Annotated in this window: 42 protein-coding genes, 1 tRNA gene and 2 pseudogenes (1 of these 45 only partly in view); 22 read left to right on the top strand and 23 right to left on the bottom strand. The window is 72.0% G+C overall.

What is annotated here, in order from left to right; genetic code table 11:
* Positions 1 to 391, top strand: the 3' portion of a protein-coding gene (locus tag BKD26_RS27805) for a TetR/AcrR family transcriptional regulator (protein ID WP_084903598.1). It extends 221 nt beyond the left edge of the window; only the last 391 of its 612 coding nucleotides appear in the window; its start codon lies off the left edge, out of view; its stop codon occupies positions 389 to 391.
* 94 nt (positions 392 to 485) lie between these two features.
* Positions 486 to 1,738 (top strand): annotated as a pseudogene (locus BKD26_RS27810) (cytochrome P450).
* Here the strand turns inward: BKD26_RS27810 and BKD26_RS27815 are convergent.
* Positions 1,716 to 2,219: a DUF309 domain-containing protein gene (locus BKD26_RS27815; RefSeq protein WP_084903601.1), complete on the bottom strand. Its 504-nt coding sequence runs from the start codon at positions 2,217 to 2,219 to the stop codon at positions 1,716 to 1,718. The pseudogene BKD26_RS27810 and the gene BKD26_RS27815 overlap by 23 nt on opposite strands.
* A 124-nt stretch (positions 2,220 to 2,343) precedes the next feature.
* On the opposite strand from BKD26_RS27815, the gene BKD26_RS27820 reads away from it, so the two are divergent.
* The 3 genes from BKD26_RS27820 (at position 2,344) to BKD26_RS27835 (ending at position 7,010) form a co-directional block, all read left to right on the top strand.
* Complete coding sequence (locus BKD26_RS27820; protein ID WP_084903603.1) at positions 2,344 to 5,013, top strand: tetratricopeptide repeat protein; 2,670 nt, start codon at positions 2,344 to 2,346, stop codon at positions 5,011 to 5,013.
* A 52-nt stretch (positions 5,014 to 5,065) separates the two neighbouring features.
* Positions 5,066 to 5,139, top strand: a tRNA-Pro gene (locus BKD26_RS27825).
* A 362-nt stretch (positions 5,140 to 5,501) separates the two neighbouring features.
* Entirely contained in the window at positions 5,502 to 7,010 is a 1,509-nt protein-coding gene (locus tag BKD26_RS27835) for a DUF4246 domain-containing protein (RefSeq protein ID WP_084903608.1), read from the top strand.
* A 242-nt stretch (positions 7,011 to 7,252) separates the two neighbouring features.
* Here the strand turns inward: BKD26_RS27835 and BKD26_RS27840 are convergent, their stop codons facing one another.
* The 8 genes from BKD26_RS27840 to BKD26_RS27875 form a co-directional block, all read right to left on the bottom strand.
* Positions 7,253 to 7,891 carry a pyridoxamine 5'-phosphate oxidase family protein gene (locus tag BKD26_RS27840; protein ID WP_084903611.1) on the bottom strand — a complete coding sequence of 213 codons (639 nt, stop codon included), beginning with the start codon at positions 7,889 to 7,891 and terminating at the stop codon, positions 7,253 to 7,255.
* Between the two features lie 35 nt (positions 7,892 to 7,926).
* Complete coding sequence (locus tag BKD26_RS27845; RefSeq protein WP_084903613.1) at positions 7,927 to 9,168, bottom strand: globin domain-containing protein; 1,242 nt, start codon at positions 9,166 to 9,168, stop codon at positions 7,927 to 7,929.
* A 231-nt stretch (positions 9,169 to 9,399) separates the two neighbouring features.
* On the bottom strand, positions 9,400 to 10,476 hold the full coding sequence (locus BKD26_RS27850) for a DUF6114 domain-containing protein (RefSeq protein WP_241518879.1): 1,077 nt from the start codon (positions 10,474 to 10,476) through the stop codon (positions 9,400 to 9,402).
* Positions 10,467 to 11,075 carry a DUF6230 family protein gene (locus tag BKD26_RS27855; protein ID WP_084903616.1) on the bottom strand — a complete coding sequence of 203 codons (609 nt, stop codon included), beginning with the start codon at positions 11,073 to 11,075 and terminating at the stop codon, positions 10,467 to 10,469. The genes BKD26_RS27850 and BKD26_RS27855 overlap by 10 nt, the downstream gene beginning before the upstream one ends.
* A 229-nt stretch (positions 11,076 to 11,304) precedes the next feature.
* Complete coding sequence (locus tag BKD26_RS27860) at positions 11,305 to 13,524, bottom strand: NADP-dependent isocitrate dehydrogenase (protein ID WP_084903618.1); 2,220 nt, start codon at positions 13,522 to 13,524, stop codon at positions 11,305 to 11,307.
* A gap of 37 nt (positions 13,525 to 13,561) precedes the next feature.
* Entirely contained in the window at positions 13,562 to 17,983 is a 4,422-nt protein-coding gene (locus BKD26_RS27865) for a non-ribosomal peptide synthetase (protein WP_084903621.1), read from the bottom strand.
* Complete coding sequence (locus tag BKD26_RS27870) at positions 17,980 to 19,623, bottom strand: amino acid adenylation domain-containing protein (protein ID WP_084903624.1); 1,644 nt, start codon at positions 19,621 to 19,623, stop codon at positions 17,980 to 17,982. The genes BKD26_RS27865 and BKD26_RS27870 overlap by 4 nt, the downstream gene beginning before the upstream one ends.
* Positions 19,620 to 19,877: an acyl carrier protein gene (locus BKD26_RS27875; protein ID WP_179166728.1), complete on the bottom strand. Its 258-nt coding sequence runs from the start codon at positions 19,875 to 19,877 to the stop codon at positions 19,620 to 19,622. Before BKD26_RS27875 ends, BKD26_RS27870 begins: the two co-directional genes overlap by 4 nt.
* A gap of 215 nt (positions 19,878 to 20,092) precedes the next feature.
* Here BKD26_RS27875 and BKD26_RS27880 point away from each other — a divergent pair, with 215 nt between their 5' ends.
* On the top strand, positions 20,093 to 20,746 hold the full coding sequence (locus BKD26_RS27880) for a CAP domain-containing protein (RefSeq protein WP_241518880.1): 654 nt from the start codon (positions 20,093 to 20,095) through the stop codon (positions 20,744 to 20,746).
* Positions 20,747 to 20,806: 60 nt separating this feature from the next.
* On the opposite strand, the gene BKD26_RS27885 is transcribed toward BKD26_RS27880, so the two are convergent.
* Both BKD26_RS27885 and BKD26_RS27890 read right to left on the bottom strand, forming a co-directional pair.
* On the bottom strand, positions 20,807 to 21,571 hold the full coding sequence (locus tag BKD26_RS27885; RefSeq protein ID WP_084903629.1) for a peptidoglycan recognition protein: 765 nt from the start codon (positions 21,569 to 21,571) through the stop codon (positions 20,807 to 20,809).
* Between the two features lie 127 nt (positions 21,572 to 21,698).
* Positions 21,699 to 22,358 carry a class I SAM-dependent methyltransferase gene (locus tag BKD26_RS27890; protein WP_084903632.1) on the bottom strand — a complete coding sequence of 220 codons (660 nt, stop codon included), beginning with the start codon at positions 22,356 to 22,358 and terminating at the stop codon, positions 21,699 to 21,701.
* Between the two features lie 127 nt (positions 22,359 to 22,485).
* Between BKD26_RS27890 and BKD26_RS27895 the strand changes: the two genes are divergently transcribed.
* Positions 22,486 to 22,983, top strand: a complete 498-nt coding sequence (locus tag BKD26_RS27895) for a hypothetical protein (RefSeq protein WP_084903635.1) — start codon at positions 22,486 to 22,488, stop codon at positions 22,981 to 22,983.
* A 119-nt stretch (positions 22,984 to 23,102) separates the two neighbouring features.
* Positions 23,103 to 23,657 carry a DoxX family membrane protein gene (locus tag BKD26_RS27900; protein WP_084903637.1) on the top strand — a complete coding sequence of 185 codons (555 nt, stop codon included), beginning with the start codon at positions 23,103 to 23,105 and terminating at the stop codon, positions 23,655 to 23,657.
* Between the two features lie 84 nt (positions 23,658 to 23,741).
* On the opposite strand, the gene BKD26_RS40555 is transcribed toward BKD26_RS27900, so the two are convergent.
* Positions 23,742 to 23,897, bottom strand: a complete 156-nt coding sequence (locus BKD26_RS40555) for a DUF6131 family protein (RefSeq protein WP_179166729.1) — start codon at positions 23,895 to 23,897, stop codon at positions 23,742 to 23,744.
* A gap of 144 nt (positions 23,898 to 24,041) precedes the next feature.
* On the opposite strand from BKD26_RS40555, the gene BKD26_RS27910 reads away from it, so the two are divergent.
* Both BKD26_RS27910 and BKD26_RS27915 read left to right on the top strand, forming a co-directional pair.
* A complete protein-coding gene (locus tag BKD26_RS27910; RefSeq protein WP_179166730.1) occupies positions 24,042 to 25,310 on the top strand; it encodes an FAD-dependent monooxygenase in 1,269 nt (422 codons plus the stop codon).
* A gap of 213 nt (positions 25,311 to 25,523) precedes the next feature.
* Positions 25,524 to 25,766, top strand: a complete 243-nt coding sequence (locus tag BKD26_RS27915; protein WP_143662719.1) for a hypothetical protein — start codon at positions 25,524 to 25,526, stop codon at positions 25,764 to 25,766.
* A gap of 122 nt (positions 25,767 to 25,888) precedes the next feature.
* Here the strand turns inward: BKD26_RS27915 and BKD26_RS27920 are convergent, their stop codons facing one another.
* Both BKD26_RS27920 and BKD26_RS27925 read right to left on the bottom strand, forming a co-directional pair.
* The gene (locus BKD26_RS27920; protein WP_084903644.1) at positions 25,889 to 27,301 is read right to left on the bottom strand and encodes a carbohydrate-binding protein; all 1,413 of its coding nucleotides are present in this window, start codon (positions 27,299 to 27,301) and stop codon (positions 25,889 to 25,891) included.
* Between the two features lie 84 nt (positions 27,302 to 27,385).
* Entirely contained in the window at positions 27,386 to 28,372 is a 987-nt protein-coding gene (locus BKD26_RS27925; RefSeq protein ID WP_084903647.1) for a LysR family transcriptional regulator, read from the bottom strand.
* A gap of 159 nt (positions 28,373 to 28,531) precedes the next feature.
* Here BKD26_RS27925 and BKD26_RS27930 point away from each other — a divergent pair, with 159 nt between their 5' ends.
* From BKD26_RS27930 to BKD26_RS27940, 3 genes are all read left to right on the top strand, one after another.
* Entirely contained in the window at positions 28,532 to 28,744 is a 213-nt protein-coding gene (locus tag BKD26_RS27930; RefSeq protein WP_084903650.1) for a hypothetical protein, read from the top strand.
* 63 nt (positions 28,745 to 28,807) lie between these two features.
* Positions 28,808 to 29,689 (top strand): MEDS domain-containing protein, encoded by an 882-nt coding sequence (locus BKD26_RS27935; protein ID WP_143662720.1) that lies wholly within the window; start codon positions 28,808 to 28,810, stop codon positions 29,687 to 29,689.
* A 3-nt stretch (positions 29,690 to 29,692) separates the two neighbouring features.
* Positions 29,693 to 30,118, top strand: coding sequence for an ATP-binding protein (locus BKD26_RS27940; protein ID WP_084903656.1), 426 nt, complete (start codon positions 29,693 to 29,695; stop codon positions 30,116 to 30,118).
* A gap of 24 nt (positions 30,119 to 30,142) precedes the next feature.
* Here the strand turns inward: BKD26_RS27940 and BKD26_RS27945 are convergent, their stop codons facing one another.
* The 3 genes from BKD26_RS27945 to BKD26_RS27955 all read right to left on the bottom strand — a co-directional run bounded on the left by BKD26_RS27945 (position 30,143) and on the right by BKD26_RS27955 (position 31,478).
* Positions 30,143 to 30,547: a hypothetical protein gene (locus BKD26_RS27945; protein WP_084903659.1), complete on the bottom strand. Its 405-nt coding sequence runs from the start codon at positions 30,545 to 30,547 to the stop codon at positions 30,143 to 30,145.
* A gap of 212 nt (positions 30,548 to 30,759) precedes the next feature.
* The gene (locus tag BKD26_RS27950; RefSeq protein ID WP_084903661.1) at positions 30,760 to 30,981 is read right to left on the bottom strand and encodes a helix-turn-helix transcriptional regulator; all 222 of its coding nucleotides are present in this window, start codon (positions 30,979 to 30,981) and stop codon (positions 30,760 to 30,762) included.
* Positions 30,981 to 31,478, bottom strand: coding sequence for a DUF2975 domain-containing protein (locus tag BKD26_RS27955; protein WP_084903665.1), 498 nt, complete (start codon positions 31,476 to 31,478; stop codon positions 30,981 to 30,983). Before BKD26_RS27955 ends, BKD26_RS27950 begins: the two co-directional genes overlap by 1 nt.
* Positions 31,479 to 31,614: 136 nt before the next feature.
* Here BKD26_RS27955 and BKD26_RS27960 point away from each other — a divergent pair, with 136 nt between their 5' ends.
* Entirely contained in the window at positions 31,615 to 32,622 is a 1,008-nt protein-coding gene (locus tag BKD26_RS27960; RefSeq protein ID WP_084903667.1) for a 2-oxoglutarate and iron-dependent oxygenase domain-containing protein, read from the top strand.
* Positions 32,623 to 32,650: 28 nt separating this feature from the next.
* On the opposite strand, the pseudogene BKD26_RS27965 reads toward BKD26_RS27960, so the two are convergent.
* The 4 genes and pseudogenes from BKD26_RS27965 to BKD26_RS27980 all read right to left on the bottom strand — a co-directional run.
* Positions 32,651 to 33,081, bottom strand: a pseudogene (locus BKD26_RS27965) (endo alpha-1,4 polygalactosaminidase); the annotation flags it as partial.
* Positions 33,072 to 35,462 (bottom strand): excinuclease ABC subunit UvrA, encoded by a 2,391-nt coding sequence (locus tag BKD26_RS27970; RefSeq protein ID WP_084903670.1) that lies wholly within the window; start codon positions 35,460 to 35,462, stop codon positions 33,072 to 33,074. The pseudogene BKD26_RS27965 and the gene BKD26_RS27970, both read right to left, overlap by 10 nt.
* 14 nt (positions 35,463 to 35,476) lie before the next feature.
* On the bottom strand, positions 35,477 to 35,893 hold the full coding sequence (locus BKD26_RS27975; protein WP_179166731.1) for a VOC family protein: 417 nt from the start codon (positions 35,891 to 35,893) through the stop codon (positions 35,477 to 35,479).
* A 10-nt stretch (positions 35,894 to 35,903) separates the two neighbouring features.
* Positions 35,904 to 36,323 (bottom strand): helix-turn-helix transcriptional regulator, encoded by a 420-nt coding sequence (locus BKD26_RS27980; protein ID WP_084903674.1) that lies wholly within the window; start codon positions 36,321 to 36,323, stop codon positions 35,904 to 35,906.
* Between the two features lie 81 nt (positions 36,324 to 36,404).
* Between BKD26_RS27980 and BKD26_RS27985 the strand changes: the two genes are divergently transcribed.
* The 3 genes from BKD26_RS27985 (at position 36,405) to BKD26_RS27995 (ending at position 39,007) form a co-directional block, all read left to right on the top strand.
* Entirely contained in the window at positions 36,405 to 36,992 is a 588-nt protein-coding gene (locus tag BKD26_RS27985) for a TetR/AcrR family transcriptional regulator (protein WP_084903676.1), read from the top strand.
* Positions 36,989 to 37,372, top strand: coding sequence for a hypothetical protein (locus BKD26_RS27990; RefSeq protein ID WP_084903679.1), 384 nt, complete (start codon positions 36,989 to 36,991; stop codon positions 37,370 to 37,372). Before BKD26_RS27985 ends, BKD26_RS27990 begins: the two co-directional genes overlap by 4 nt.
* 105 nt (positions 37,373 to 37,477) lie before the next feature.
* Positions 37,478 to 39,007, top strand: coding sequence for an APC family permease (locus BKD26_RS27995; protein ID WP_084903683.1), 1,530 nt, complete (start codon positions 37,478 to 37,480; stop codon positions 39,005 to 39,007).
* Positions 39,008 to 39,060: 53 nt separating this feature from the next.
* On the opposite strand, the gene BKD26_RS28000 is transcribed toward BKD26_RS27995, so the two are convergent.
* The gene (locus BKD26_RS28000) at positions 39,061 to 39,702 is read right to left on the bottom strand and encodes a histidine phosphatase family protein (RefSeq protein ID WP_084903686.1); all 642 of its coding nucleotides are present in this window, start codon (positions 39,700 to 39,702) and stop codon (positions 39,061 to 39,063) included.
* Between the two features lie 1,758 nt (positions 39,703 to 41,460).
* Here BKD26_RS28000 and BKD26_RS28015 point away from each other — a divergent pair.
* Positions 41,461 to 42,408 (top strand): protease inhibitor I42 family protein, encoded by a 948-nt coding sequence (locus tag BKD26_RS28015; protein ID WP_241518881.1) that lies wholly within the window; start codon positions 41,461 to 41,463, stop codon positions 42,406 to 42,408.
* On the opposite strand, the gene BKD26_RS40560 is transcribed toward BKD26_RS28015, so the two are convergent.
* On the bottom strand, positions 42,387 to 42,842 hold the full coding sequence (locus BKD26_RS40560; protein WP_179166732.1) for a hypothetical protein: 456 nt from the start codon (positions 42,840 to 42,842) through the stop codon (positions 42,387 to 42,389). The two genes, BKD26_RS28015 and BKD26_RS40560, sit on opposite strands and share 22 nt — an antisense overlap.
* 762 nt (positions 42,843 to 43,604) lie before the next feature.
* Here BKD26_RS40560 and BKD26_RS28025 point away from each other — a divergent pair.
* The 4 genes from BKD26_RS28025 (at position 43,605) to BKD26_RS28040 (ending at position 47,866) form a co-directional block, all read left to right on the top strand.
* Entirely contained in the window at positions 43,605 to 45,020 is a 1,416-nt protein-coding gene (locus BKD26_RS28025) for a DEAD/DEAH box helicase (protein WP_084903692.1), read from the top strand.
* Between the two features lie 201 nt (positions 45,021 to 45,221).
* A complete protein-coding gene (locus BKD26_RS28030; protein ID WP_084903694.1) occupies positions 45,222 to 45,464 on the top strand; it encodes a DUF5302 domain-containing protein in 243 nt (80 codons plus the stop codon).
* A gap of 711 nt (positions 45,465 to 46,175) precedes the next feature.
* Entirely contained in the window at positions 46,176 to 46,382 is a 207-nt protein-coding gene (locus BKD26_RS41640; RefSeq protein ID WP_241518882.1) for a hypothetical protein, read from the top strand.
* A 590-nt stretch (positions 46,383 to 46,972) separates the two neighbouring features.
* Positions 46,973 to 47,866, top strand: coding sequence for a class I SAM-dependent methyltransferase (locus tag BKD26_RS28040; protein WP_179166733.1), 894 nt, complete (start codon positions 46,973 to 46,975; stop codon positions 47,864 to 47,866).
* Positions 47,867 to 47,938 lie beyond the last annotated feature (72 nt).

A 47,938-nucleotide genomic window follows, 5' to 3' on the forward strand; every position in this document is an offset into this window, starting at 1 on the left:
GTGCAGCCTGTTCACCGGCATCGACACCGGCTCCCTCGCGGGCGACCTCCGCGCGGCCGCGGTCGCCGCCGCCGATCGCCGGGGCCGCGACACCGAACTGATGGAAGCCGTCGGCCAGGCCTACCTCCAGCACCCCGACCTGCGCCGGGCGCTGCGCGAAACGGTCATCAACCCCGAGGTCGCCGCGCTCGACGCGATGCTGCGGCGCGGCGTCGAACGGGGCGAGATCGCCGCCGACAACCCGGCCATCGCGTTCGTCGCGCCCGGCTTCCTCGGCGTCCTGCGCATCGAGCGCCTCTTCGAGGACCGGTTCGGCGGGGACGACGCCCTCCCGGCGTACGTGGAAGCGGTGATCCTCCCGGCCCTCGGAATCGCCCCCTCCGGCGCCTGACGGCCGCCCGGCCGTCTTCCCGGCGCCCCGCCCCTCGAGCACCATGACCGGACCCGCCCCACCGTGCCCGCACCCTTCCGCCAGGAGGCGCCGCATGGACCACCCCACCCCCACCGCCCCACCCGCCGGGCTCGACGCCCTCCAGCGCGACCCGTACCCGCTCTACTCACATGCCCGGCGCGCCGAAGGCCTCAGCTACGTACCCGAACTGGACGCCTGGCTCGTGGCCCGTGACGCGGACGTCCGGGAGGTGCTGCTGCGCCCCGAGGACTTCTCCTCCGCCCAGTCGCTGCGCCCCGACGTCACGCCCGCGGGCCCGCCGCGCTCGCCGTCCTCGCCCAAGGCCTCGGCAACCGTCCCACCGTCGTCGCCACCGACGGCGCCGCCCACCGGCGCCACCGCGCCCCCCTCAACAGCGGCCTGTCCACCGCCCGCGTCGCCGCGCTCCTCCCGTACGCGGCCGAGGCCGCCGACGAGCTGGTCGACGGCTTCGCCGCCGACGGCGGGACCGAACTGATGACGGCGTACGCGCGAAAGCTCCCCGGCGCGGTCGTCGGCCACCTCCTCGGACTCGACCCCGCCGACGTCCCGGCCGCCGTGCACGGCGGCCACCGCGCCGAACAACTACTGTTCCGGCCGCTGACCGAGAGCGAGCAGGTCGCCGCCGCCGAGGACGTCGTCGCCCTCCAGCACCTCCTCGACACCTACCTACGCGACCGGCGCACCCGCCCCCGCGACGACCTGTGCTCCGCACTCGTCGCCGCGCTCGCCCCCGGCACCGGCGAGCTCACCCTCGACCAGCGCCACGAACTGGTCTCCACCCTCCAGAACTTCCTCATAGCCGACCTCACCACCACCGCCCTCATCGGCACCGCCCTGCTCCACCTCCTCAGCCGCCCCGACCAGTGGGACCTCCTCCGCACCAAGCCGGAACCGATACCCGCCGCCGTCGAGGAAGCCGCCCGCCACGACACCCCCGTCCAGGGCTTCCGCCGCACCACCACCCGCCCCGTCACCCTCGCCGGCACCCACCTGCCCGCCGGTGCCACGCTCTTGGTCGCGTACGGCTCCGCCAACCGCGACGAGACCCGCTACGAGCGCGCCGACACCTTCGACATCACCCGGTCGCTCACCCGTCCCCACATCCGCCACGTCGCCTTCGGCCACGGCGCGCACGGCTGCCCCGGCTCCCACCTCGCCCGCGCCCAACTGCGGCTCACCATCGAGCTGTTCGCCCGCCGCCTGCCCGGCCTGCGGCTCGCCGAGGGTCAGGACGTCGTGATGCGGCCCACCCTGATCCACCGTTCACCCGAGGCACTCCACCTCACCTGGGACCGCCGGCCGTGAGCCTCGGCGCCTCCGCCGCCGGATCCACCACCCCGTCCACCACCCCGTCCAGCCGACCCGCCAGCTCCCGCGCCCACGCCACCAGACCGGCCACATCGAGCCCGTACGGACGGTCCGGGTACACCCCGATCCGGTCCGCGCCCCGCAGCAGCAGCCGCGCCCCGCCCGCCGTGTTGCCGCGCGCGGCGTGCGTCAGACCGACCGCGAGCTGCGCCAGCCCCCGCCACAGCTCCCGCTCGCCCGCCCGCTCCTCCGGACACGACTTCCAGGCGTCCTCCAAGACCTCATGGGCGTGGAAGGGCATCCCGGAGTCCAGCAGCCGCTGCGCCTCCCGCACCGTCTCGGCCGGTGGGCGCACCACCCCCTCGGGCTGCCGCTCCACCCCCGCCTCGCCGTACGGCAGGGGGCGCCCCAGCCCGTCCCTGGGGCGTGCGCTGCGCGCCCGCCCCTCCTCGTCCCGGTCCCTCCGCGTCCTGTTCACGCCCCAATTGTCACCCGTCCGGCGGGTACCGTCCCAACCATGTCCGCCACCCGGGGTACGGGGCTACGCTCACCTTGCCACGATGTGTGGGGACTCGTCGGGTACTCGTGGGGGAGGGAAGGCGATGCTGCCGTCCCGGCCGGAACACCGGCTTGCCGTACCGCTGTTGGAGCGCGGGCCCGAGCTCGCCGCCGCGACGCGCGCCGTTGAGGCACTGTGCGGCCCCGCCGCCTCGGGCGGCCTGCTGATCTACCGGGGCGAGGCCGGAACCGGCAAGACGGCCCTGCTCGCCGCCGTCCGCCGGCTCGCGGAGGACCGGTGCGCCGTCCGCGGCGCACGCGGCGGCGAAACCGTCACCTCCGTGCCCTTCCACGTCGTACGGCAGTTACTGCGGCCGGCCCTCGCCGAGCTCGGCGACGACCGGATCAGGCACCTGTTCGGCGACTGGTACGACGTCACCGCGCCCGCCCTCGGCATCGCCGCGCCCAGCGGGCCGCCCGCCGACCCGCAGGGCGTCCGGGACGGCCTGGACTGGGTCCTCGCACGGCTCGCCGAGCGCCACCGCGCCCGGCCCCTGGTCCTGCTCGTCGACGACGCGCACTGGGTGGACACCGAGTCGCTGACCTGGCTCGTCTCCCTGGCCGTGAGCCTGCCGAGCCTGCCCCTGCTCGTCGTCCTCGCCCACCGCCCCGACCCGCCGGACGGGCCCGCCGGCACCCTGCTCGACCGGCTCGGCGACGCCGCCCGGCTGCGCGTCACCCTGTACCCATTCAGCCCCGGCGCGACCGCCGAACTCGCCCGCGCCACCCTCGGGGACCGCGCGGACGACCCCTTCTGCCGCGAGGTGTGGGCGGTGACCGGCGGCAATCCATACGAAACGGTCGAACTGCTCGCCAAGGTCCAGGACCGGATGCTCGACCCCGTCGAGCGGTCGGTGACCCGGCTGCGCGACCTCGGTGCCTCCGCGCGCGGCAGCGGACTCGTCGCCCGGCTGGAACGGCTCGGCACCGGACCCACCCGCCTCGCCTGGGCCGCCGCCGTCCTCGGCACCGACATCTCCCTGAGCCTCGCCGCCTCGCTCGCCGGGATGACCCCCGCCGAGGCCGCCGGCTGCGCCGAACGGCTCCGGGAGGCCCGTATCGTCACCGGCTCCGACCCGCTGGAGTTCGTCCACCCGCTCATCGCCACCGCCATATACCGCTCCATCCCGCCCGCCACCCGCACCGCCATGCACGGCCGGGCGGCCTGGGCCGTCGTCCGCGCGGGCCTCGGCGCCGCGGCCGCCTCCCGCCACCTGCTGGAGATCCACCCGGACGACGACGAGGACGTCGTCGCCCAACTGCGCGAAGCCGCCCGCGAACACCTCGCCGTCGGCGCCCCCGAGGCCGCCCGCCGCTGCCTGGAGCGCGCCCTCCAAGAGCCCCCGCCGCCCCACGCGTACGCCCAGGTCCTCTACGAACTCGGCTGCGCCGCCCTCCTCACCTCACCCCCCGCCACCGTCCGCCACCTCCGCTCCGCCCTCGCCCTGCCCGGCCTCGACGGCGACCTCCGCACCGACGCCACCTGCCGCCTCGCCCAGGCCCTCGCCCACAACAACCAGCTCCGCGAGGCCGCCCACTCCGTCGCCACCGAGGCCGCCCGCACCCCGTCCGGCGCCGCCCGCATGCGTCTCCAGGCGGCCCACTTCATGTACGAGGGGTTCCGGGCCACCGAGGACGACGGCCCCGGCCGCTCCCGCCGCCTCGCCGACCTCGCCGACCACCTCCCGGGCGCCGACAACGCCGAGCGCGCCCTGCTGTCCCTGCGGGCCTTCGACGCCATGCTGCGCGGCGAGGACGCCGAACACGTACTCCACCTGTGCGACCGCGCCCTCGTCGACGGCCGTCCCGCGCGCGGCCTGAGCTGGACCGACACCGACTGGGGCTTCGAGACCCCCGCCGTGGTCGGCGTCACCTACGCCTTCACGGACCGGCCCGACCGCGCCCTGACTCTGTTCGAGGAGGCGGTGCGCGCCTTCGAGATCTCCGGCTGGAGCGGCGCCCACCTCGCCTTCGCGCACACCCTCGTCGGCCTTGCCCACCGCCGCCGCGGCGACCTCGCCCTGGCCGAGAGCTACCTCCGCGAGGGCCTCCGCCTCGCCGACCGCGTCGGCACCGGACTGCCCGTCCAGTGGGACGCCGCCTGCCTGCTCATCGACACCCTGCTCGCCCGCGGCCGGGTCACCGAGGCACGCGGCGTCGCCACCCGCTACCGCTTCGGACCGCCCTGGCCCAGCGCCATGATCATGCCGGACGGCCCCTGCGTCCACGGCCGCCTGCTCCTCGCCGAAGGCCGTAGGAAGGAAGCCGTCACCGAACTGGAAGCCGCCGGCCGCGCCTTCGAGGCCCGCGACCGCCACAACGCCCTGTGGGCGCCCTGGGCCTTCGACCTCGCCCGCGCCCTGGCCACCGAGGACCCCTCCCGCGCCGCCCGGCTCGCCACCCGCGCCCGTGTCCAGGCCGAACGTTTCGGCACCGACACGGCCATCGGCGAAGCCCTCCGCTGCGCCGCCCTGTTCGCCCGCCCCGACGAAGCCGTCCAGCTCCTGGCCCAGGCGGTCCGCCACCTGGAGGCGTCCCCGTCGGCGTACGAACACGCACTGGCCCGCCACGAGTACGCCCTCGCCCTCCGCTCCCCGGCCGAACTCACCCGCGCCGCCACCCTCGCCGCCGCCTCCGGCGCCGACACCCTGGCCGCCCGCGCCCGCACCGACCACGCCCTCCTGACCCGTGACACGAACCCCGCCCCGGAGTGAGGTAATCTTCTCTTGCGCGCCCACCACGGCGAAAACCGCGGGACACGCGCATCGGGACGTGGCGCAGCTTGGTAGCGCACTTGACTGGGGGTCAAGGGGTCGCAGGTTCAAATCCTGTCGTCCCGACTGTGCGGAAACGCATGTCGGAGGTCGTTCTCTCATCCGTGAGAGGGCGGCCTTTCGTGCGTTCGGGGAGCTGGTGATCGCGGTGTGGTCGCAGGCCCGGGCCGGGACCGGTTCGCCGGGGTGCTGGAGATGGGTGGTGCGGGGGTGCGGAGTTCGTGGAGGGCTTCGCGGAGGCGGTGGATGTGGGCGCGCGACCGCGATGTCCTGCTCGTCCGTGTCGTCACCTCCGACAGAATCGAAGGCTGGGCGGAGTGGGCTGCCATGTCCGAGCCCCGCTACTGCGCCGAGCAGACCAGGGCTGCGGTGTCAGTCTGCTGAGCTATCGTTCCCACCACCGACACCGACTGTAGGGACCACGAGAATTGACCGGCCTGTCTGCTTTCCCGCTGCCCTTTCATGCTTCCCGTTCCATATCGTTCGCGACACCCCGAACGCTGCGGGAACTTCAGATGATGCGGTGCAGCGCGCACATCCGGGCGAAGCCGGGGTGGTTCGACAAGATGAACGATGCCGACATCGTCGCCAGGTGGACGCAAGAAGCGGTAGCCCAGGGCCTCACCGAAGCGCAGGTTCGATACGTGCTTGCCGAACTCGTGCATTACGCCGCGCTGCGGGACGGACGAACCGGTATCGAGGTGTCCGCCGTCGACGGGGTGTGGCAGTCGGACACGCTGGTCGACGACAAGCTCCGATCCCGGCTGCGCGAGGCGGTTCAGGCTCTGGAACGGGTCCCCGAAGCAGAACAGGACTGGCATCCCGGATCCGACGGGCAGGTACTGGATCTGGTTCATCCCTCACTGTTCTGCCTGGTGAGAGAGGTGAGCGGCGCGCCCGAGCGGGCTTGGCGGAACCCGACAAACCGCTACTCGAAGTACGAGTTCTCGGAGAAGTTCCAGTGGCTGCCCACGGACGTCGACGTCAGTGACGACGGCGATGTCGCCTTCCGTTCGTACGTCAACAACGTCCACCCCAGGACGCATCACGAACTGGCCTCCGTCCTGCCGGACTTGTTCGCGCGCTTTCGCCCGCTGCTGGAGAACGTGCTCACCGATCTGCGCCATCCGCGGCCCCTGCGGATCGAGGCCGATCCTTTCGGGTGGTACGACTCGGAGCCGGAGTATCCGGACAAATCCTCCCACAGTGATGATGGAGCCTACGCAGAAGCCCTCCGTGCATGGGAAGAGGCCCAGGACGATTGGTGGGAGAACCGCCGCCCGGCCATCCCGGACGCCCCGGACTTCACCCCGCCCGAGTTGCCCGCTGAATCCGCCCGAGTCGACCTGCGCGGCCGCCGTCTCCAGGTCATCGTCAAGCTCGCCACCATTCATCTCACCCCGGACAAGCCCGAATACCCAGGTGGTTCCTGGCATGTCGAGGGGATGTTGAACGAGCGGATCGTCTCGACCGGCATCTACTACTGGGACAGCGAGAACATCACCGAAAGCCGGCTGAGTTTCCGGGCGGCACTCGACGACCCGCACTACGAACAGAACGACGACAACGGTCTGCGCGAGGTCTACGGCCTGGAGGACGAAGACGCACTGAACCAGATGCTGGGATCGGCATCGACCCCAGCGGGCCGCTGCCTGGCGTTCCCGAACATCCTGCAACACCGCGTCGGCTCATTCCGCCTCATGGACCCCACCCGCCCGGGGCACCGCAAAATCCTTGCGTTCTTCCTGGTCGACCCGTCGGAGAAGATCGTCTCGACATCCGATGTCCCACCGCAGCAACCGTGGTCCGACACCTCCACCATGACGCTTGAACAGGCCAAGAACTACCGCGAACAACTCATGCAGGAACGCAAGTTCTTCGTCGACGAACACAACGAGCAGCTCTACGAACGAGAATTCTCCCTCTGTGAGCACTGAACTTCTTCTGTCCTGAATACATTTCCACGTGGAACGCGAGGCGCACGGCCCCTGTCTCCGGGGCCGCGGCGATTGGTCTCGAAGATGTCTCCGTTCCTCTTCCACATGTGCCGCCATCTCTCGGTACGCCTCCATGGGCACGTGCGATGTCCGGGACACCGGAGCCACTGCGACCTGCGTGTTCCGCGATGTCCCGGACAGGCCCGCGAGGGCAGTGGCGGCGGCCGGAGCCGGCCGCTACCTCATACCGCTCCCGGGTTCAGCGCGGAGCGGACCGCGGACGATCCCGTACCGCGCCCGGTGAAGTAGTTCGCGTCCTTGGGGCGTGCGGCGTCATGGTCGGCGGGGCGGGGAGCCGGTTCCAGATGGGGTATGTACTTGGAGCAGTGGATGTAGGCCTCTTCGACGCTCAGGTGGACCCACATCTCAGGACCGCGCCCGGGCGCGACGTCGGTGGGCAGAGTGGGGTGGAGGGAGCGCAGGGCGGCGTCGCCGTAGAGCCGGGCCACACCGTTGACGTGGAGGCCCACGTGGTGGTGGGTGAAGTCCACGAACAGCATGCCGAGGTGGGGGTTCTCCGCCATGTTGCCGGCGCTGGCGAGCACACCGTTCCCGCGGAACTCGGGATAGGCGAGCGTGCGGTCGTCCAGCACGTGGACGAATCCGGGCGGCCCGGCGCGGAAGCTGGCGTCGCATTCGCCGTGGGAGTCGGCGGTCGCCAGGAAGACCATGGCCTGGCGGCCGATGAACTCCCGCATCTCGGGTGTGAGGCGGGGGCGCACCTGCTGGTCGTAGAACCGGGCGGCGCGCTCGGTGGTGCCCAGCTGCTGCTGCAGCCGGTGTTCACCTGCTGATCCGAAGGGCGGCGGGTGCAAGGTCACGGGCGTTCTCCTGGCAGGAAGGGCAAGCGCGTGGCTCAGTGAAGGGACAGGACGGGCGTCTCGAACGGGTCGTGATGGATGCGGTCGGGCGAGGTGCCATTGCGGGTGAGCGTCTCACTGGCGGAGACGACCATCGGCGCCGGGCCGCTGAGATAGACGTCGTGCTGGTACCACGGTCCGTACTCGGCCAGGACCTCCGGGAGGGATCCCCGGATTCCGGGGATGTGCTCGTGCGAGACCGCGCCCCTGATGGTCAGCCAGTGGTACCGCTGGGCCATCCGGAGCATGTCGTCGACCCCGTACAGCTCCGCGCCGGTGCGGGCACCGAGGAACAGGTCCACCTGGTGGCGCCCGCCGCGGCGGGCGACCTCCTCGACGAGCGCGCGGATCGGAGCGAGGCCGGTGCCGCCGGCCACGAAGAGCAGGTCCCTGAAGACGGCGGCGTCCAGCACCATGTCCCCCATCGCGGGCCCCAGCCGGACCACGTCGCCCACCGCGGCCCGGTGCACCAGCGCGTTGCTGACCGAGCCGCCGGCCACCGCGCGCACATGGAAGGTGAGGGTGCCGTCCTCACGCGGTGCGTTGGCGGGGGAGTAGGAGCGCCACCGTTTGGGCCACCAGGGGGTCTCGACACTGACGTACTGCCCGGCGGCGTACTCGTAGGGCATGTGGGGACGCACGGTGATCTCGGCGATGCCGTGTGCACGCGGGAGGCGGTGCACCACCGTGGCGGGCCACACGGCGGGCCGTACCGCCTCGTCCTCCTCGGCAGCCTTGATCATGACGTCGGCGACCGCGCCGTACGCCTTCGCCCAGGCGGCAGCGGTGTCCGCGCTCCACACGGGGCCGGCGTAGCGGGCCAGCGAGTCCAGGAGGCACTCGCCCACGGCCGGGAAGTGCGCGGCGAGGGTGCCGAACTTGCGGTGGTCGCGACCGAGATGTCCACAGAAGCGAACCAGGCTCTCGGGGTCGTCGACCAAATCCACGATACGCAGCAGCGCCCGCAGCAGGCGGCCGCGCTGGGCGTCGAGACCCGGCGGGAACATCGGACGGACCTCGGGGTGGCGGGCGAAGAGGATCGCGTAGAAATAGACCGTCATTTCGGTGGCGAGTGGCTCGACCACCAGGACGGAGGCGCGTATGAGGTCCGTCTCGTGGGCCGACAGAGGCGCCTCGACGGTCTCCGGCTCACCGGTGTGTACGGCCGCGGTGGACGCCCGGTCCGCCGGAGAGGGGTACGCGGGTGTGCTCCGTGAGCGGTTGATCCGGAATCTCAACGGACCAGCGCTCCCCCATCCGCTATTCGGGATGGTCTGCCTCCGGAGGGCCGGCGCGTGTGCCCCGGAACGCCGTCGCTCATGAGGCATGGCCCTCCGAGCGCGCTACGGAGGAGAGCGGTGACCGGGGCATCGAAGGGGGCGATCATGAGTCCTCATGGTGGGCTGGAGCGTTGAATCGGAGCAAGCGGTTCCGGACGCTACATGACCATGCAGGTGACTCAGAAGTAACTAAGGGGTACGCAGGGACAGTCGCCGCGCCGTGATCACGTCCGAGGTGACCAGTACCTGTTCCGCCGTCACGTCCGTGAGGAACACGAAAGGCGGCACCAACGGCGGCACGGGCAGCCGGTCCGGAGTGAAGGTCAGGCACACCAGCCCCTCCACACAGCCGCGGAAGCGGGTCAGGTAGAGGGTGACGTCACCACTCAGGTCGAGGCGGTGTGCGCCCAGTGAGAGGCGAGGGCCACCGTCACCGGTGGTCATCCGGTACTCCCGCAGGGATGCCTGCCGCATGCGCAGCACCATCACCCTGACCGTGCCGTCCAGCGTCGGGATGTCGCGTACGCCGGCCACGATGAAGCCCTCCGGCCGGAACTCCTCGGCGGTGATGGTCGGCGGCGTGCGGCCGCTCGGGGGTGGGGTGGCCGGCGCGGCGGCGGCCCGTCCGCTGCCCGTGGTGACCGCCGTGGCCAGCAGGACCAGGGGAAGGGCGGCGGCCAGTACGCGTGGTGCGCCCCGCTCGCCGGGCGGGGCCGGCGGGGTGTCACGCGGGCCGCCGCTGCCGGTGTCGGCGTCGGCGCCCGTGCCCGTGCCCGTGCCCGTGCCCGTGCCGGGGCCCGTGCTCGTGCTCGTGCCGTCTCCGGAGGGCTCGGCGCCGTGAGTGGGGGCCGGGGTCCAGCCGAAGCCCAGGGCGCTGCCCAGGATTCCCAGGACGCTCCCCACCAGGAACCCGCCCAGATTGGTCGCCGCGAAGGACAGCACCGACAGGATCAGGGCGTTGACGCTCACGTAGTGCCGGGTGTGGGGAAGCGCCCACAGGAAGACGCCGGCCGCCATCAGCGCCAGGCCGATGGCGATCGCGGCGATGCCGCCCAGCCCCAGACTCACCAGGACGGTCACCGGGGACAGGGGTACGAGGAGCAGTTCGGTGCCGGCCAGCACCAGCAGCAGCCCGGCGCCGAACGGGCGGGTCCGGCGCCAGTCGCGGAAGCGATGGCGGGCGCCGGGCAGGGGCAGCGCGTCGTCGAGCCGGGCGGCGAGCCGCCGCAGCCCCTCCCGGCGGCGGCGCAGGGCGCTCAGAAACACTGTGCGCCGTCCAGGCTGACGTCCAGCTTGAGCCCCGTGAGGTGGAAGTTGCCGCCCGTGGCGGACCAGGCGTGCGAGCGGACCCGGTCCACCTCGATGTCTCCCGCCTGGAGACCGAACGCCCCGGCCGGCCCCTTGACGCCGGACACCTCGTCGAGGGTGGATGCGTCGCGGCCGATCTCGGCCGTACCGAAGCGTGCGTCACCCACCAGGTCCTCGCCGTCGATCACCAGGTGCTCCGCGGTCACGACCCCCGCGTCGCCGCCCGCCGTGAGCTTGAAGACGACGGTCCCCACCGGTGTCCTGACACGCGCGGACTGGCAGATGTCGGTCAGCGTCGCCTTGCCCAGGCCGAGCAGGGCGACCGGGTGCGCCGTGCCGTCGACGCTCCGGTCGGTGTGTACGTACGAGGCGAGGCCCTCGCTGCTGAGCTTGCTGGACGACACCTGGAAGCTGGTGCCGGAGACCGCGAACGAGGCGGCGAGCGCGCCCTCGGCCATCAGGAGGGCCATGCCGGCCAGGGCGGCGAAACCGGGTACGGCGAGAGCCGCCGACCTCTTCCAGTTCGTGCGGGCGCGGGGGTGCGTGGGTGTGCTCACTGATCCTCCCGAACGTCGTGTGGTGCGTACGGAAGTGCTGCTGACGGATTGTCAGGGAGGCTAGGGCGTTATGAGAAGCAGCGTCAATAGGATGGGCGGTGGCAGCCCCGGGCCGCCGCCCGGCGGAACGGGTGCGGTGCGCGGACGCGACCGCCCCGGCCGGTGGGTACCGGCCGGGGCGGGTGATGTGGTGCGGTTGCGCCACCGCACTCGCCGTACTGACGTGGCGTCAGGCCAGCGTGGCGAGGGCCTGGTTGAAGGTGGCCGAGGGACGCATGACCGCCGAGGCCTTGGCCGCGTCCGGGTGGTAGTAGCCGCCGATCTCGGCCGGCTTGCCCTGGACCGCGATCAGCTCGTCGACGATCTTCTGCTCATTGTCGGTGAGCGTCTGGGCGAGCGGGGCGAACGCCTTCGCCAGCTCGGCGTCGTCGGTCTGCTTCGCCAGCTCCTGCGCCCAGTACAGGGCGAGGTAGAAGTGGCTGCCGCGGTTGTCGATGCCACCGAGGCGACGGCTCGGCGACTTGTCCTCGTTGAGGAACGTCGCGGTCGCGCGGTCCAGGGTGTCGGCCAGGACCTGGGCGCGGGCGTTGCCCGTGGTCTGGGCGAGGTGCTCGAAGCTGACCGCGAGGGCGAGGAACTCGCCCAGGCTGTCCCAGCGCAGGTAGTTCTCCTTGACCAGCTGCTGGACGTGCTTGGGCGCGGAGCCACCGGCACCGGTCTCGAACAGACCGCCGCCGTTCATCAGCGGGACGACCGAGAGCATCTTCGCGCTCGTACCCAGCTCCAGGATCGGGAACAGGTCGGTCAGGTAGTCACGCAGCACGTTGCCGGTGACGGAGATCGTGTTCTCGCCGCGGCGGATCCGCTCGACGGACAGCTTCGTCGCCTCGACCGGGGACATGATGCGGATGTCCAGGCCCTCGGTGTCGTGCTCCGGGAGGTACCGCTTGACCTTCTCGATGAGCACGGCGTCGTGGGCGCGGGTCTCGTCCAGCCAGAACACCGCCGGGTCGCCGGTCGCGCGGGCGCGGGTGACGGCCAGCTTCACCCAGTCCTTGATCGGCGCGTCCTTGGTCTGGCAGGCGCGGAAGATGTCACCGGCCGAAACGGCCTGCTCCAGGACGACGTTGCCGGCCTCGTCGACCAGACGGACGGTACCTGTAGTGGGGATCTCGAAGGTCTTGTCGTGGCTGCCGTACTCCTCGGCCTTCTGCGCCATCAGACCGACGTTGGGCACCGAGCCCATGGTCGCCGGGTCGTACGCGCCGTTGGCCCGGCAGTCGTCGATGACGACCTGGTAGACGCCGGAGTAGCTGCTGTCCGGCAGCACGGCGAGCGTGTCGGCCTCCTGGCCGTCCGGGCCCCACATGTGACCGGAGGTGCGGATCATGGCCGGCATGGAGGCGTCGACGATGACGTCGGAGGGGACGTGCAGGTTGGTGATGCCCTTGTCGGAGTCCACCATGGCGAGCTCCGGGCCCTCGGCGAGCTCGGCGTCGAAGGAGGCCTTGATGTCGGCACCCTCGGGCAGGGCCTCCAGGCCCTTGTAGATGCCGCCGAGACCGTCGTTCGGCGTCAGGCCGGCCGCGGCGAGTGCCTCGCCGTACTTCGCGAACGTCTTCGGGAAGAAGGCGCGCACGACGTGGCCGAAGACGATCGGGTCGGAGACCTTCATCATCGTGGCCTTGAGGTGTACGGAGAACAGGACGCCCTCCGCCTTGGCCTTGGCGACCTGGGCGGTCAGGAACTCGCGCAGGGCGGCGACCCGCATGACGGAGGCGTCGACGACCTCGCCCGCCAGGACGGGGACCGACTCGCGCAGGACGGTGGTGGTGCCGTCGTCGCCCGCCAGCTCGATACGGAGCGAGCCGGCCTCGGAGACCGTCACGGACTTCTCGGTGGAGCGGAAGTCGTTCTGGCCCATGGTGGCGACGTTGGTCTTGGAGTCGGCCGACCAGGCACCCATGCGGTGCGGGTGGGTCTTGGCGTAGTTCTTGACCGACGCGGGGGCGCGGCGGTCGGAGTTGCCCTCGCGCAGGACCGGGTTGACGGCGCTGCCCTTGACCTTGTCGTAACGGGCGCGGATGTCCCGCTCCTCGTCCGTCTTCGGGTCGTCCGGGTAGTCCGGCAGCGCGTAGCCCTGCTCCTGCAGCTCGGCGACCGCGGCCTTCAGCTGCGGGATCGAGGCCGAGATGTTCGGCAGCTTGATGATGTTGGCCTCGGGCGTCTTGGCCAGCTCGCCGAGCTCGGCGAGCGCGTCGTCGATGCGCTGCCCCTCCTGGAGGTACTCGGGGAAGCCGGCGATGATCCGGCCCGCCAGCGAGATGTCCCGGGTCTCCACGCGGACCCCGGCCGTCGACGCGTACGCCTGGACCACGGGCAGGAACGAGTGCGTGGCCAGGGCCGGGGCCTCGTCAGTGTGTGTGTAGATGATGGTCGAGTCAGTCACCGGGTGCTCCGCTCCACGTCTGCAACATTGCTCGACATCAAGATATCTCGTGATCGACGTCTTCTCGACAGGGGTCGGGGTCCTTTCCGGAGGGTGGCGCCGGCAGGAACCCGTCGCGCACGAAGAAGCGGACATAGCGTGCGAAGAGTGCGTCGTCGACCTCTGGCGACACCACTCCGGAGCCGTCCAGTGCGCGGCGGGTGGCGGAGGAGTCGAACAGGGGGGAGTCCGACGGTGACGCCTGGCTTCCCGTCGGCGGGAGCAGGCCCAGGAGCGGGTACGCCGCGTTCTCCGGGTGCCGCTCCATGTGGCGGTGCCAGTCCGCCAGCGGTACGTCGTCCAGTGGGTAGCCCAGGGACCGCAGGCGGTCCACGATGCCCGTGAAGAGGCGGAGCCGCTCGCTGGAGACGTGGAACGTCGCCCCGGCGGCCGACGGGTCGCCGGCCAGGACGGTGATCGCCCCGCTGACGTGGTCCACCGGCACCAGGTCGAAGTCCGAGACGTAGTCGCCAGGGGCGCGGCCCGCCTGAATACAGCCCTTCACGAGCAGCCAGAGGAAGTCGGCCGCCTGGCACACGCCGGTCACGCTGGAGCCGCTGATACGCGTGGGGCGGTACACCGTCACGGGCAGGCCGCGCTCCCGGGCCTGGGCGACGAGCGTCTCGGCCACCCACTTCGACTCGGCGTACCCGTTGCGCAGCAGGGCCACGTCCCCCAGCGGATGGCCGGGCAGGACGCGGCCCCTCGGCGGACCGGCCGCCGGGAAGACGCCCACGGTGGAGACGTGGTGCACGGGGACCGTGCGGTGGGCGGCGGCCAGGCGCAGGACCTCGGCGGTCCCGTCCACGTTGGCCGCCTTCAGCCGTTCGTAACCGTACGCGAGGTTCACCTCCGCGCCCGTGTGGAACACCACGTCGACGATGCGGGCCAGCTCGTCGAACCCGTCCTCCCCGAGCCCCAGCCGGGGCAGCGCCAGGTCGCCGGGGACCGCCCGGATCCGGTGCGCGCGGGAGTCGTCCCACAGCCCGTAGCGCTCCAGCGTGGCGCGGAGCCGCTTCTCGGCGGCGGACGTGTCCGAGGCCCGGACCAGGCAATGGACCACGGCACCGGTCCGCTCCAGCAGGTCACGCAACAGGAACGCGCCGAGGAACCCGGTGGCGCCCGTCAGCAGGACGTGGCGCGGGTCGCCGGCGACGTACACCACCTCCCGCGCGGGTGTGATGTCCGGGGCGAGCGTCTCGGGGCCGATGGCCGGCACTGCCCGCCCGCTTCCGCGGGTGGTGGCGAGCGCGGTGAGCGCGCCGAGGGTGGGGGCCGCGACGATGTCGGCGGGGCGGATGTCCAGCCCCAGCTCGGTACGGATACGGACGGACAGCCGTACCGCCAGCAGGGAGTCGCCGCCGAGCGAGAAGAAGGACTGGTCCGGGTGGATGTCCGGGGTGCGCAGTACGTCGGCCCAGATGGCGGCCAGGGCGTGTGACGGCCGGGCGGCGGCAGGGGCGACACGGGTGGTGGCGGGGGCGGGCGCTGCGGGTGGCGCTGCGGGGGCGTACAGCCGGTGCACCGCCGCCCGGTCCGTCTTGCCGCTCGCGGTCAGCGGGAGGCCCGGGACGCGGACCAGCGACGCCGGGACGAGGTGGCGGGGAAGCCGCTCCAGGAGCGCCCCACGCACCCGCTCCGGCTCGGGACCCTCCGTGCCGGTCCCGGTGTAGTACGCCACGAGCCGCTTGTCCTCCGCGCCCGTACCGTCCACCCGCACCACGGCGTCGCTCACGCCCGGCACCGCCTTCAGCGCGGCCTCGACCTCGCCCGGCTCCACCCGGTATCCACGGATCTTGACCTGGTCGTCAGCGCGGCCGAGGAACTCGATCGTGCCGTCCGCCAGGAACCGCCCCCGGTCCCCGGTGCGGTAGAGCAGGCCGCCGGACCGGCCCGGGGCGAAGGGGTCGGGCACGAACCGGCGGGCCTGCGCGGCCTCCTCGGAGAGGTAGCCGAGGGCGACGGCGTCACCGGCGGCACAGATCTCACCGACCGTGCCCACCGGGCACGGCCGGAGCCGGCCGTCCAGGACGTACACCCTGCTCCCGGGCACCGGCCGGCCGATCGAGGGGCGGTCCGGCCACGCCGGGGGCGCACCGCTGAGGGGGTGGGCCGTGACCACATGGGTCTCGGAGGGGCCGTACTGGTTCTCCAGGCGCGCCCCGGGGCAGGCGGCGGTGAAGAACCTCCGGATCGCCGGGGTCGCGTACAGCTGCTCCCCGGCCGTGATCACCTCGCGGAGACTCGCGGCGGAGCGGCCGGCGGCGACGGCGTACTCGGCGAGCTGCTGCAGGGCCACGTAGGGGACGAAGAGGCGGTCTACCGCGTGCCGCTCGATGAGGTCGAGCAGGCGGTGCGGGTCGCCGCGCGTGCCGTCGTCCGCGAGGACGAGCGTCCCGCCGCTCGCCCAGGTGGCGAACATCTCCTGGAACGCCACGTCGAAGCCGGGCGGCGCGAACTGGAGCGTGCGCGATCCGGCGTCGGCGGCCGAGGCACGGCACTGCCAGTCCAGGAGCGCGGCCAGGGAGCGGTGGGGCAGGGCCACGCCCTTGGGCCGCCCGGTCGAGCCGGAGGTGTACACGACGTACGCCGGGTCCTCGGGGGACGTCTCGGGAAGGGGCCCATGGAGCTCGCCCCGGGGAGCGTCGTCCAGGAAGAGGACGCGTACGCCGGTGCCGGCCGGGGGCGCCGCTGCCGCGCGGGTGGTCAGCACGGCCGCCATGCGGCTGTCGCGGATCATGAAGGCGGCGCGTTCGGCCGGGAGGGAGGGGTCCAGGGGGACACAGGCGGCGCCCGCCCTGAGCACGCCCAGGACGGCGACGAGGGCGTCCGCCGACCGTCCGATACGGATACCTATTCGCTTCCGGGTCAGTCCTTCGGAGACCAGCCACCCGGCCAGGGAGTCGGCGGCGGCCGACAGCCCGGCGTACGTCAGGCTCCGCTCGCCGTGCACGACGGCCGGGGCGTCGGGAGTCCGCCGCGAGGTCCGGGCGACCAGCTCATGGGCGTGCGGCAGGGGCAACGGGCCCGCCGGCTCGGGGCCCCGCGGCAGCGTGTCGGTCACCAGCCGCCGTTCCGCCTCGGGCATGAGGTCCAGGTCGTCCAGGGCAGCGTCCGGGTTCCGGGTGGCATCGGCCAGCAGAGCCAGGAAGCGCTCGGTCAGGCGGTGCGCGCTCGACGGGTCGAGGACGCCGGTCGCGTACTCCATCAGGGCCCGGTAACCGCCCTCATGGGGGACGAGCTCCAGGAACAGGTCGAACTTCGCGGTGCCGTTGTGGCCGTAGAGGCGCTCGGCGGACACGCCCGGCAGCCGCAGTCCCGGAGCGTCGGCGTCGTCGACCGTGAACACCACCTGGAACAGCGGGAACCGTCCCGGCACACGCTCGCCCGCCAGCTCCGCGACCAGCCGGCTGTGCGGAACATGACGGTGCGCCATGGCCCCGCGTACGCAGGTGGCGCTCTCCTTGACGAGCTCCCCGAACGTCTGTCCGGGCCGGACGCGCTGACGCAGCGGCAGGACATCGCTCAGGCAGGCGATCAGCGGTTCCAGCTCCAGCCGGTCCCGCCGGGTGACCGGGGTGCCCAGCACGATGTCGTCCTGGCCGCCGAGCCGCGCCACAAGGGCGGTCAGGGCGGCGGTGAACAGCACGAAGGGCGTCGTACGGAGCCGGCGGCAGGCCCCGCGTACGGCATCGGCGAGGTCGGGGCCCACGGCGAACTCGACGAGCCCGCCCCGGTGGTCCGGCACGGCAGGGCGGGGCCGGTCCAGCGGGACCGTGGACTCGGCGGGAGCGCCGTCCAGCGTCCGGCGCCAGTACGCCATGGCCTCGTCCTGCGCGTCCTGCGCGTCCTGCGCGGCTTCTCGTTGGGCGCGGGCGTAGGCGCCGAACGTCGTGGGCAGCTCCGGCAGTCCGGGTGCGCGGCGCTCGACGGCGGCCCGGTACAGCTCGCTGAACTCCTGGTCGAGGAGGCGGAACGACCACCCGTCGATGGCCGCGTGGTGCAGCGCGACCGCCAGGACGGCGTCCCGCTCACCGGTGCGCACCAGCGTCGCCCGCAGCAGCGGCGGCCGGTCGGCGGGCAGCGGCCCGGAGACGGCCGCCCGGACCGCCTCGGCCAGCGCGCCCGGCGCGCCCGGTGCGACCCGGCGGACGGCGAGCGGAACCGGCGCCGGCGGGGACACCCGCTGCACGGTCCGGCCACCCTCCAGGACCAGGGCGGTGCGCAGGGGTTCGTGCCGTGCGACGACGCCCGTCAGCGCCGCCCGGACGGCAGGGACGTCGATGTCGCCGCGCAGGCGGTGGATCCATGACTCGACGTAACGTCCGGCTCCCGCCTGGAACTGGTCGTTGAGCCAGATCGACTCCTGCTCGAACGACATCGGGTGAGTGACCGGGTCATGAGTGTCGAACGTGGTCACGCGTCGTCCTCCCCCGTGCCGTGGCCCGGCCGGAGCGCGCGCAGCAGCGCCGGCCGGTCCAGTTTGCCGTTGGCGGTGAGCGGCAGGGCCGCCCGCCTGCGCACCAGCTCGGGTACGAGATGGCGGGGCAGCCTGGCAGCCAGTTCCCGGCGCACCGCCTGGGGCCGCAGTGGGTCGTGGGCGGGGGCGTCCGTGTAGAACAGCGCCAGGCGCTCGTAGCCTCCGTTCGCGCCGGGTACGGGGACGACCGCGCAGTCGGCCACGCCGGGCACGGTGCGTACGACGGCTTCCACCTCCTCCGGCTCGACCCGGTGGCCGCGTACCTTCACCTGCCGGTCGGCGCGGCCGGTGAAGTGCACGACGCCGTCGCCGTCCTGGAACCCGAGGTCCCCGGTCCGGTACACCCGGGTGGGTACGCCGTCGACGGTGACGGTCGGGAACATGCGGGCGGTCAGCTCCGCGTCGCCCAGATAGCCCAGCGCGATGCCGTCACCCGAGACGCAGATCTCACCTGTGGTGCCCGGCGCGGCCGGCCGCCCGTCGTCCGTCAGGATGTGCACCCTTCGGCCCGGTACCGAATCGCCGACCGGGATCCCGGACGGGACGTCGCAGTCGGAGCGGCGTACGCGGCGGGCCGTGGTGAAGACGCAGGTCTCGACGGGCCCGTAGCCGTTGGTCAGTTCGATGGCCGGGTGGCGGTCGAGGAAGGCGCGCACCCGGGGGACGGAGAGCCGTTCACCGCCCGTCAGCACATGGCGCAGCCCCTCGAAGCAGCCGGGGTCCTCGTCGACGAAGAGGTGGAACAGCGACGCGGTGAGCCAGACCGTGTCCACCCCTTCGCGCTCGACGAGGGCGCGCAGCGTACCGGGGAGCAGGTAGCCGCCGTCGAGCAGCACACTGGTGCCACCGTTGATCAGCGGTCCCCAGACCTCCAGGGTGAAACCGTCCCAGGACACGGGTGCCGCCTGCGGCATCACCGGCGCCCTCACGCCGCCGGGGCCGAACGGTTCGAAGGAGCCGTCGAACAGGCTGATCGTGGCGCGGTGCCCGGACACCACCGCCTTGGGGCGGCCGGTGGTGCCGGAGGTGAAGAAGACCGTGGCGGGACAGGACCCGTCCACCGGCGGCCGCGCCCCGCGCCCGGGTCCTCGGTGGGCCGCTTCCCGGGGAAGGAGACCGTGCACCGAAGGGGAGCACAGCGCGCCCTCCCAGCCGTCCCACGGATCCGGCGCCACGGTCACGCGGGGCGCGAGCATGCCTGCCACCGCGCGCAGCCGTTCGACGGGCCAGCCGGGATCCAGGGCCGCGTACGCGGCCCCCGTCTTCAGTACGCCGAGGAGCGCCGCCACCAGCGTCGCCGAACGCGGCAGCACGACCGGCACGAACGTGTCCGGTCCGGCCCCCCGGTCCAGGAGTTCGGCGGCCCACGCGTCGGCCGCCGCGTCCAGTTCGGCGTAGCCGACGCGCCGTGCGCCGTCGACCAGGGCGACCGCGTCGGGTCTGTGCTCGGCGTGCCGCTCGACGGCTTCGTGGATCAGGGACGGCCCGCCGGTGCCCGCCGCGGGGTCACCGGCGGCGCGGTGCGCCGGAGCGGTGCGGGGCGCCGGGGCGGCGTCGGGGGCCACGGCGGCGCGGGTCATCGGGCGTCCCCGGCGGGGGCCACGGCCGAGGCGAAATCGGCGAGGTCCTCGCTGTCGAGCAGGGTCTCGGGCGGGATGTCCACGCCCAGTTCGCGGCCGACGCGCAGGCATATGCGTATCGCGTCCAGGGAGGTGCCACCGAAGTCGTAGAAGCTGTCCGTCAGCCGGTGGGGCCCGGCGCCCGTCACCTCTGCCACGACGGACAGCACGACGTCCACGACATGTTCGGCGGGCGAGGCGCTCTCAGTGCTCACGTGCGGGGCTGACACCCTGGATGTCCCTTCTGGTCTCTTCTGCTCTCTCGGCTTGAATCCGCCACCGCCGGACGGGTGTTATCGAACACGTCCGGCGGACCTTCGCACATCCTGCCCCATGGCCCGATGTGGCCGTTTCCGTGGAGGGGCGGTTTCCGGCCGAGGCTCATACGGAAGCCTTCTCTTCACTGGAACCGTGCCGGAGCGGAGTCCCTGTGCAGCAGCACCCCCATCACCACCATGAACATGAGGCCCGGCAGCGCCCCGCCCGTGCGGCCCGGCGCAGCCGGATCCACCAGGGCGTCGGAACCGTGATCGCCGGTACGGTGGCGGCCGCCGCAGTGGTCACCGGGACGCTCATGGCCGGGGACACGGGCGGCGGTTCCGAGGCCGTCCGGGCGGGTACGCGGGCCACCCCCACGCCCATCCCCGGCCGGGGCGCCGGCACGCCCCGCGCGGGAGGCGCCGAGGCCCTCGGCGCGGCCTCCGCGTACGCCCAGCGGGTCGTCGCCCTGACCAACGCCGAGCGCGCGCGGGCGGGTTGCCCGCCCCTGCGCGTCAACGGCCGCCTCCGGAGCGCCGCACAGGGCCACGCCGACGACATGGCCGCCCGCGACTACTACGCGCACAACAACCCCGAGGGGCGCGACGCGGGCGACCGGATGGAGGCGGCCGGCTACGACTGGCGCACCTGGGGCGAGAACATCCACCGCGGGCCGAGGGACCCCGCCCGCGCCGTGCGCGACTGGCTGGCCAGCTCGGGGCACCGCGAGAACATCGTGAACTGCGCGTTCAAGGACATCGGGGTGGGCGTGAACCTCCGCTCCAACGGACCCTGGTGGGTCCAGAACTTCGGCGCCGCGGGATGACCGGAACGGAACGGGAACCGGCGGACACCGGCGTCGTCACGAGCGTCGTCACCGGCGTCGTCACCGGCGCTGGATCCGCGCGGCCCTCGCGCCGATGTCGGGCAGCTTGGCGTACAGGGCGGCGCCAGGACAGCGGGTGGGATAGCCGTCCGTGTGGCCGCCGACCGCCGGCAGCACCGCCTTCGTCCCCTTCGGGTAGCGCGACTCGTCGTGCGTGGACACCAGGGCGACGCTGCCGCGCGGATCGGGAGCCCGGGGGCCGAGCTTCCAGGCGACCAGCCGCGCGATCGCGTCGAGCATCGGCTCCGGTACGGTCTCGCCGGGCGTGAACGTGCCGATCGCGGCGATGCCGACCGTCCCCTCGTTGAACCCCTTGGTGTGCGCCCCGATCACGGGCCGGTCGACCCCGCCCGCCCGGCCCTCGTAGATGGTGCCGCAGGCGTCGACGAGGAAGTTGTAGCCGATGTCGTCCCACTGCCGGCCGTAGGCGTGCCCCGCGTACAGATCGCGGAGCATGCGGGGCACGGTCGCGCAGTCGTAGCCGTTCGGGGTGCTGGTGTGGTGGATGACGGCGGCCTTCACGGCGGGCGCGTAGCGGGCGCCGGGCGCGGTGTCCACGGTCTCGGCGTGCCACGCCCGGCGCGGCACGATGGCGGGCCGCGGCCCCTGGTGGCGGGCGCGCTGCGCCTGCTCCCGCCCCGGCGACGAGGAGGCGCTGCCCGGCGGCGTCCCGGACCGGTTGATCCACAGCGACGTGGCCGCGAGGAGTACGAGCACCGCCAGCGCGGCGGCGGTACGGCACCGGCGCCTCCGCATGAGCTGCATGCTCCACCCTCCGCTCCTCGGCCCTTCGCGGCCGCGGTGGTGCCGCACCCCGCCGGTGACCGGCGTCGCCACAGCCATCGTCACCGGCCCGCCGCCCCCCGCGCCCGCCGGATTGCTCCGAGTGGGGCTACGCCTGCCGCTCGGCCGGCTTACGGGCCAGCACGTACGCCTGCGGAGTTCTCTCCGTCGCGTACGCCTCCCGCACCAGCCGCGCCTCCACGGCGAACCCCGCCCCGACCAGCAGCTCGGCGAGACGGTCCGGCGACCAGCGGTGGAAGTCCAGCGCGATGGTGCGGCCGAACGCCTCCGTCATGCGCAGCGGCTCGTCGCCGACCTGGAAGGCGAGCAGCAGGTGCCCGCCCGGGGCCAGCACCCGGTGGAACTCGGCCAGCACCCCCGGCACGTGCTCAGGCTCGATGTGGATGAGCGAGTACCAGGCGACGATGCCGTCGAGTACGCCGTCCTCCAGGTCCAGATCGGTCATCGAACCCTCGTCGAACCGCAGGTGCGGATACGCCCGCCTGGCCGGTTCCAGCATCCCGGGCGACAGGTCGACGCCGAAGACGTCCAGTCCGCATGAGTGCAGATGCCCCGCGATCCGGCCGGTGCCGCAGCCGATGTCGGCGACCCGCCCGCCCCCGGTGCTCCGCACGGTTTCGGTGAAGGCGGCGAGCATCGCGCGGTCGAGCGGCTTGGCGTCGAGGTCCCCGCGGGCGTATTCCTCGTAATCGGGGGCGATGGCGTCGTAGGACTGTCGGGTGTCCCGTACCCAGGGCGCTTCGGTCATGGCTCACGACCGTAGCGGTCGCTGGCGAACGGGCCGCCGGTGCCGGGTGATTGTCAGTGGTGCCTTCTACCGTTCAGGAAGTGGGACGCGCGGAACAGGCCGCGAGGTCCGTCCTGGGGAGGCTGCTGTGACGGATGAGGGGTTCGAGGCCGCGACCGGGGACGGCCCCGCCCCGTCGGCGACGCCCGGGGCGGCGGGCGGGGCGGCGGGCGGGGCGGCGGAGCGCAGGGCCGCCGAGGTGCGGGTGGCGTTCGAGGGGCTGCTGCAGATCCGGCGCCTGACCAATACGGCGGGCGGCGACCCGGCGGCGGTTCCCGCCGTGTGGGAGCGCAATCGGCCGGTCAGGGCGGTCGCCCTGGCGCTGGAGGCCGCCGGGCTCGCACCCTCGGCCGTCGACGCGGAAGGGCGGCGCGTGGCGACGGGGTACCGCGTGGGGCCGGGGGAGGCGCCGGGGACGGTACGGGTGGAATGGCTGGGCCCACCGGGTGGCGGTGCCGCCCAGGAGGAGGAGCGCGCCCTCGGCGCATGCGCCCGCGTCCTGGCCCCGCTGGGCTGGGAGGCCCTGCTGTACCGGGGCCCGCGCAAACGCCGCTTCCTGGAGGTCGAGGCGCTGCCGCCCCCGTAACAGCGCCGCCCGGGCCGGTGACCCGTACGGCTCAGCAACACGGTTCCCCAGGGACCTCCCGGGCCCACAGTGGAACCGTACGTACCTGATGCCTGATGCCGTCACGCCCGGGAGACCCCATGAGCGCCATCAACCGACGCGACTTCGGCCTGTTCGTCCTCCGCGTCGGCACCGGAGCGGTGCTCGCGGCACACGGGGCGCAGAAGCTGTTCGGCTGGTTCGGCGGCGGCGGCCTCGACGGCACGTCCAAGGCGATGGAGGCGATGGGCTTCCGGCCCGGACGGCAGAGCGCCGTCGCCGCCGGTCTCGGCGAGGCGGGCGGCGGGACGCTGCTGATGCTCGGGCTCGCCACCCCCGCCGCCGGGGCGGCCGCGGCGGGCGCGATGGCCGGTGCGGTCGCGGTGCATGCCCCGGCCGGGTTCTTCAACCAGTCCGGCGGCTACGAATACCCCGCCTACCTCGGCTTCACGGCAGCGGCCATCGGCGTCACCGGCGCAGGCCGGTACTCCCTCGACCACGCCACCGGTCACCGTTTCGACCAGCCGTGGACGCTGGCGGCGGCGTTCGTCGGCAGCGCCCTGGCCGCGGCGGCCGTGGTCGGCAAGCGCGCCAAGGACCAACTGGCCGAAGCCGGCGACGACGGCGGGGACGGCGACGACGGCGGGGACGCCTGACCCGGCCCGATCCGCCTCCCCGGTCACCCGGCGGGGCGAGCGGACCGGGCCGGCCCGGTCCGGTTCACCCGTGGTTCACCAGGTTCACCAGTAATGACGCCGTCCGCCGACCGCGTGCCCCAGGGCGCCCAGCACCCAGAGGATCGCTCCGATCACGACCAGGATGAGTCCGATGGTCCACAGAATGCTGATGCCTGCGACGGCACCGATGATGAGCAGGACGAGGCCCAGGATGATCATGACGCCTCCGATCAGGGAGAGTCCCACTACACAAGAGGTCCCCGATCAGAGCGGGAGCAAACCGCACAAATAACTCAAGTCTGTATGGCGGGCTGCTACCTTTCGTGATCCATTGACCATCTTGTGTCATCAACGGGAGCGCGCGTGAAGGTCGCCTGCGTCGGTGGCGGGCCCGCCGGCCTGTACTTCTCGATCCTGATGAAGCTGCGGGACCCCTCCCACGACATCACCGTCCACGAGCGCAACCCGGCCGGCTCGACGTACGGCTGGGGAGTCACCTACTGGGCGGGCCTGCTCGACACGCTCCACCGCCACGACCCCGTCTCCGCACGCGCCATCCACGAGAACTCGGTCCGCTGGAGCGACGGAGTGGCACACGTCCGCGACCGCACGACCGTGCACCACGGGGACCAGGGGTTCGGCATCGGCCGTCGCACCCTGCTGGACATCCTCGCCGGGCGGGCCCGGTCCCTCGGAGTGCGCATCGCGTTCCAGCAGCCGGTCGCCGACGCGACCGAACCGGTGCGGGCCGACCTGATCGTCGCCGGCGACGGGGCCAACAGCGGGCTGCGTGGCCGCCACGCCGGCCACTTCGGCACCGACATCACGGTCGGGCGCAACAAGTACGTCTGGCTCGGTACCACCAAGGTCTTCGACGCCTTCACCTTCGCCTTCGTGGAGACGGCGCACGGCTGGATCTGGTGCTACGGCTACCGGTACGGCGAGCACCACAGCACCTGCGTCGTCGAGTGTTCCCCCGCCACCTGGACCGGCCTCGGACTCCACGAGGCGAACCACGCCGACGGCCTCGCCCTGCTGGAGCGCCTCTTCGCCGGGCCACTGGACGGCCACCCGCTGTTCGGCCGCGCCCGCGCCGACGGCAGCGCGCGATGGCTGCACTTCCGTACCGTGACCAACCGGACCTGGTACCGGGACAACCTCGTCCTGATCGGCGACGCCGCGCACACCACCCACTACTCCATCGGCGCGGGCACCACCCTCGCCCTGGAGGACGCCATCGCCCTCGCCGGCGCCCTGCACGACAGCCCCCGCCTCCAGCCCGCCCTCGCCCGCTACGAACGGGAACGCCGCTCTGCTCTCGTCCCCGCCCAGAGCGCGGCCCGTTACAGCGCCCAGTGGTACGAGAACCTGCCGCGCTACATCGACCTGGCACCGCCGGAGATGTTCGCCCTGCTCGGCCAGCGGCATTCGCCCCTGCTGCCGCACATCCCGCCGCAGCTGTACTACCGGATCGACCGGGCGGCCGGCCAACTCGAAGCGCTGCGCAAGCTCAAGCGCTGGCTGGGGCCGAGGCTCGCCCGAACGGTCGCGGGCGTCGGCCGCGGATCGGCCCGGGGCGGAAGTTCGCGCCCAGAACCTCCGCATACACCCGGTGGGCCGAGCGGCAGGTGAAACGGCAGCCCTCCGCCCGGCCGCGCGCGGACACCGATACGGGCTCGGCACGGAACAGATACCGCTTGAGGGAGTTCAGAGGTCGGTCCGGAGTTCCGGACGGGCGGCGGACCCCGCACACTGATCTCTGTGAACGAGGGCAGAAGCGACCATCCGGACCACGACCGCGCACATGACGACGCCGATGCGCCGCGCAGGGGCCGAGTGTGGCTCATGGCGTTGTTGGTCCCCGCCGTGGGGGCGGCCGGCGGCGCGGCGGGGCCGCTGTTCCGGGGCGCCCGGGGCGCGACCTACGACGGCGGTCCGCTGCTCGTCGTCACGGCGGTCGTCACCTTCCTCCTCTGCTTCGCCCTCGTCTCGCTCGGCGCCATCTGGCTCCTCGACAAGGCCTCGCTCGTGGTCGCCCACGTCAGGGCCAACCGTGACCACCGCCGCACCTCACGAAGAACGCCCTGATCCGGCGCCCCCGCCCAAAGCACGCGCGTGCCGTGACCCCTCACAGGTCACGGCACGCGCCCCCACGGTCCGGCCCCCGGAGGCGCCTGTCCCGGGCCGGCCCGTCTCCGGACGCGCCGGTCTCAGACGCGCTGCCAGAGCGCCGGGACGTTCGGCGGCTCCCAGCCGGCCTGCGCCTGGTGGCCCTGCAGACAGCGGTACGCGACGCCGCCGTACGTCACCTGGTCGCCCGCCCGGTAGACGGTGCCCGCCGCCCACGTGCCGCCCGGCTCCCCGGGGTCGCCCGGGTCGCCGGGATCGCCCGGGTCACCGGGGCCCGTGGTCGTCTTCAGCGTCAGCCCGTACGCCTGCAACAGCGGGTTGACCGGCTGGTGGTACGTCGTGCCGCCGCTGCGGCAGTTGCCCGAACCACCCGACGTGACGCCCTGGGCCTGGCTGCCGGAGACGTACGAGCCGCCCGAGTCGCCCGGCTCGGCGCACACGGACGTACGGGTCACCCCGGTGATGGTGCCCTCCGGGTACGTCACGCTCGTGTTGTGCTGCTGGATGGTGCCGCAGTGCCAGCCGGTCGTGGAGCCCGAGCGGCAGATCGAGGCGCCGACCGGCTGCTGCACCGAGCCGGTCACCTGGACGTTCGCGCCGCCCGCGCCCTTCACGTACGGGGTCGCCGTCCAGTTGGCGCTCGTCGCCACCCAGGCCGTGTCCCGGCCGGGGAACGTGGAGGCCTGGAACGTGCCCTGCGCCACCTGGTTGTACCCGCTCGTCGTCGTGCCCGCCCGGCCGCAGTGCCCCGCCGTCGCGAAGCCCTGCTGCGTACCCCGCGTGATCGCGAAGCCCACCGAGCAGCGGCCCGAGCCGCCCATGTAGTACGCGTCGCCGCCCCTGATGTCGTACAGCGGACGCGGCCGTTCGTCCGTCGGGACGACCCGTATCCGCGACCGGTCGACGCCGCCCGTGCGGGCGATCAGCGACTCGGCCGCGGCCGGATCCACGGCGCGGACCACCACGGAATTGGTACGGACGTCGACGTACCAGACGGGTACGCCGGTGTCGGCGGCGCGCCGCGCGGCACGGTCCAGGGCGGCCTTGGTGCCGTCGAGTGCGGCCAGGCTGTGCGGGACGACGACGGCCTCGGCGCCGCTCGCCGCGATCGCCGCCGCGTCGGCGGCCCGGGTGGTGGCCACGGTCAGGACCGACGCTTCGTCACCCTCCACCCAGGCGCCCGCGTACGAGGTGGCCAGCCGCTGCTGGAGACGGGCGGCGGTGGCGCCCGCCTCCGCCTCGTTGGCGAGCCGCCGCTGCGCCTGGGCCCGCGTGAGGCCCAGGTCCCGCTGCATGGACGCGAGGACGTCCGGCGGTACGGCGGACACGGCGAGGGTCTCCGCCGCCGAACGGGCCGCGGGGCCGGGCGCGGAGGCGGCCGCGGGGCCGTGCGCGGCCGTGGGCGCGGCCACGGCCCCTTGCAGCGCGGTCAGTACCAGCGCGCCCACGGTGGCGGCACCCACGCACGCGGCCCTGGCGTGTCTGTGGAACATGGGGGAGTCTCCTCGGTCTCGGGGGAGGGGAGGTGTGGCGGTGTGCCGAAACCGTAGGGAGAGCGGACCCGGTGGGAGGAGATGTCAGCCGGCCCCCTGCACGGCGTTATGGAACGGGCGGGAACGGGATGCCAGCCAGCGCGGGTAGCTGGTGCTGCGGGCCACCGCGGCCCGGTGCGCCTCGCGGACGTGGTCCACGACGAACGGCGCGCCCGCCGCGGCGGGCGCCTCCGGGTGCCAGCCGAGCAGGTGCCGCCACACCAGGGGCGTGCCCGCCAGCGGCCGGGTCACCATGCCCGGTGTGTCGGGAAACGTGGCGCGGCACAGGCCGACGGCCCGGCCCACCTGGACGAGGTGGACGCACGACGCGGTGTCCGTCTCGTACACGGTCGCCGGGGTGAAGCCGGCGCGGACGCACGCGGCTGCAAAGCAGTCCGCGAAGCACCCGTCACCGGGCACGTCCGTCCACGCCTCCGCCGCCAGCTCGCCGAGCTCGACCTCCGGCCGGGCGGCGAGGGGATGGGCGGCGGCCAGCATCACGAACACCGGGTCGCGCGCCACTTCCGTCCACGCCAGCCGGCCGGACTCGGGGGGCGTGCTCTCCCCGCACGTACCGATCAGCGCGTAGTCGAGCTGGCCTTCCGCCGCGGACGCCGCGATCTCCCGTTCCGACCAGGAGGTGTGCGTGACCACGCCGATGCCCGGCTCGGCCGACGCGATCCGGTCGACGAGCCCTCCCAGCAGCGGCCCGTGCGTGCCACCGATACGGAAGGCCCGCCGCCGCCCGTCTCCGGGCGACCCCGACCGGGCGAAACGCACCGCCTCCTGCTGCAGTTCGCTCACGGCGGGCAGGACGACGCGGGCCCGGTCCAGCACCAGGGCTCCGAGCGCGGTCGTGCGCACGCCGCTGCGCCCGCGCTCGAACAGCACGCCGCCGAGCGAACGCTCGATCCTCCTCAACTGGGCACTGAGAGCCGGCTGCGCGAGGCCGAGCGCGGTGGCCGCCTTGGTGAGACTGCCGGCGTCGGCGATGGCCCTGATCGTCCTGAGGTGCCGCAACTCCAGTTCCATGGGGGCAGCTTGACGCCGGGGCGAACGGCACGGCAATACACCGGCAGTACAAAGGTCCGGACCAACCGGGTCCCCCGGGGGGAACGCGGAGAATGCGGGCCGGGCGGGTCTGTGTGACGCTGGCGGCGAGACGAGTCTTCCGACGGGACGGAGAGGGTCATGAACCAGCTCGGAGACAAGCCCGAAGAGGTCCGCAAGCGGCTGGAGGAGGAGAAGCGGCAGGCTCGGCGGCAGCGCGGCGAGGGCGGCCGCGGCCCCGGAGACCGGGCGGAGGACCGGGCGGAGGAGCCGCCGGAGCCCGCCCCGCCGAAAGGGCCGGTGCCCGGGGACGCGCTGCGTGAGAGGCACCCCGATGCGGAGGAGCGCCAGTAGGGCTGGGGGAGTATTGGTAACGTAGGGCCACACGGCGGTTACGCGGGGGTGGGTGAATTGGGCGTGCTCGCGAGCGAGGAGCACCATCCCGGGACGCTTCCCGTGCAGCACATGGGCTCCGGACACCACGCGTTCCTGTGCTACGACGACGATGCGCCCGGCTGGGACGTGCTGGCCGCGTTCGTCTGGTCCGGACTGGCCCGTGGCGAGAAGGTCATCGTCTTCGGACCGCCGCGTCTGACCGAGGCACAGGTCCGGTCGCGGCTGCAGGAGGCCCCAGGGCTGCTGGTCGCGTCCGGGTACGAGAGGGCCCAACTGGAGCTGAGCAGCATGCGGGAACTGATCCTGCCCGCGCGGCGGTTCACCGCCGACCGGCAGTGGCAGCGCATCGTCGAGGAGTCCGAGGCCGCCCGCGACGAGGGGTACACCGGACTGCGCACGTGCATCGACATGGGCTGGGTCGCGGACCTCGGCGCCGACCTCGACATGATGATGGACCGTGAGCGCCGGGCCGGTCACCTCTTCACCGACGGCTTCTACAGCGAGATCTGCGCGTACGACCGGCGGCGCTTCCCCGAGCCGGTCCTGGACGCCATGTGCCGGGCACACCCGCAGAACCTGCTGCCCCGGATCGGCCATCTGCGGTGCCGGCACGACAACGGCACGGTGCATGTGATCGGCGAGGCGGACGTGGCGACGTACGGGCAGTTCGCCCAGGCCCTCGCCGACCTGCTCCGTACCTCCGCGCCGCCGCCCGGCCTCTCCACCCGAACGGTCGACCTGCTGCGCACGGGGTTCCTCGGCGCCGAGTGCGCGACCGAACTCGTCCGCCTCCTCGACCGGGCGCCGGCCGACCGGCCCGTACGGATCCGCTGCTCCGAGCGGCACGCGACGCTGCTGTGCCGCATCGGCGCGGACCCGGCCGCCCTCGATGTGACGGGGTAGGCCATGACCCTGGACTCCGCCGGGGAGCGGCCCGGCATCGGTGAGGAGCTCCTGCTGCACCGCCGTTTCGGCGGCGCGGACATCCCGCGGCTGCGCGTGCTGGTGGAGGGCTACGCGGCCCTGACCGGACTCCCGGACTGCCGGCGCGGCGACTTCGTGGTGGCCATGGACGCCGTGGCCGGCAACGTCGTCCAGCACGCGGGCGGGCACGGCGACCTCGTACTGGCCAGGACGCCGAAAGAACTGGAGTGCCGCATCTCCGACCGGGGCCCGGGCTTCACCGAGGACGTCATCCCGGACCTGGCCCCCGGCCTCAACGGCGCCTGCCACGGCCGGGGCCTGTGGCTCACCCGTCTGATCACCGACCGCCTCACCATCGCCCCGGGCCCGGTCGGCAGCATCGTGACGTTCGCGATGAAGCTGCACTGACGAGCACCGGGGCGCGGGGTGGGGTCAGCGCACGTGGAAGCTCCCGCGCGCGTGGACGGTCGTGGGGTACTGGCGGCCGACGATGAGCTGGACGTCCTTCGCTCCCGCCGTCCCGTTGTGCCAGACGAGCTGGGTGTGGGCGCCCGGGTTCACCCAGCAGGTGCAGCCGTGGTCGATGCCTCCGCCGTACGGTTCGGCGCAGAACTGCAGCTTGTGGCCGCCAGAGGAGACCAGGTCCACCTCCAGGCGCTGGCCCACCTGGAGCGTCAGCTTTCCGGAGCGCACCTTGTAGGCCAGCGTGTTGACGACGCAGTCGAGCCGGTGCGTCTCGGCGTGGGCGGTGCCCGCGGAGGCGAGGGTGCCCGCGAGGGTGAGGGCGGTGAGGGCGGCGAGGACGCCGCGGCGGCGGGCGGTGACGTTGGTGCGCATGGTTGCTCCTTCGTGTGGAGTGCGGTGGGTGCGGTGCCGCCGGCCCCGGCAGGTGTACGCACGACCTGACCGGACGCCGGGCCGGGGACCGGACCGGATGGATGCCTTGCACGAAGGAGGCGCGTGATCGGATCCGGCGGCCGCGCGTTCCGATCACGCACGTCGTCGGAGACCGCGCTCACCCCTCCACCACGTCGCCGGAGACCGTGCGGTCACCCCTCCGCCGCGTCCTCGGACTCCCAGCGCAGCAGGTCTCCCGGCTGGCAGTCGAGTGCCTCGCAGAGCGCGGCGAGCGTCGCGAAGCGCACCGCCTTGGCGCGGCCGTTCTTGAGCACCGCCAGGTTGGCGGGTGTGATCCCGACGCGTTCGGCGAGCTCGCCCACGGACATCTTCCGCTTGGCCAGCATCACGTCGATGTCGACGGCGATCGGCATCAGATCACCTCGTCCAGTTCGGCCCGCATCCGGGCCGCCTCGACGTCGCGCGCGACCGCCTGGGCGAGCAGCATGCGCAGCACGAGCACGATGAGCGCGACGCCCAGCACCGCCACCACGGCCCCGCAGATCAGGAGGACGATGCCCGGGGCGACGGCCTCGCCGGGCGCCGGCATGACCGCGAACGCGAACAGCAGGAGCGCGGCCGCCACGAACGCGCCGATCACGATGTGCACGTACCGGAAGGCGGCGTGGGAGAACACGGTCCCCTGCCGCACCATCGTCACCAGCCGCCACACACAGACCAGGACGACCTGGGCCGCCACGAGGCCCAGCAGCGTGATCGCGACGAACGGGACGCGCAGGTGCGCGAGGTCCCCGCCGGCCTCCTCCAGGTCGACGGCCAGCAGCGGCACCATTACCGCCTGGACGAACACCGAGCCGGCCAGCAACGCCACGAGAACGGCGCGCAGCGCGAGGACTGTCAGCTTCCCCATCGTCTTCCCCTCCATCGATTGACGATGGGAATCTATCGAAAAACGATAGGTGTGCAAGGGATCGTACCCACGCGATCCCGCCACCCCCCGGAAGAGGGCCTCGCTCCGGCAGGAGCGGGACGCCATCATGTCGCCCATGTCGCCCCTCGCTCCCGGCTGGCTGCCGATCATCGATCTGTCCATGGCCGACGACCCCGCGACCCGGAAGGCGCTCCACGAGGAGCTGCACGACGCCGCCCACGACGTCGGGTTCTTCCATCTCACCGGCCATGGGATCGGCGCCGAGGAGACCGCCGGGATCCTGCGCCTCACACGGGAGTTCTTCGCACTGCCGGAGGCCGACCGGCTGGCCGTCAGCAACCTGCGCTCACCGCACTTCCGGGGCTACACCCGCGTCGGGCACGAACTCACCGGAGGCCGGTCGGACTGGCGCGACCAGCTCGACGTGGGCGCCGAACGGCCCGCGCCCGTCATCGGCCCCGACGACCCGCCGTACCTCTGGCTGGAGGGGCCCAACCAATGGCCGGCCGCGCTGCCCGGACTGCGCACGGCGGTGCTCGCCTGGCAGGAGCGGCTCGCGGCGGTCGCCCACCGGCTGCTGGGCGAGCTGCTGCTGTCCATCGGAGCGCCCGCGGACTTCTTCGACGCCGCCTTCGCCGACCGCCCGCACCTGCACACCAAACTGATCCGCTACCCCGGATCGGCGCCCTCCGGCAGCGGCCAAGGGGTGGGCGCGCACAAGGACTACGGCTTCCTGACGCTGCTGCTCCAGGACGGCGTGGGCGGGCTCCAGGTCCGCTCCGGCGACGGCTTCATCGACGTGCCGCCGCTGCCGGGCGCGTTCGTCGTCAACCTCGGCGAACTGCTGGAGGTAGCGACGAACGGCTACCTGTCGGCCACCGACCACCGCGTCGTCAGCCCACCGGGAGCGGTGGAGCGCTACTCCGTGCCGTTCTTCTACAACCCGCGCCTCGACGCGGTCATCGACACCGTCCCGGGCATCTGCCCGAGCCGGGCTCCGGGCATCGCCCACGACCGTGCCAACCCCCTGCACGCCGAATACGGCCGCAACGAACTCAAGGGCTGGGTACGGGCCCACCCCGAGGTCGCCCGCCGCCACCACCCCGAACTGCTCGCCGGCTGAGGGAACGCACTCGGCCGGCCACCGGCGGTCAGCAGGCCCTGCGCCACACACCGAGGTCCGGCTTCTTCAGCATCGAGGACAGCCTCAGCTCGCGCGACACCGGGCAGAAGCCACTCGCCGGCTCCGTGTACTCCACGTGGAACACCGCCTTGCCGGCCGCGATGAACGGTGTGAGCCGGGCGCACAAGTCGCACTGCGCGCACTGCTCGTTGACCGCGAAGTCGAAGTGGTCCACGAGCTCGGAGATCGGGGCAGGTCGTTCGTCAGGCCCACCGACAGGCCGCGTGCGTGTGCGATGGCCGCGATCATGCGGTTGTACGGGAGCTGGTCGCGCGCGGAGAGCGGGAAGCCGGTGTCGTCGGCGTAGCCCTCCACCAGGTCGGGCTCCACCGCGTCGAAGCCCTTGTCCCCGCACATGTCGAAGCGCCGTTCCATGAGGGGGAGCCCGGTCAGGCGCCGACGTAGGACGCGAGGTGCTCCCCGGTGAGGGTGGAGCGGGCGGCGACGAGGTCGGCGGGTGTGCCCTCGAAGACGATCCGGCCGCCGTCGTGGCCGGCACCCGGGCCCAGGTCGATGATCCAGTCGGCGTGCGCCATCACGGCCGGGTGGTGCTCGACGACGACGACCGACTTCCCGGAGTCGACCAGCCGGTCGAGCAGGCCGAGCAGCTGCTCGACGTCGGCGAGGTGGAGCCCGGCGGTCGGCTCGTCGAGGACGTACACACCGCCCTTCTCGGCCATGTGGGTCGCCAGCTTCAGCCGCTGCCGCTCGCCGCCCGACAGCGTGGTGAGCGGCTGGCCGAGGCTGAGGTAGCCGAGCCCGACGTCGGCGAGCCGGCCGAGGACGCGGTGCGCGGCCGGAGTGTGCGCCTCCCCGGAGCCGAAGAACTCCTCGGCCTCGGTCACCGACATCGCGAGCACCTCGCTGATGTCACGGCCGCCGAGGTGGTGGTCCAGTACCGACGCCTGGTACCGCTTCCCCTCGCACTCCTCGCAGGTGGTGGCGACGCCGGCCATCATCGCCAGGTCGGTGTAGACGACCCCGGCGCCGTTGCAGGTGGGGCAGGCGCCCTCGGAGTTGGCGCTGAACAGCGCCGGCTTGACGCCGTTGGCCTTGGCGAACGCCTTGCGGACCGGGTCGAGCAGGCCGGTGTACGTCGCCGGGTTGCTCCGCCGCGAGCCGCGGATGGCGCCCTGGTCGACCGACACCACACCCTCGCCGGCCGGGATCGACCCGTGCACGAGGGAACTCTTGCCCGAGCCTGCGACGCCGGTGACGACGACGAGCACCCCCAGCGGGATGTCGACGTCGACGTTGCGCAGGTTGTGCGCCGTGGCCCCGCGGACCTCCAGCGCGCCGGCCGGCTTGCGCACCGTCCCCTTGAGGGCGGCCCGGTCGTCGAGGTGGCGGCCGGTGACGGTGCCGCCGGCCCGCAGCCCCTCGACGGTGCCCTCGAAGCAGACGGTGCCGCCCGCCGTACCGGCGCCGGGGCCGAGGTCGACGACGTGGTCGGCGATCGCGATCGTCTGCGGCTTGTGCTCCACGACGAGCACCGTGTTGCCCTTGTCCCGCAGCCGCAGCAGCAGGCCGTTCATCCGGCTGATGTCGTGGGGGTGCAGTCCGGTCGTGGGCTCGTCGAAGACGTAGGTGACGTCGGTGAGCGAGGAGCCGAGGTGGCGGATCATCTTGACGCGCTGCGCCTCGCCGCCCGACAGCGTGCCCGACGGCCGGTCGAGCGAGAGGTAGCCGAGGCCGATCTCCACGAAAGAGTCGAGGGTGTGCCGCACGGCGTCGAGCAGCGGCGCCACCGAAGGCTCCTTGAGGCCGGAGGCCCATGCGGCCAGGTCGCTGATCTGCATCGCGCAGACGTCGGCGATGCTGACCCCCTTGATCTTCGACGACCGGGCAGCCTCGCTGAGCCGGGTGCCGTCGCACTCCGGACACGTGGTGAAGGTGACCGCCCGCTCCACGAACGCCCGGATGTGCGGCTGCATCGCCTCCTTGTCCTTGGACAGGAACGACTTCTGGATCTTGGGGATGAGTCCCTCGTAGGTGAGGTTCACGCCCTCGACCTTGACCTTGGTCGGCTCCCGGTGGAGGAAGTCGTGCATCTCCCTCTTCGTGAACTCGCGGATCGGCTTGTTCGGGTCGAGGAACCCCGACTCGGCGTAGAGCCGTACGGTCCAGAAGCTGTCCGACTTCCAGCCGGGGATGGTGAACGCGCCCTCGGCGATCGACTTGGAGTCGTCGTAGAGCTGGGTGAGATCGATGTCGGAGACCGCGCCCCGGCCCTCGCAGCGCGGACACATGCCGCCGGTGCGGGAGTAGGTCGCCTTCACCGCCTTCTTGGCACCGCGCTCGACCGTGATCGCACCGCTCGCCCGGACCGAGGGGACGTTGAAGGCGTACGCGCTGGGCGGGCCGATGTGCGGCTGCCCGAGCCGGCTGAAGAGGATGCGCAGCATGGCGTTGGCGTCCGTGGCGGTGCCGACCGTGGAGCGGGGGTCGGCACCCATCCGCTGCTGGTCGACGATGATCGCCGTCGTCAGCCCTTCCAGAACGTCCACCTCGGGCCGGGCCAGGGTGGGCATGAAGCCCTGGAGGAAGGCGCTGTACGTCTCGTTGATCAGCCGCTGCGACTCCGCGGCGATCGTGTCGAACACCAGCGAACTCTTGCCCGAGCCGGAGACGCCGGTGAACACCGTCAGCCGGCGCTTGGGTATCTCGATGCTGACGTCCTTGAGGTTGTTCACGCGTGCGCCGTGCACGCGGATCAGCTCGTGGCTGTCGGCGGCGTGCGGCGCGGGCGGGCGCGTGTCCGTCCTCGGAGCCCTGCTCATCGTGTCTCCTCGGCTCAGTGCGTGCGGGGCTGGCTGAAGCGCAGCATGTTGCCGGAGGGATCGCGGAAGGCGCAGTCGCGGACGCCGTACGGCTGGTCGGTCGGCTCCTGGAACACCTCGGCACCCGCGGCGCGGATGCGCTCGAAGGTGGCGTCGCAGTCGTCGGTCCTGAAGATGACACCGCGCAGCAGGCCCTTGGCCAGCAGTTCCGCCATGGCCTCCTTGTCGGCGGGGGAGGCGTTCGGATCCGCGAGAGGGGGCTCCAGGACGATGTCCACATCGGGCTGCGACGGCGAGCCGACGGTCACCCAGCGCATCCCCTCGAACCCGACGTCGTTGCGCACCTCCAGGCCGAGAACGTCGCGGTAGAAGGCGAGCGCCTTGTCGTGGTCGTCGACGGCGATGAAGCACTGCGAAAGGCTGATGTCCATGCGCTTCACGCTACGGGCGGGGGGCGCGTTTCGCTTCTCCATTCCTGACCGGTCGTGTGTGGACCTTCGCGACGCAGGCGGGGACGGCGGCGCCCTCGTCATGGCGGCGGGCCCGGTAGGCGCTCGGACTCTCGCCGACCAGCTCGGTGAACCGCGAGCTGAACGACCCCAGCGAGGTGCAGCCGACCGCGAAGCAGACCTCCGTCACCGTCAGGTCACCGCGCCGCAGCAGCGCCTTCGCCCGCTCGATCCGGCGCGTCATCAGATAGCTGTACGGCGTCTCCCCGAAGGCGGCGCGGAAGCTGCGGGAGAAGTGGCCCGGCGACATGAGGGCGACCCGCGCCAGCGCGGGAACGTCGAGCGGCTGCGCGTACTCGCGGTCCATCAGGTCACGGGCCCGGCGCAGCCGGACGAGGTCTTCCCGCGTCACGCCACCACCATCCCACAGCCCCGGGACGCCGTGCGCCGGATGCCGCACATTACCCAACGGGTCGTCCTGTATGGTTATTCCATGACGCTGCCCAGCGCCCCGCGTGGGCGTCCCCGAGACAGTCGTGCCCATCAGGCGATCCTGACCGCCACGACCGAGTTGGTGACCGAAGTCGGCTACGCCGACACCTCGATCGGGGCGGTGGCGGCTCGGGCGGGCGTCGGCAAGGACACCGTCTACCGGCGCTGGTCGGGCAAGGCCGAGCTGGTGTACGAGGCGGTCTTCACCCAGACCGAGGCGGCTCCGGCACCGGACACCGGCACGCTGGCCGGTGATCTCACGGCGCTCCTGGAGGCCCTGATCCGGGAGTTCTCCGCCCCGGCCGCCGCTGCCGCCCTACCGGGCCTGCTGGCCGACTTCGCCGCCACCCCGGACTTGCGGGCCCGCATCCGCTCCCAGTTCCTGGCCCCGGCCAAGGACTCCTTGGTGGCGGTGTTCGAGCGAGCCGCCCAGCGCGGGGAGACCGACCCCGCCGTGCCGGTCGATCTCGTACTCGACACGCTGGCCGGGGCCGTCTTCTTCCACATCGGCCTGGTGGGCGAGCAACCCGGCCCGAGGCTGGCCACACAACTGGCGGCCATCGTGGGCCGCGGAATCGAGACCCGATGAACGCCTGGTTCCTCGCCGCCGGGACAACCGCCGCCGCGGTCGCGGCCATCCACGCCGTCGCGGGTGGCCGGGACGTCGTCCGCCCCCTGCTGGCCGGCGACCTCCCCGAAGAGCCCCGCAGTGTCCTGCACGCGGTCTGGCACCTGGTCACCGCCGACCTGGTGCTGGCGGCGGCCGCCCTGATCTGGCTCGCCCTCGGTGACCGACCCGGCGGCGACACCATCGCCTGGCTCCTGGCCGCCCACTTCGTGGCCTACTCCGGCGTGTTCCTGGTGGTGTCACTGGCGGCGCGCCGGCCGAAGCCATGGCTGCGCCTGCCGCAATGGATGCTGCTGCTGCCGGTGGCGGTTCTGGCGGCGGCCGGCGCGACGGCCGCCTGAGACGACTCCCCGGAGGCCGAGCGCGACACGGCGGCTCGAACGCCACTTCACGCGCCACCTCGTCACGTTCGGGATTCTCCCCGTCGAAACGACCAGACTGCAGGGATGAAGAAAGGCGCTCCACAGGGAAACGATCGCGAGGATCTCAAGGCCAAGGGTCTGAGCCGGGACACCGTCGGCCTGCTCGGTGGCACGGTGATCGGTATTTCCACCGTCGCCCCTGCCTACAGCCTCACCGCCACCCTCGGACCGACCGTCGGGGAGGCCGGGCTGCGGATGCCCGGCATCTTCCTGGCCGGGTTCGTGCCGATGCTGCTGGTGGCCTTCGCCTACCGCGAGCTGAACAAGGTGATGCCCGACTGCGGCACCTCCTTCGCCTGGTCGGCCAAGGCCTTCGGCCCCAAGACGGGCTGGATGTGCGGCTGGGGCATGCTGATGGCGTCCATCGTGGTGCTCTCCAACCTGGCCGGGGTGGCCACCGAGTTCTTCTACCTCTTCCTGGGGGAGGTGACCGGCAGCCCGGACGTCACCGAACTCAACGACAACAAGGCCGTGCACATCCCGACCACCCTGGCCTTCATCGCCGTCGCCACCTGGATCAGCTACCGCGGGATCACCCTCACCGAGTGGCTGCAGTCCGTGCTGGTCGGCCTGCAACTGGTCGTACTCGCCCTGTTCATCGTCATGGCGATCTCCACATCCGGCGAGGCCGAGGGCGCGCTCGGCTTCTCCTGGTCCTGGCTGGACCCGTTCGGTGTCGATTCCTTCACGGCCTTCACCGCCGGCGTCACCCTGTCGATCTTCATCTACTGGGGTTGGGACACCTGTCTGACGGTCAATGAGGAGAGCACCGGCAGCGAGCGGACGCCCGGCCGCGCCGCGCTGCTCTCCATCGTCGTCATCGTCTGTACGTACCTGCTCGTCGCCGTCGCCGCCCAGATGTACGCAGGCGTCGGCACCCAGGGCACCGGCCTGGGCAACCCGGAGACCGCCGACAACGTCTTCGCCGCGCTCGCCGATCCGGTCATGGGTTCGGGTCTCGGCGTGCTGCTCTTCGTCGCGGTGCTGACCAGCGCTGCCGCCAGCCTGCAGACCACCTTCATCCCGGTGGCCCGCACCGCCCTGGCGATGAGCGCCTACAAGGCCCTGCCGTCGACGTTCGCCGCCGTCCATCCGCGCTTCAGGACCCCCGCCCGCGCCACCGTCGCGGCGGCCGTCGTCACCGGCACCTTCTACACGCTGATGACCCTGGTCAGCGAGAACGTGCTACTGGACACCGTCTTCGCCCTCGGCCTCATGATCAGTTTCTACTACGGGATCACGGCCTTCTCCTGCGTCTGGTTCTTCCGCCACCAACTGCGGCACTCACCGGGCAGCCTGCTGATCAAGGGCCTCATGCCGGGCCTCGGCGGCCTCATGCTCACCGGCGTGTTCCTCAGAACCCTGCGGGACACCTGGGAGCCGTCCTACGGCAGCGGCAGCTCGGTCGCCGGCATCGGCAGCGTCTTCGTCATCGGCGTGGGCCTGCTGCTCCTCGGCGCCGCGATCATGCTGCTGATGCGGCGCCACAGCCCCGAGTTCTTCCGCGGCGAGGTGCTGCACCACACGACGCCGCCCCTCGTCGTGGACGACTGACGTGGACATCCCAGCACCGCCGACGGCGGCACCCTGGTGGAGTCGGCGCCAGGTCAACCGGCTCCGGCGGAGTCGAGATGGCGAGTGTCGCCGAGGCTGACGACCTGGCGATTGTGGAAGAAGTCGTCCTCGTACAGCGTGGTGATGCTGCCGGCGGGCGCCCGGAAACTGGCATGGCCGACGGACTCGACCGGCACCCTGATCCAGGACGCCACGACGAACGTCAGGGAGCCACCGTGCGTCACGATGATCTGACGCGCGCACGGGCGTCGCAGGATCTCGTCCGTGGCCGCGTAGACGCGCCGCACCCACGCCGCCTTGGTCTCGGCGCCCTCCACGCCCTCGTCGTGTTCCAGCCGTTCGCCGACGGCCGGCGGCGGGACGAACCGACGGTCCAGCCATTCCTGCGGCCTTCCCTCCGCCGCTCCGTAGGACTTCTCCCGCAGCCTGCGATCCAGGATCGGCTCCACTCCGAACAGCTCGGCAATCGCCCGGGCCGTCTGCCGGGTGCGCCGCAGATCCGAGCTGAACAGCTCCGCCTCGGCGCCGTCCGGAACCCGGGCACGCAGCGCCCGGGCGATGGAGGCCGCCGCGCGAAGGCCGGCGGGCGTCAGGTGCGAGTCGTGCCACCCGCCGACGACTCCCTCGACGTGATGTGTCGCCTCCGGATGGGTGACGACGTAAAGAGTGCGCATGAGTGCGGGCCTTCGCTGGAGGGAGCGACTCGTTTGGCGGAGTCGACGCTCGGCGTATCTGGGTATCCCCCGCGGCGGACAATTGGATCCGGTTACCGATGAACCTGCCTCGGCACCACCGCAGACTGCTTGCATGCCCCCCCCGAACCCGACCGAACCATGAACGGCGATGTCGCCGTCACGATGAGAAACGCTGTACGAACGCGGCCCATCTCGGACACTCATCAGGACGCCGCTGCCCCGATCGACGTCTCGATTGCGTCCTCCTTGCAGCAAGCAGCCGCCGACTGTTCGGAAAGCGTGTGCTCGACATCGTTCTCGCTCTGCTGGCACTGATCCTGCTGTCGCCGATCCTTCTGCCGGCAGCATGCGCGATCAAGCCCCCTTCCGCGGGGCCGGTCTTGTACCTGCAAGAGCGAGTCGGCCGTCGCACGAAGCCGTGCAGCGCCCGCGTCAGCCCCTCCAGACGTCCGGTCCAGTGGTCCCCCTGCAGGTATCCACGGCCGCGCAGCAGGAGGCCGATGCGCAAGGCCCGGGCGAGAACGTCGGAACGCACGATCCCCCCTCCCGTGGTCTCCGCAAGGGTTCCGTCAACGGCCTGCAGTCCCATGAGGCGGCCGTAGAGCCTCTCGACGACCTTCCGCGCCTCGTCTTCCGTACGGAGCGCCCCGATGAGCAGGCCCTCGATCCCGCAGAGGAGCGGGTGCAGCTCGCGGCACGGACACGCTGCCCGCATCGGAGCAGGATGCCTGCTCCACGCCCTGCACGCCGATCGACCGTCGCTGGCGGCCTTCAGTCCGGTCTCGGACCTCGAATACACCCGCGCTCAGATGCCGCAGTGACGGCGATCACGGCGAGCCTCCGATGGACGTTGCGTACGCTGGCATCGTCGTCGCGGTAGGGGAATGGACGGGCCGGCGCGGCCCTCACGACCAGACCTGACGTTGGGTCAGTCGGAACGTGGTCAGCTTGCCGCCTAGGCACTTGACTCGTTGTGAGCTCACGCAGACACGTGGCCCGCACCCGTACACGATTCGGTTCCGCGATGCTCTCTGTAAACAACGCGAAGAGGTCGACTACGGCACCCAGGACGACGCGATGGAGCGCCCGACGCAGATATGCGCCGATCTCTTCCACAGTGTGCGAGTGCCGGGCGTGCCGTTGTGCAGCGAACGCCTTTGATCCGCAGCCAACGGGCAGGGAGCCGTCTTCCAGGAGCACAGAGGTTCGGCGGTCCGCCCACATTCACCAACAGCACTGGACGCACCAGCCCCCTGATCCTGGCCCGCACGGTACGGCCGATAGGGAGACCGCCCGGCGAGATACTGGTGGGCAGTGATCTCAGGTGCGTAGGGGTTCCTGGCGATGGGGACGAACGCGAGCGTGGCCACGAGGGACTTGCGGCTTGAAACGGAGAACACAGCTCCACCCGCCCCAAGGTCCGGGCCTCCATTGAGCACGCCTGCGAGGCGGGGCACGGCGGCGTACTCGCTTGCCAACGACAGCGACCACATGAGCAGCCGCAACGTGGGGGCGCCAATTCGGGGTTCGAGGCAGAGCGGGGTGGGCCCAGGCGCCAGCTCGTACGAGCTGTACGCCTACGGCGAGTTGCAGCCAAGCGCCTGGCCGGGATGAGCGCCCGGGCGTGCCGTGGGGTGTGATGTGGGAGGAGGCGTTGCGGCGGACGACGTGTGATCGTTCGTATGTACGGTGCGTGTTAGCCTGCCGCGGTCATGATCGGCTGCGTACGGGGGCACGGTGGGCTCGGACGGCTACCAGATCAAGGCAGGTACGGTCGGCGGCGTCTTTGACAAGGTCGACCGGGTGGGCGCGGCCCGGGACCTGAACAAGTGGGCCGCCGAGGCACGGGCCGGGGGGATGGAGACCAGCGAACTCACCGCCGTCGACAAGCTGATGCTCGCCGACACCGTTGTCGCGGGCGCCCACTCCGAGCTGAACGAGATCCTCACGGCCGGCGACCTGGCGCGCGCGTCGACGCGTATGGACCTGCTGAGCCTCGACGACGAGATGGCCATGGAGCGGATGCTGGCCAAGTCGGACAACCCACAGGAGCGGGCCTACCTGATGAAGGCCCTGGCCGCCGGCCACAGCGTCGCCGAGATCGGGAAGTTCCAGGACAAGCTCCACGGCGGGGACCCCGATTGGCTTCCAACAGTGATCTCCCCAACGCGTACAGCGTCTGTCTTCCGTGGTAGCAGGGGCGGTGCCGCCATCGCGGCGGCCGCGCTCCTCGCTCTCGCCACGGGCTGCGGCCCGGGCGCCGACGAACCGGCCGGCGGCTCCCCGAGCACCGTCAGCCACCCGGTGCAGGACACCACCATCAACGCCAAGCCGGGCGAGCGCTTCACGCTCACCGTCGACCAGAACGCCTCCACCCGCGAGTACTGGTACCTGATCGACCCCAAGCCCGACAGCTCGGTGCTGGTCAGCCGCGGCCAGGAGTACGCGCCGGACTCCGGCGACGAGCCGGTGGCCGGTGCCGGCGGCGGGCTCACCTTCACCTTCGAGGCCAAGGGCAAGGGGACCACCCGGTTCACGTTGCTGCACTGCACTTTCGCCACCTGCCAGGGCAACACCTCCACCCAGCCCCCCGCGACGAGCGGGCCCTCCGGCACCCCGACCACGGGGGCGGCCACCCCCTCCCAGGCCCCCGAGCGCGTCACCTACACCGTCACCGTCGACTGAGCCGAGACACCCGAGGCCCCACCATGAACGACGACGCGCTGTACCCGCCGGACCGCACGGACGACGAGCTGGCCCAGCTCGACATCCCCGTCCTGCTGCGGTACGGCCTCGCCGCCGAGCCCGGCACCCGGCGCACCGCCCCGTTCGGCGACGGCGACGGCGCTGCGGCCGCAGCCGTCATCCTCGACCGCCTCGGCACCGAGCCGCGCTCGGTCGCCTTCCTCGCCGACACCGTGCGCGCCGGCGGCCTCGCCCCCGCCGCGGAGTTGCCGGAGCCCCTGCCCCGCCGGGAGGCGGCCGTCCTCGTACGGGAGTGGCTCCGCGCCGGCACCGAACCCGTGGGCGGGATCGCCGCCGACGACACCGTGGCCACCTGGCTGCGCGCCCGCGGAGCGGGTGGGGCCGGCCGCCCTCGAGGTCCTGCTCCTGCTCACCGGCGCCTTCGGCGGCGTGCTCGGGCCGCTGTTCGCCATCTGCCAGAACGACCCACCCTGAGGGAGGCCCCGGGACGAGACGTACCCGCTGCGAGGGTGTTCGCGGCTTTCGCATCCGCCGAGCCTCCGATGACACGGGAGAGCGGAAACCTGACGGCTACGCGCGCCCATTGCCGCGCCGGCCGGCCCGAGGCCTCCCGGCCGAGCCGGGAGCGCCGGCCTTACGCTCGCAGGACGGGAAGCTCGTCCGGCGACAGCCGCTGTTCCTTGCTCCGGCCTGGCCGGCCCAGCCGCCGCGCGCGGACGGTAACCGTACGGCGCGGGACATGATGCACGGGCCCGTCCGGACCGGGTGGGTGCATTCCTCCCTTTCCCATGGCTGAACCGGCTACGTCCTCCCATCTGCCTGTCAGGCGTCGGAAAACCCACCAAGCGGTCAGCGTCGGTCCGGAACCGTCGTCCGGAAGCCGGCCGGAGAACCCTGATGCCCGGGAGTATCGCGAAGGCGGCGCGCATCCTGGACCGCCGGACCGGGAGCGGTGGCCACTGACCGATACCGGTCCAGTGAGACGGGACCCCGCACACTGTGCCGTAGAGCTGTCGGGCAGCGTCGGGTCATCGACGCGATGTCATGCCTTGTGTTAGTGTCATGCGTTTGCGTGGTCGTCGCGGTGGGCGATTCTGCCTGTTCGGTCCACTTGTGGGGGGGCTGTTCAATCCTGCCGGGCCTTCCTCGGTACGTTCCCCTGCGGAAGGCTGTTCATGAAGCATCCCGATGACTCCGGCATCGTTCACGGCGGTCCCGCCCAGCCCGGGGCCACGACTCCGGCGCTGCCCCCGGCCGTCTCCTTCGCGGGTCTGGAACTGCCGGTGGAGGTGCTGCGGACACTGAGCGGACTCGGGGTACGTGACCCCTTCCCGATCCAGGCCGCCACACTGCCCGATGCCCTGGAGGGGCGCGACGTCCTGGGGCGTGGGCGCACCGGATCGGGCAAGACGCTCGCCTTCGGCCTGCCGCTGCTGACACGTACGGCCGGGCGGCGCGCCGAACCGAAGCAGCCCCTCGCTCTGATCCTCGTGCCCACCCGAGAGCTGGCCCAACAGGTCACCCAGGCGCTGGCGCCGTACGCCGAGGCACTGCGGCTGCGGATGGCCACGGTCGTCGGGGGCATGTCCATCGGCCGGCAGGTCGCCGCGCTGCGCCAGGGAGCCGAGGTGGTCGTCGCCACGCCCGGACGCCTGCACGACCTGATCGAGCGCAACGCCTGCCGCTTGGGACGGGTACGGATCACCGTGCTCGACGAGGCCGACCAGATGTGCGACTTGGGCTTTCTGCCGCAGGTTGCCGACGTGCTCGACCAGGTGCACCCCGACGGTCAGCGGATGCTCTTCTCGGCCACTCTCGATCGCGACGTCGATCAGCTCGTCCGCCGCTACCTCCACGACCCCGTCGTCCACTCGGTCGACCCGTCCGCGGGCACGGTCACGACGATGGAGCACCACGTTCTGGTCGTCCACGGCCCTGACCGCTACGCCGTCACCACGGAGATCGCCGCCCGCGACGGCCGCGTACTGCTGTTCCTCGACACCAAGCACGCCGTCGACCAGCTCACCAGGCATCTGCGGACCAACGGGGTGCACGCCGAGGCCCTGCACAGCGGCAAGTCCCAGCCGCAGCGCACACGGACCCTGGCGCAGTTCAAGAACGGCCAGATCAGCGTTCTGGTGGCGACCAATGTCGCGGCCCGTGGCCTGCACGTCGACGACCTCGATCTCGTGGTCAACGTCGACCCGCCCACCGACCCCAAGGACTATGTGCACCGGGCGGGCCGCACAGCCCGCGCCGGTGAGTCCGGCAGCGTGGTCACGCTCGTGCTGGCGGGCCAGCGCCGCGAGACGAGCCAAATGCTGGCCGGGGCCGGCATCGAGCCGATCGTCACCAAGGTGCGCTCGGGCGAGGCGGAGCTGAGCCGCATCACCGGCGCCAAGGCTCCCTCCGGCACCCCGCTCGACGGCGGGCCCGCCGTCCCCCGGCCCAAGAACAGCAACGCTCCCTTCCGCGGCCTCGGCACCAGCAAGGACCCGTCCCGCGGCGCCGGCGGCAAGTCCCGAAAGGCCGGCGAGGCCCGCAAGCTCGCCGAGGCCCGCAAGGCCGCCCTCGTGCGTCGCAACGGCTGAGAGCCGTTGCCCTGCCAGGGAATCTCCTGGCCACGGGATCGACAACCCTCCGCCCGGCCCGAAGCCGCCCAGCACGAAGCGAACGCCCACGGCCGCGAGAGGGATACCCGCCGAAACGGAGCAGGATGACGTTGCCGGCGCCCCGCACTGCGCCCGGCATGACAAGCTGTGCTTGCCCACCCCCGAACCCAGGAGGTCACCATGACCACAGAGCCCGTAACTACGGAAGGTTCGGAGCCGGCTGACCCCGAGACGTCCCCTCTGGCGCCGGACAGCGACGGCAACTACGACCTCAAGCGCAAGTTCCGTGAAGCCCTGGCGCGCAAGCGTGGTGCCCAGGCGGACGCGGCCGATGTTGCCGCCAACCCGGATGCGTCGAAGGTGCGTGCGGCGCACGGCCCGGCTGCGAGCCAGCGGTCGTTCAGGCGCAAGAGCGGCGGCTGAGCCGATCATCCCTGCGGTCCAGCCGCTTACGGCACGGCTGACGGGCCCGGGCGACGCCGGCGCGTCTGGCCATCCCAGCCGGCGTCACCACCGGAGCCGTCCGAATGAGTGGCTCCATGGAGGTAGACGGCGGATTCGTCCGGCAGGTACGCGGTGTGGGCGTCGATGGCGAGGTAGGCGCCGCACGGGCCATTTGCACCGGCCGGCCCTGAGGGCGGCAAGAGGTAGCCCGTGTGGTGTCCCGGCCAGTAGGAGACCCGCCCGGTTGCCGCCACGTGGCGGGCGTCATCGACCATGGCGCCGGCTGGCGCCAGACGGACGATCCGCGGTCCGTTGACGCTGCTGTCCGGCCGTATCGGGTACCTCCACGAGCTGAGGATGGCCCGGTGCGGGAGCTGCAAGGTACCGGCTCACCTGACCGCGTTGGTGGGCGCTGAGGACGGAACCCGACAAGCTGTCCAGGGCGACTCGAGGGACCACTGAACGCCCCGCCTGCTGCGACGGATGCATCACATCCAGAGTCATCAACACGGTAACAGCGCCCTCCCGGGAGAACACCAGCCGCCTCAACTGCCCGAGCCATCTCACGACAACCCGCTGCTGTTCGGTTTGGACACCTCGGCTGAAGGATCCTGCAGTGATTCCCAGATCCGACGCCCCAAGCACCGCGCCCATCGTGATCAACCGGCTCTGGTGTGAGGGGCGTTGTCCGTGGCAGGCCGTACTGTGGTGAACGAACAGTCACTGATGCCTGCTTGCGGCCGCGGCACCCCTTCCGTCCACGACGTGGACATCGTCGCCATCCATGACCCGGACGAGCACCCCGAGTGGGGAAACGGCGGGCCGAGCGCGGAAGAGGCCCTAGAGCACATGCGTGGCCAGGTCAGCCGGCTACTCAGCCAGAGCAGCGGCACCTAGGACAACGTGGTCCGGCACACCCGGCTGCGCAACCACGCGTTCAGTGCTTCCTCGATGACCCGGACGACCCGGACGCCTTCACCATGGATGTCGTCGGTGTCCGTCGCCCCTGCTCGTCGCCACGATCACCGTGGCGTTGCGCCTGGTGTCGGACCGGCCCCCTTCGCATAGCGTGAGCCCGCACGATCGGGACGCGGCGATCAACACCCGGGCCGTACGGGATACCCCGCCCTGCTGACAGCCCGTCCTGATGATGCCCACGGCGTGACGCCGAGCGCTGGCGAAGGCGTCCACTGCTCGGAGCAGTTGGAGCACGGCCTCCCGCTGTCAAGTGAGGGAAGCCGCGGCCGTCGGACGGCGCTTTGCCGCGCGTGGAGTTGAGACGACCGGGCGGCCACCTGCTCCTTGGGCGTCTCCTCCCTTTCCGTCAGCCGCTAACGGGTTCCGATCCCGCGCCTGGCAGAAGCACCGCTTGCCAAGCCTCCATGACGACCTCGGCGATGTGGCGCGGCGGCGATCGCCGGAGGGATAGTATTGATTATCATTTTCATATACGCTGGTCTCGCTGTCACCCTCGGACGGGAGTTTGCATGGAACCGCGCGATGTGGCCGCCGGATTGGCAGAAGGGGTGGAGAGCTTCGACCGACTGTTCAGCGCGTTGTGGTCGCCGATCGGTGCGGCGACCGTCAAGGCTGCGCGCCTGCGCCCCGGTGTGCATGTACTCGACGCATGTTGCGACTCGGGGGCGTCCGCGATTCCGGCCGCCGAGCAGGTCAGCCCGCACGGCGTGGTTGACGCAGTCGACCTCGCGGAGTCCTCGCTTGAGAGGGGTCGCGCCAAGGCCACGATCCGCGGTGTCTCCAACGTGCGCTTCATGCACGGCGACGTCCTCGACTGGCCTGCACCCACCGGTGGTTACGACGCCGTGGTGTGTTCGCTCGGGATCTCCTCGTTCCCCGACGTGGCGGCAGGAACAGAGCGACTGCTGAGGCTGGTGCGGCCTGGCGGCAGGCTGACCGTGACCATCTGGTCCCAGGGTGCGCTCGGTCCGCTGCCCGAGTTGATCCATCGGGCCGTCGTGCCGGAACGGCCGCGCCCTGCCGACGTCCCATGGCTGGTCAATCCGCTCCAACCCATGGGCACACAGCGGTTGTTCCGGGACTGGCTCGCTGCCCGCTCGCTGTCATTCATCGATGTGCAGTACGTCCCGCTCGCTGTGCCCGGCGACCCCGACCTGTTGTGGTCCCTGGTGTCCGGCACCAGGTGCAGAGGCCTGCTCGACGGCTTGCCCGTCGCCGCGGTGGAGCGCGTCCGTCGGCGGTTCACGGCGGGCCTGCTCGCCGAGGGCCGCGAGACGATCGACTTCTCCGTGCTTGTGGGCACGGGGACTCTCCGCCGCGTCGCCCCGCCTCGCTCGCCCCGAAGTGCCCGCAGCTTGCTGGCCGTCGGTCGGCCCATCGGGCCCGTGCCGCGGATCGGTTGACTTACAGGAGATTCATGTCCCGTCGTCTGTTCACCTCGGAGTCCGTGACCGAGGGTCACCCCGACAAGATCG

Origin of the sequence: Streptomyces sp. CB03238 (assembly GCF_002099185.1) — a bacterium.
Taxonomy (GTDB): domain Bacteria; phylum Actinomycetota; class Actinomycetes; order Streptomycetales; family Streptomycetaceae; genus Streptomyces.

Excerpts from the sequence above, each read along its gene's own strand:
- BKD26_RS27890 (WP_084903632.1), bottom strand. The coding sequence starts at position 22,358 with ATGACCGAAGCGCCCTGGGTACGGGACACCCGACAGTCCTACGACGCC.
- BKD26_RS28040 (WP_179166733.1), top strand. The coding sequence starts at position 46,973 with ATGGAACCGCGCGATGTGGCCGCCGGATTGGCAGAAGGGGTGGAGAGC.
- BKD26_RS27820 (WP_084903603.1), top strand. The coding sequence starts at position 2,344 with ATGCTGCCGTCCCGGCCGGAACACCGGCTTGCCGTACCGCTGTTGGAG.
- BKD26_RS27920 (WP_084903644.1), bottom strand. The coding sequence starts at position 27,301 with ATGTTCCACAGACACGCCAGGGCCGCGTGCGTGGGTGCCGCCACCGTG.
- BKD26_RS28030 (WP_084903694.1), top strand. The coding sequence starts at position 45,222 with ATGACCACAGAGCCCGTAACTACGGAAGGTTCGGAGCCGGCTGACCCC.
- BKD26_RS27945 (WP_084903659.1), bottom strand. The coding sequence starts at position 30,547 with ATGCGCACCAACGTCACCGCCCGCCGCCGCGGCGTCCTCGCCGCCCTC.
- BKD26_RS27930 (WP_084903650.1), top strand. The coding sequence starts at position 28,532 with ATGAACCAGCTCGGAGACAAGCCCGAAGAGGTCCGCAAGCGGCTGGAG.
- BKD26_RS27950 (WP_084903661.1), bottom strand. The coding sequence starts at position 30,981 with ATGCCGATCGCCGTCGACATCGACGTGATGCTGGCCAAGCGGAAGATG.
- BKD26_RS27940 (WP_084903656.1), top strand. The coding sequence starts at position 29,693 with ATGACCCTGGACTCCGCCGGGGAGCGGCCCGGCATCGGTGAGGAGCTC.
- BKD26_RS40555 (WP_179166729.1), bottom strand. The coding sequence starts at position 23,897 with ATGATCATCCTGGGCCTCGTCCTGCTCATCATCGGTGCCGTCGCAGGC.
- BKD26_RS27985 (WP_084903676.1), top strand. The coding sequence starts at position 36,405 with ATGACGCTGCCCAGCGCCCCGCGTGGGCGTCCCCGAGACAGTCGTGCC.
- BKD26_RS27975 (WP_179166731.1), bottom strand. The coding sequence starts at position 35,893 with ATGGACATCAGCCTTTCGCAGTGCTTCATCGCCGTCGACGACCACGAC.
- BKD26_RS27970 (WP_084903670.1), bottom strand. The coding sequence starts at position 35,462 with ATGAGCAGGGCTCCGAGGACGGACACGCGCCCGCCCGCGCCGCACGCC.
- BKD26_RS27925 (WP_084903647.1), bottom strand. The coding sequence starts at position 28,372 with ATGGAACTGGAGTTGCGGCACCTCAGGACGATCAGGGCCATCGCCGAC.
- BKD26_RS27990 (WP_084903679.1), top strand. The coding sequence starts at position 36,989 with ATGAACGCCTGGTTCCTCGCCGCCGGGACAACCGCCGCCGCGGTCGCG.
- BKD26_RS28000 (WP_084903686.1), bottom strand. The coding sequence starts at position 39,702 with ATGCGCACTCTTTACGTCGTCACCCATCCGGAGGCGACACATCACGTC.
- BKD26_RS27915 (WP_143662719.1), top strand. The coding sequence starts at position 25,524 with ATGGCGTTGTTGGTCCCCGCCGTGGGGGCGGCCGGCGGCGCGGCGGGG.
- BKD26_RS28025 (WP_084903692.1), top strand. The coding sequence starts at position 43,605 with ATGAAGCATCCCGATGACTCCGGCATCGTTCACGGCGGTCCCGCCCAG.
- BKD26_RS27955 (WP_084903665.1), bottom strand. The coding sequence starts at position 31,478 with ATGGGGAAGCTGACAGTCCTCGCGCTGCGCGCCGTTCTCGTGGCGTTG.
- BKD26_RS27960 (WP_084903667.1), top strand. The coding sequence starts at position 31,615 with ATGTCGCCCCTCGCTCCCGGCTGGCTGCCGATCATCGATCTGTCCATG.
- BKD26_RS27995 (WP_084903683.1), top strand. The coding sequence starts at position 37,478 with ATGAAGAAAGGCGCTCCACAGGGAAACGATCGCGAGGATCTCAAGGCC.
- BKD26_RS27885 (WP_084903629.1), bottom strand. The coding sequence starts at position 21,571 with ATGCAGCTCATGCGGAGGCGCCGGTGCCGTACCGCCGCCGCGCTGGCG.
- BKD26_RS27870 (WP_084903624.1), bottom strand. The coding sequence starts at position 19,623 with ATGACCCGCGCCGCCGTGGCCCCCGACGCCGCCCCGGCGCCCCGCACC.
- BKD26_RS27900 (WP_084903637.1), top strand. The coding sequence starts at position 23,103 with ATGAGCGCCATCAACCGACGCGACTTCGGCCTGTTCGTCCTCCGCGTC.